The sequence below is a fragment of the Microbacterium enclense genome (assembly GCA_038182865.1).
GTDB classification, from domain to species: domain Bacteria; phylum Actinomycetota; class Actinomycetes; order Actinomycetales; family Microbacteriaceae; genus Microbacterium; species Microbacterium enclense_B.
This window is the reverse complement of sequence record CP116226.1, coordinates 3,197,282-3,252,737: the sequence shown is the minus strand read 5'-3', so window position 1 is coordinate 3,252,737 and position 55,456 is coordinate 3,197,282. Positions and strand designations below refer to the sequence as shown.

General features: G+C 69.0%; 59 protein-coding genes, 2 tRNA genes and 1 other RNA gene (2 of these 62 cut by a window edge). 22 read left to right on the top strand and 40 right to left on the bottom strand.

The features are described 5' to 3' along the window. Positions 1–25: the beginning of a LysR family transcriptional regulator gene (locus PIR02_15305; protein WZH36117.1), read on the bottom strand. 932 nt of this gene lie to the left of the window's left edge; the window shows 25 of its 957 coding nt (coding positions 1–25); it begins with the start codon at positions 23–25; its stop codon lies off the left edge, out of view. Between the two features lie 81 nt (positions 26–106). On the opposite strand from PIR02_15305, the gene PIR02_15300 reads away from it, so the two are divergent. Further along, positions 107–1,195 (top strand): aminotransferase class V-fold PLP-dependent enzyme, encoded by a 1,089-nt coding sequence (locus PIR02_15300; protein ID WZH36116.1) that lies wholly within the window; start codon positions 107–109, stop codon positions 1,193–1,195. 389 nt (positions 1,196–1,584) lie between these two features. On the opposite strand, the gene PIR02_15295 is transcribed toward PIR02_15300, so the two are convergent. The 5 genes from PIR02_15295 to PIR02_15275 all read right to left on the bottom strand — a co-directional run bounded on the left by PIR02_15295 (position 1,585) and on the right by PIR02_15275 (position 7,577). Next, positions 1,585–2,826, bottom strand: coding sequence for an MFS transporter (locus PIR02_15295; protein ID WZH36115.1), 1,242 nt, complete (start codon positions 2,824–2,826; stop codon positions 1,585–1,587). After that, positions 2,819–3,586, bottom strand: coding sequence for a fumarylacetoacetate hydrolase family protein (locus tag PIR02_15290; protein WZH36114.1), 768 nt, complete (start codon positions 3,584–3,586; stop codon positions 2,819–2,821). The genes PIR02_15295 and PIR02_15290 overlap by 8 nt, the downstream gene beginning before the upstream one ends. Before the next feature lie 216 nt (positions 3,587–3,802). Continuing rightward, positions 3,803–4,909: a branched-chain amino acid aminotransferase gene (locus PIR02_15285; GenBank protein WZH36113.1), complete on the bottom strand. Its 1,107-nt coding sequence runs from the start codon at positions 4,907–4,909 to the stop codon at positions 3,803–3,805. Positions 4,910–4,963: 54 nt separating this feature from the next. Continuing rightward, entirely contained in the window at positions 4,964–6,013 is a 1,050-nt protein-coding gene (locus tag PIR02_15280) for a 3-isopropylmalate dehydrogenase (GenBank protein WZH36112.1), read from the bottom strand. A gap of 25 nt (positions 6,014–6,038) precedes the next feature. Then, a complete protein-coding gene (locus PIR02_15275) occupies positions 6,039–7,577 on the bottom strand; it encodes an MFS transporter (GenBank protein ID WZH36111.1) in 1,539 nt (512 codons plus the stop codon). Between the two features lie 79 nt (positions 7,578–7,656). On the opposite strand from PIR02_15275, the gene PIR02_15270 reads away from it, so the two are divergent. Beyond that, entirely contained in the window at positions 7,657–8,199 is a 543-nt protein-coding gene (locus PIR02_15270; GenBank protein WZH36110.1) for a TetR/AcrR family transcriptional regulator, read from the top strand. Positions 8,200–8,272: 73 nt separating this feature from the next. On the opposite strand, the gene PIR02_15265 is transcribed toward PIR02_15270, so the two are convergent. The 12 genes from PIR02_15265 to otsA all read right to left on the bottom strand — a co-directional run bounded on the left by PIR02_15265 (position 8,273) and on the right by otsA (position 20,873). Beyond that, positions 8,273–9,154: a hypothetical protein gene (locus PIR02_15265; GenBank protein ID WZH36109.1), complete on the bottom strand. Its 882-nt coding sequence runs from the start codon at positions 9,152–9,154 to the stop codon at positions 8,273–8,275. 37 nt (positions 9,155–9,191) lie between these two features. Further along, on the bottom strand, positions 9,192–9,836 hold the full coding sequence (locus tag PIR02_15260; GenBank protein WZH39023.1) for an ATP-binding cassette domain-containing protein: 645 nt from the start codon (positions 9,834–9,836) through the stop codon (positions 9,192–9,194). A 32-nt stretch (positions 9,837–9,868) separates the two neighbouring features. Next, positions 9,869–10,411 carry a hypothetical protein gene (locus tag PIR02_15255; GenBank protein ID WZH36108.1) on the bottom strand — a complete coding sequence of 181 codons (543 nt, stop codon included), beginning with the start codon at positions 10,409–10,411 and terminating at the stop codon, positions 9,869–9,871. A gap of 209 nt (positions 10,412–10,620) precedes the next feature. Beyond that, complete coding sequence (gene serA, locus PIR02_15250) at positions 10,621–12,225, bottom strand: phosphoglycerate dehydrogenase (GenBank protein WZH36107.1); 1,605 nt, start codon at positions 12,223–12,225, stop codon at positions 10,621–10,623. A gap of 167 nt (positions 12,226–12,392) precedes the next feature. After that, a complete protein-coding gene (locus tag PIR02_15245; protein ID WZH36106.1) occupies positions 12,393–12,728 on the bottom strand; it encodes a bacitracin resistance protein in 336 nt (111 codons plus the stop codon). Then, entirely contained in the window at positions 12,725–13,228 is a 504-nt protein-coding gene (locus PIR02_15240) for a DNA polymerase III subunit gamma/tau (GenBank protein WZH36105.1), read from the bottom strand. The genes PIR02_15245 and PIR02_15240 overlap by 4 nt, the downstream gene beginning before the upstream one ends. 126 nt (positions 13,229–13,354) lie before the next feature. Further along, positions 13,355–14,380, bottom strand: a complete 1,026-nt coding sequence (ilvC, locus tag PIR02_15235) for a ketol-acid reductoisomerase (GenBank protein WZH36104.1) — start codon at positions 14,378–14,380, stop codon at positions 13,355–13,357. A gap of 113 nt (positions 14,381–14,493) precedes the next feature. After that, the gene (gene ilvN, locus PIR02_15230) at positions 14,494–15,003 is read right to left on the bottom strand and encodes an acetolactate synthase small subunit (GenBank protein WZH36103.1); all 510 of its coding nucleotides are present in this window, start codon (positions 15,001–15,003) and stop codon (positions 14,494–14,496) included. A gap of 1 nt (position 15,004) precedes the next feature. Next, entirely contained in the window at positions 15,005–16,813 is a 1,809-nt protein-coding gene (locus PIR02_15225; protein WZH36102.1) for an acetolactate synthase large subunit, read from the bottom strand. A gap of 45 nt (positions 16,814–16,858) precedes the next feature. Then, positions 16,859–18,577, bottom strand: a complete 1,719-nt coding sequence (gene ilvD, locus PIR02_15220) for a dihydroxy-acid dehydratase (protein WZH36101.1) — start codon at positions 18,575–18,577, stop codon at positions 16,859–16,861. 59 nt (positions 18,578–18,636) lie between these two features. After that, positions 18,637–19,416, bottom strand: a complete 780-nt coding sequence (gene otsB, locus PIR02_15215; GenBank protein WZH36100.1) for a trehalose-phosphatase — start codon at positions 19,414–19,416, stop codon at positions 18,637–18,639. Continuing rightward, entirely contained in the window at positions 19,413–20,873 is a 1,461-nt protein-coding gene (gene otsA, locus PIR02_15210; GenBank protein ID WZH36099.1) for an alpha,alpha-trehalose-phosphate synthase (UDP-forming), read from the bottom strand. The genes otsB and otsA overlap by 4 nt, the downstream gene beginning before the upstream one ends. 131 nt (positions 20,874–21,004) lie before the next feature. On the opposite strand from otsA, the gene PIR02_15205 reads away from it, so the two are divergent. Continuing rightward, positions 21,005–21,259: a hypothetical protein gene (locus PIR02_15205; GenBank protein WZH36098.1), complete on the top strand. Its 255-nt coding sequence runs from the start codon at positions 21,005–21,007 to the stop codon at positions 21,257–21,259. A 71-nt stretch (positions 21,260–21,330) separates the two neighbouring features. Here the strand turns inward: PIR02_15205 and PIR02_15200 are convergent, their stop codons facing one another. From PIR02_15200 to PIR02_15190, 3 genes are read right to left on the bottom strand one after another with little or no spacing between them, the layout of a single operon-like run. Beyond that, positions 21,331–22,518 (bottom strand): acetyl-CoA C-acetyltransferase, encoded by a 1,188-nt coding sequence (locus PIR02_15200; GenBank protein ID WZH36097.1) that lies wholly within the window; start codon positions 22,516–22,518, stop codon positions 21,331–21,333. Further along, entirely contained in the window at positions 22,515–23,165 is a 651-nt protein-coding gene (locus PIR02_15195) for a CoA transferase subunit B (GenBank protein WZH36096.1), read from the bottom strand. Before PIR02_15195 ends, PIR02_15200 begins: the two co-directional genes overlap by 4 nt. A gap of 2 nt (positions 23,166–23,167) precedes the next feature. Then, positions 23,168–23,941, bottom strand: coding sequence for a CoA transferase subunit A (locus PIR02_15190; GenBank protein WZH36095.1), 774 nt, complete (start codon positions 23,939–23,941; stop codon positions 23,168–23,170). A gap of 73 nt (positions 23,942–24,014) precedes the next feature. Here PIR02_15190 and PIR02_15185 point away from each other — a divergent pair, with 73 nt between their 5' ends. Together PIR02_15185 and PIR02_15180 are read left to right on the top strand one after the other, a co-directional pair. Next, entirely contained in the window at positions 24,015–24,842 is an 828-nt protein-coding gene (locus tag PIR02_15185) for an IclR family transcriptional regulator (protein WZH36094.1), read from the top strand. A 116-nt stretch (positions 24,843–24,958) separates the two neighbouring features. Next, positions 24,959–25,636, top strand: a complete 678-nt coding sequence (locus PIR02_15180) for a DsbA family oxidoreductase (protein WZH36093.1) — start codon at positions 24,959–24,961, stop codon at positions 25,634–25,636. A 120-nt stretch (positions 25,637–25,756) separates the two neighbouring features. On the opposite strand, the gene PIR02_15175 is transcribed toward PIR02_15180, so the two are convergent. After that, positions 25,757–26,161, bottom strand: a complete 405-nt coding sequence (locus tag PIR02_15175) for a helix-turn-helix domain-containing protein (protein WZH36092.1) — start codon at positions 26,159–26,161, stop codon at positions 25,757–25,759. A 74-nt stretch (positions 26,162–26,235) separates the two neighbouring features. On the opposite strand from PIR02_15175, the gene PIR02_15170 reads away from it, so the two are divergent. The 6 genes from PIR02_15170 (at position 26,236) to PIR02_15145 (ending at position 31,087) form a co-directional block, all read left to right on the top strand. Beyond that, positions 26,236–26,904, top strand: coding sequence for an NAD(P)H-binding protein (locus PIR02_15170; GenBank protein ID WZH36091.1), 669 nt, complete (start codon positions 26,236–26,238; stop codon positions 26,902–26,904). A gap of 82 nt (positions 26,905–26,986) precedes the next feature. Beyond that, the gene (locus tag PIR02_15165; GenBank protein WZH36090.1) at positions 26,987–27,358 is read left to right on the top strand and encodes a DoxX family protein; all 372 of its coding nucleotides are present in this window, start codon (positions 26,987–26,989) and stop codon (positions 27,356–27,358) included. Between the two features lie 127 nt (positions 27,359–27,485). Beyond that, complete coding sequence (locus tag PIR02_15160; protein WZH36089.1) at positions 27,486–27,920, top strand: MarR family transcriptional regulator; 435 nt, start codon at positions 27,486–27,488, stop codon at positions 27,918–27,920. Continuing rightward, entirely contained in the window at positions 27,917–29,143 is a 1,227-nt protein-coding gene (locus PIR02_15155) for an MFS transporter (protein WZH36088.1), read from the top strand. Before PIR02_15160 ends, PIR02_15155 begins: the two co-directional genes overlap by 4 nt. Before the next feature lie 143 nt (positions 29,144–29,286). Continuing rightward, the gene (locus tag PIR02_15150; protein WZH36087.1) at positions 29,287–30,252 is read left to right on the top strand and encodes a hypothetical protein; all 966 of its coding nucleotides are present in this window, start codon (positions 29,287–29,289) and stop codon (positions 30,250–30,252) included. Between the two features lie 88 nt (positions 30,253–30,340). Continuing rightward, a complete protein-coding gene (locus tag PIR02_15145) occupies positions 30,341–31,087 on the top strand; it encodes a hypothetical protein (protein WZH36086.1) in 747 nt (248 codons plus the stop codon). A 141-nt stretch (positions 31,088–31,228) separates the two neighbouring features. Here the strand turns inward: PIR02_15145 and PIR02_15140 are convergent, their stop codons facing one another. The 3 genes from PIR02_15140 to PIR02_15130 all read right to left on the bottom strand — a co-directional run bounded on the left by PIR02_15140 (position 31,229) and on the right by PIR02_15130 (position 32,200). Next, entirely contained in the window at positions 31,229–31,750 is a 522-nt protein-coding gene (locus PIR02_15140) for an NUDIX domain-containing protein (protein WZH36085.1), read from the bottom strand. Positions 31,751–31,795: 45 nt separating this feature from the next. Beyond that, positions 31,796–32,032: a hypothetical protein gene (locus PIR02_15135; protein ID WZH36084.1), complete on the bottom strand. Its 237-nt coding sequence runs from the start codon at positions 32,030–32,032 to the stop codon at positions 31,796–31,798. A gap of 95 nt (positions 32,033–32,127) precedes the next feature. Next, positions 32,128–32,200: transfer RNA gene (locus tag PIR02_15130), tRNA-Lys, on the bottom strand. Positions 32,201–32,301: 101 nt separating this feature from the next. Between PIR02_15130 and PIR02_15125 the strand changes: the two genes are divergently transcribed. Together PIR02_15125 and PIR02_15120 are read left to right on the top strand one after the other, a co-directional pair. Further along, positions 32,302–33,120, top strand: coding sequence for a histidinol phosphatase (locus tag PIR02_15125; protein ID WZH36083.1), 819 nt, complete (start codon positions 32,302–32,304; stop codon positions 33,118–33,120). Further along, positions 33,117–33,683: a hypothetical protein gene (locus PIR02_15120; protein WZH36082.1), complete on the top strand. Its 567-nt coding sequence runs from the start codon at positions 33,117–33,119 to the stop codon at positions 33,681–33,683. Before PIR02_15125 ends, PIR02_15120 begins: the two co-directional genes overlap by 4 nt. Before the next feature lie 6 nt (positions 33,684–33,689). On the opposite strand, the gene PIR02_15115 is transcribed toward PIR02_15120, so the two are convergent. Continuing rightward, a complete protein-coding gene (locus tag PIR02_15115) occupies positions 33,690–33,956 on the bottom strand; it encodes a hypothetical protein (protein WZH36081.1) in 267 nt (88 codons plus the stop codon). Between the two features lie 59 nt (positions 33,957–34,015). Here PIR02_15115 and PIR02_15110 point away from each other — a divergent pair, with 59 nt between their 5' ends. After that, complete coding sequence (locus PIR02_15110; protein ID WZH36080.1) at positions 34,016–34,555, top strand: YaeQ family protein; 540 nt, start codon at positions 34,016–34,018, stop codon at positions 34,553–34,555. 76 nt (positions 34,556–34,631) lie between these two features. On the opposite strand, the gene ssrA is transcribed toward PIR02_15110, so the two are convergent. Then, positions 34,632–35,001, bottom strand: a transfer-messenger RNA (tmRNA) gene (gene ssrA / locus PIR02_15105). A 267-nt stretch (positions 35,002–35,268) separates the two neighbouring features. Between ssrA and PIR02_15100 the strand changes: the two genes are divergently transcribed. Further along, entirely contained in the window at positions 35,269–35,919 is a 651-nt protein-coding gene (locus PIR02_15100) for an SIMPL domain-containing protein (protein ID WZH36079.1), read from the top strand. Between the two features lie 11 nt (positions 35,920–35,930). Here the strand turns inward: PIR02_15100 and smpB are convergent, their stop codons facing one another. The 4 genes from smpB to prfB form a co-directional block, all read right to left on the bottom strand. Beyond that, positions 35,931–36,407: an SsrA-binding protein SmpB gene (gene smpB, locus PIR02_15095; GenBank protein ID WZH36078.1), complete on the bottom strand. Its 477-nt coding sequence runs from the start codon at positions 36,405–36,407 to the stop codon at positions 35,931–35,933. A gap of 51 nt (positions 36,408–36,458) precedes the next feature. Beyond that, a complete protein-coding gene (gene ftsX, locus PIR02_15090; protein WZH36077.1) occupies positions 36,459–37,376 on the bottom strand; it encodes a permease-like cell division protein FtsX in 918 nt (305 codons plus the stop codon). Beyond that, positions 37,373–38,377 (bottom strand): cell division ATP-binding protein FtsE, encoded by a 1,005-nt coding sequence (ftsE, locus tag PIR02_15085; GenBank protein WZH36076.1) that lies wholly within the window; start codon positions 38,375–38,377, stop codon positions 37,373–37,375. The genes ftsX and ftsE overlap by 4 nt, the downstream gene beginning before the upstream one ends. 100 nt (positions 38,378–38,477) lie before the next feature. After that, positions 38,478–39,587: a peptide chain release factor 2 gene (prfB, locus tag PIR02_15080; GenBank protein ID WZH36075.1), complete on the bottom strand. Its 1,110-nt coding sequence runs from the start codon at positions 39,585–39,587 to the stop codon at positions 38,478–38,480. A 71-nt stretch (positions 39,588–39,658) separates the two neighbouring features. Here prfB and PIR02_15075 point away from each other — a divergent pair, with 71 nt between their 5' ends. The 3 genes from PIR02_15075 to PIR02_15065 all read left to right on the top strand — a co-directional run bounded on the left by PIR02_15075 (position 39,659) and on the right by PIR02_15065 (position 43,643). Further along, on the top strand, positions 39,659–40,897 hold the full coding sequence (locus PIR02_15075) for an MFS transporter (GenBank protein ID WZH39022.1): 1,239 nt from the start codon (positions 39,659–39,661) through the stop codon (positions 40,895–40,897). A gap of 159 nt (positions 40,898–41,056) precedes the next feature. Further along, positions 41,057–42,841 carry a M20/M25/M40 family metallo-hydrolase gene (locus PIR02_15070; protein ID WZH36074.1) on the top strand — a complete coding sequence of 595 codons (1,785 nt, stop codon included), beginning with the start codon at positions 41,057–41,059 and terminating at the stop codon, positions 42,839–42,841. Between the two features lie 148 nt (positions 42,842–42,989). Next, positions 42,990–43,643: a YoaK family protein gene (locus PIR02_15065; GenBank protein ID WZH36073.1), complete on the top strand. Its 654-nt coding sequence runs from the start codon at positions 42,990–42,992 to the stop codon at positions 43,641–43,643. On the opposite strand, the gene PIR02_15060 is transcribed toward PIR02_15065, so the two are convergent. Beyond that, entirely contained in the window at positions 43,627–44,649 is a 1,023-nt protein-coding gene (locus tag PIR02_15060; protein ID WZH36072.1) for an NADPH:quinone reductase, read from the bottom strand. The genes PIR02_15065 and PIR02_15060 overlap by 17 nt on opposite strands. Positions 44,650–44,897: 248 nt before the next feature. Between PIR02_15060 and PIR02_15055 the strand changes: the two genes are divergently transcribed. Both PIR02_15055 and PIR02_15050 read left to right on the top strand, forming a co-directional pair. Beyond that, positions 44,898–44,979: transfer RNA gene (locus PIR02_15055), tRNA-Leu, on the top strand. A gap of 51 nt (positions 44,980–45,030) precedes the next feature. Continuing rightward, entirely contained in the window at positions 45,031–45,774 is a 744-nt protein-coding gene (locus PIR02_15050; GenBank protein ID WZH39021.1) for a VTT domain-containing protein, read from the top strand. A gap of 18 nt (positions 45,775–45,792) precedes the next feature. Here the strand turns inward: PIR02_15050 and PIR02_15045 are convergent, their stop codons facing one another. Continuing rightward, a complete protein-coding gene (locus PIR02_15045) occupies positions 45,793–46,644 on the bottom strand; it encodes a Ku protein (protein ID WZH36071.1) in 852 nt (283 codons plus the stop codon). 218 nt (positions 46,645–46,862) lie between these two features. Between PIR02_15045 and PIR02_15040 the strand changes: the two genes are divergently transcribed. Further along, positions 46,863–49,316 (top strand): ATP-dependent DNA ligase, encoded by a 2,454-nt coding sequence (locus tag PIR02_15040; protein WZH36070.1) that lies wholly within the window; start codon positions 46,863–46,865, stop codon positions 49,314–49,316. Positions 49,317–49,395: 79 nt separating this feature from the next. Here the strand turns inward: PIR02_15040 and PIR02_15035 are convergent, their stop codons facing one another. The 5 genes from PIR02_15035 to murI all read right to left on the bottom strand — a co-directional run bounded on the left by PIR02_15035 (position 49,396) and on the right by murI (position 53,410). After that, the gene (locus tag PIR02_15035) at positions 49,396–50,313 is read right to left on the bottom strand and encodes a cation diffusion facilitator family transporter (protein WZH36069.1); all 918 of its coding nucleotides are present in this window, start codon (positions 50,311–50,313) and stop codon (positions 49,396–49,398) included. Between the two features lie 81 nt (positions 50,314–50,394). Then, entirely contained in the window at positions 50,395–51,213 is an 819-nt protein-coding gene (locus PIR02_15030; protein WZH36068.1) for a glycosyltransferase family 2 protein, read from the bottom strand. 18 nt (positions 51,214–51,231) lie between these two features. After that, positions 51,232–51,828, bottom strand: a complete 597-nt coding sequence (gene rdgB, locus PIR02_15025; GenBank protein WZH36067.1) for an RdgB/HAM1 family non-canonical purine NTP pyrophosphatase — start codon at positions 51,826–51,828, stop codon at positions 51,232–51,234. A gap of 1 nt (position 51,829) precedes the next feature. Further along, positions 51,830–52,555: a ribonuclease PH gene (rph, locus tag PIR02_15020; protein ID WZH36066.1), complete on the bottom strand. Its 726-nt coding sequence runs from the start codon at positions 52,553–52,555 to the stop codon at positions 51,830–51,832. Between the two features lie 36 nt (positions 52,556–52,591). Next, a complete protein-coding gene (murI, locus tag PIR02_15015) occupies positions 52,592–53,410 on the bottom strand; it encodes a glutamate racemase (protein WZH36065.1) in 819 nt (272 codons plus the stop codon). A 334-nt stretch (positions 53,411–53,744) separates the two neighbouring features. Between murI and PIR02_15010 the strand changes: the two genes are divergently transcribed. Continuing rightward, positions 53,745–55,079, top strand: a complete 1,335-nt coding sequence (locus tag PIR02_15010) for a nicotinate phosphoribosyltransferase (protein ID WZH36064.1) — start codon at positions 53,745–53,747, stop codon at positions 55,077–55,079. 24 nt (positions 55,080–55,103) lie between these two features. On the opposite strand, the gene PIR02_15005 is transcribed toward PIR02_15010, so the two are convergent. Beyond that, positions 55,104–55,370: a DUF3039 domain-containing protein gene (locus PIR02_15005; GenBank protein WZH36063.1), complete on the bottom strand. Its 267-nt coding sequence runs from the start codon at positions 55,368–55,370 to the stop codon at positions 55,104–55,106. Between the two features lie 81 nt (positions 55,371–55,451). Beyond that, on the bottom strand, positions 55,452–55,456 hold the 3' portion of the coding sequence (locus tag PIR02_15000) for a hypothetical protein (protein WZH39020.1). Its footprint extends 1,522 nt past the window's final position; 5 of the gene's 1,527 nt are visible here — the last part of the coding sequence; its start codon lies beyond the right edge, outside the window; the stop codon is at positions 55,452–55,454.

The following is a 55,456-nucleotide window of genomic DNA, read 5'->3' as shown; positions in this document are numbered from 1 at the left end:
CGAGTTCGTCGTCGGTGTCAGACACTCCCACACATAAGCAGAGGCAATGCTTCTCATGCAACACCTGCTCTAGTGAAATAGTCCGTGTCCGCGCGAACCTGGACCCATGAGCAGCCTCGCCTCCCACTTCGTCGGCGGCCGCGACTACCTCGCCGCGTGCACCCTCGGCCTCCCGACGCGTGAGACCGTGCGCGCCGTGCGCGCCGACCTCGACGCCGCGGCATCCGGTCGTCCGGACGTCACCGCAGCCACCCGCGCCGTCGAAGACGCGCGCGCCGCCTACGCCCGGCTGGTGCGATCGCCCCTGGACGAGGTGGCCATCGCCTCGCAGACCTCGGTGATGGTGGCGCTGATCGCCGCGGCCGTCCCCGACGGCGCCGAAGTGCTCTGTCCCGAAGGTGACTTCGCCTCGCTCATCGCGCCGTTCGCCCATGCCGGGCGCGGCGTCCGCCTGCGCCTGGTGCCCTTGGCCGAGCTGGCCGACGCCGTCACGCCGGAGACGTGGCTCGTGGCCTTCTCGCTCGTGCAGTCGGCGACCGGGGACGTCGCGGATGCCGCGGGCATCGCCGCCGCGGCCGCCCGCGCGGGCGCGCGAACGCTGTGCGATCTCACGCAGGCGGCGGGGTGGCTCCCTGTGGACGCGACGATGTTCGACGCCACCGTCTGCCACGCGTACAAGTGGCTGTGCTGTCCGCGCGGCGTCGGCTTCCTCACCGTGCGGCCCGACTTCTCCCGTCTGCTGCGTCCCGTGCAGGCCGGGTGGTACTCCGGCGACGATCCGTGGTCGTCGTGCTACGGGACCGGTGGGACGCTCGCCCCCGACGCCCGCCGGTTCGACATCTCGCCCGCGTGGCAGGCATTCGTCGGCGCGACTCCCGCGCTCGAGATGTTCGCGGACGCCGACGTCACCGAGTCGTACATCCACACGACGCGCCTCGCCGCCCGGTTCCGGACCGGCCTCGGCCTGGCCCAGCCGGAGCGCCCCTCGGCGATCGTCACCTGGCCGGATGCCACGGGAGACGCTCTCGCGCGGTTGTCGTCGCACGGCATCACGGCATCGGGCCGCGCGGGTCGCGCGCGCGTGGCGTTCCACGTCTTCAACGACGACGTCGATGTCGACCGTGCGCTCCGCGCGCTCGACGGCGGTGCGGTGTCGAGCGAGCCGGTGACCGCCGCTCTCAGCTACTCGATCTGATCCGCGTGCCCCGGCTGCATCGGCGCGCCCGTGCGAAACTCCTGAGTTTTACTCGTCGTCGACCGCTGAGGCGGCCCGGAACGGCCAGCGCCGACGGATTCTCAGGAGTTTCGCCCGCCACCGCGGGCGTTCCCGGCGGCCGGCGCCGTGCTGCGGCTCCCGTCCCGCGCGGCCGTCTGCGCCGTGCCGGCCTGCGCCGTGCAACGGCCGGCGCCGTGCGGCGTTCGGCGCCAGGGGCGCGGCGGCAGCGGCTCTGCCGGGCTCCGGATAACCCGGGCCGCCCGGTAGGCACAACATCGCAGAACGCGATTCCGCGCTGATCCGATCCGGAGCCGGGACCCCGGCGCACAGCCCACGGAGCAGGGGACGCGACGAGGCCGCGCGTGTCCTCAGCGGGAGGACGTTCGGACGAGAACCGCGCCCAGACAGACCGCGGCGACCGGGAGGAGCGCCCAGAGCGCGAGGCCGTCGTACCCCGCCGTACCGAGGATGATCCCGGCGACGACGGAACCCACCGCCGCGCACGCTGTCATGAGTGTGTCGCTCCGCCCCTGTCGCCGCGGGCGCAACGCCAGCGGCGTCGCCTCGGTGAGCAGAGCCGACCCGGCCACCGTGGCGGCGCTCCAGCCGAGTCCGAGCAGAGCGAGTGAGACGAGGATCCCCGCTTGCGACCACGACAGCGTGGCCGCGACCACGAGGGAGGCGGCAAGCAGGACCTGGCCCAGAAGGATGACAGGCACGCGCCCGACGCGATCGGCGAGGACGCCGAACACCGGCGACAGGCCGTACATGCCGAAGACGTGAACGGCGATCGTCACCCCGACCGCCAGGGTCACGGCATCCGGGGCGACGATGTGCGACAGATGCACCGGGGTCATCGCCATGACCGACGCCATGGTCACGTGGGACGCCGCCACGGCCCCCATCGCGTAGCGCGCGAGGAGAGGCCGGTCGCTCTCGGCGATCACCACGGCCGACGCGGTCTTCTCCCGGTCCAGCCGCTGCGCGAGGAGCAGCGGATCGGGGCGGAGCAGGAGCGCATACAGGCCGAACGCGCACGCCTGAGCAGCGAACGAGAACAGGTAGGCGCCCGTGAGCCGCGGAAGTCCGATGCTCGCACCGACGAGTTCGCCCGGTGCGAGCAACAGCGGTCCGACGACGCCGCCGACGGTCGTCGCCCAGACGACCGTCGCCAGGTCGCGACCACGACGCGCCGTGCTGGCGAGGTCGGTCGCGGCGAACCGCGATTGCAGGGTGCCCGCGTTTCCCGCACCGATGAGGGCGATGCCCACCAGCAGGAGGGGAAAAGTCCGCGTGGCGGCAGCGGCGACGACCACGGCGATTCCGACGAGAGCCGCCAGATTGCCCGACGTGAGGGCGAAACGACGCCCGCGGCGCGCCGCCAGTCGGGCCAGGGGGATCGCGGTCAGCGCCGCTCCCAGGGTGACCGAGGCCGTCGCGAACCCCGACAACGCCTCCTGGCCCGACAGGTCGGCGGCGAGCAGGGCACCGAGCGACAGGGTCGCCCCGAAAGCGACGCCGGTGAGCACCTGCCCCGCCGCCAGGACCCGCACCGTGCGGCGCTGCGCGGCGAGGAGGTCGATGCCCGCCGGCGCAGCGGCCTCAGGCATCGCGCACGGCGTTGCGCAACACTCCGATGCCGCTGACCTCGACTTCCACGGTGTCACCGGCGACGAACGGCCCCACGCCCGCGGGCGTGCCCGTCAGGATCAGGTCGCCGGGCAAGAGCGTGAACACGGCTGAGGCATAGGCGACGAGGGCGCCGATGCCGTGGATCATGTCGGAGACAGGACCCTGCTGACGCACCTCTCCGTTCACGCGGGTGGTGATCGCGGCGGTCTCGAGATCGAGGTCGGACTCGATGACCGGTCCGACCGGGCAGAAGGTGTCGAAGCCCTTGGCGCGTGACCACTGCCCGTCGCTGCGCTGCAGATCGCGAGCGGTGACGTCGTTGGCGACGGTGTAACCGAAGATGTAGTCGCTCGCCTTCTCGGCGGGAACGTTCTTGGCGATCCGTCCGATGACGACTGCGAGCTCCCCCTCGTAGTCGGTGTGCGAGCTCAGGCTCGTCGGACGCACGATCACGTCGCCGGGACCGATCACCGAGGTGTTGGGCTTGAGGAACATGAGGGGCTCGGCGGGCGCCTCGCCGCCCATCTCGGCGGCGTGGTCGTGGTAGTTCTTGCCGATGCACACGACCTTCGAACGCGGGATGACGGGGGCCAGAAGAGCAACGTCGGCGAGCGGCACGCGCTCCCCCGTCGTGTCGAAGCCGGCGAACATCGGGTCTCCGGCGAGGACCACGAGCTCGCCGTCGTCGACGATCCCGTAGCGAATGGCATCCTGGTGGCTGAATCGAGCGATCTTCACCGTGTCAGCCTATCCGCGGGGTCCGACACCGCATCGAGATCCCCGGTCCCGTCGACAGGCTCAGAGACCTCGCCCTCACCGCGCAGTGCCGGGACGCGCACCTCCCGCTCCGCAGGTAGCCGAGGTGGCCGAGCCTGTCGAAGCGGAGGGTCGGCGCGGGACGAAACAGAAGGAGGGACCCCCGGCATCCGGGAGTCCCTCCGATCTCGACGGTCGTTATGCGTCGAGACGGTAGAGCCAGCCGTGCTTGTCTTCGGCGCGGCCGTACTGGATGTTCGTGAGCTCTTCGCGCAACTCCAGCGCGAGCGTGCCCGTGGGCTGCTCGTCGATGAAGTCGCGTCCCTTGAGAACGCCGATCGGGGTGACGACGGCGGCCGTGCCGCACGCGAACACCTCGACGATGTCTCCGGATGCCACGCCCGCGCGCCATTCGTCGAGCGAGACGTTGTGCCCCACGACGTGGTGTCCACGGTCGCGGGCGAGCTGCAACAGCGAGTCACGCGTGATGCCCTCGAGGATGGAGTCGGACTGGGGCGTGACGATCGTGCCGTCCCTGTAGACGAACACGACATTCATCCCACCGAGCTCCTCGACGTTGCGGTCCTGGTCGAGGAACACGACCTGGTCGCACTCGTTCTCGTACGCCTCGGACTGCGGCAGGAGGCTCGCGGCGTAGTTTCCACCGGTCTTCGCGGCTCCCGTTCCGCCCTTGCCGGCGCGCGAGTAGTCCTCGCTGAGCCAGATCGACACGGGCTGGACCCCGCCCTTGAAGTAGGCGCCCGCGGGGCTGGCGATCAGGTAGTACGCCACCTTGTGCGCCGGACGAACGCCCAGGAACGCCTCCTTCGCGAACATGAAGGGCCGCAGGTACAGGCTCTGATCCTCGCCGGAGGGCACCCACGCCCCATCGACGGCGATGAGCTCGCGCAACGACTGCAGGAAGTACGGCACCGGCAGTTCGGGAAGCGCGAGACGACGAGCCGACCGCTGCAGACGACGACCGTTCTGGTCGGGACGGAAGGTGTGCACCGAACCGTCGGCGTGGCGGTACGCCTTGATGCCCTCGAAGATCTCCTGGCCGTAGTGCAGAACGGCAGCGGCGGGATCGAGCGAGATGGGACCGTACGGCGAGACGCGCGGTCGGTGCCAGCCGCCGCGGACCGACCAGCAGATGTCGACCATGTGGTCGGTGAAGCTCTGGCCGAACCCGGGGTTGGCGAGGATCGCGTCGCGATCCGTCGTGCTCTTGGCCGCGAGGTTGCGGGTGACGGCGAACTCGAGCGGGTCGAGTCCGGTGTCGGGGTCGGTGTCGATGGTGGTCATCAGTCGTCCAAAAAGTCTCGTGCGCGGGGGCGAAGCGGAGCCGATCGATCCAGGTTACGCCTGGAGGCGCTCGGTAATGGCGTCGCCGATCTGGGCGGTGGTACGGTCGCCGACGCGGTGCGCGATGTCGTCCTCGACCGCGTGGGTCACGCGGGCGGCTTCGTCGGTCAGCCCGAGGTGGTCGAGCAGGAGGGCGACGGAGAGGATCGCGGCCGTGGGGTCGGCCTTCTGGGTGCCCGCGATGTCGGGCGCCGATCCGTGGACGGGCTCGAACATCGAAGGGAACGCGCCGTCGGGGTTGATGTTGCCCGAAGCGGCGAGGCCGATGCCTCCGGTGACGGCGCCGGCCAAGTCGGTCAAGATGTCGCCGAAGAGGTTGTCGGTGACGATCACGTCGAAGCGGCCCGGGTTCGTGACCAGGAAGATGGTTGCCGCGTCGACGTGCAGGTAGTCTACGTCGACCCCCGGGAACTCGGATGCCACGGCATCCACGATCCGCTTCCACATGCCGCCCGCGTGCACGAGGACGTTCGTCTTGTGAACGAGCGTGAGCTTGTGCCGACGCCGTTCGGCGAGGGCGAAGGCGTAGCGCACCACGCGCTCGACGCCGTAGGCGGTGTTGACCGACGTCTCGTTGGCGACCTCATGGGGGGTGCCGCGGCGGATCGCCCCGCCGTTGCCGACGTACGGTCCCTCGGTGCCCTCGCGCACGACGACGAAGTCGATGTCGCCCGGGTCGGCGAGAGGTCCGCCGGCACCGGGGTACAGCTTTGACGGGCGCAGGTTCACGTAGTGGTCGAGCTCGAAGCGGAGTCTGAGCAACAGCCCCCGCTCGATGTTGGCGTCCTTCAGACGAGTGTCACCCGGGACTCCGCCGACGGCACCGAGCAGGATGGCGTCGTGTCCGGCGATGGCGGCCAGATCGTCGTCGGTGAGAGTGTCGCCGGTCTCGAGGTATCGGCCCGCACCGAGCGAGAAGGGGGTCTTCTCGAACGTGACCTCCGACTCGGCGGTGACCGCGTCGAGCACCTTCACGGCCTCGGCGACGACCTCGGGACCGATGCCGTCACCGGGGATGACGGCCAGCTTCACGACACGCGACATCGCTCTCCTCAGAGCTCGGGGCACGTCACTTCGTCGACGCGCTGCGGGGTCCTCCCAGGGTAGTGGCAGCGATCACACCCGCGATGACGATGAGGCCGGCGCCGATCAGCGCGGTGACGACGACGCCGGAATCGAAGGCGTGCGCCGCAGCCACACGAAGCGACTCCCCCAGAACCGAGTCATCGAGCGTGTGCGAGACGGCGACCGCGCCGGCGAGAGTCTCTCGCGCCGCCTGGGCCGCAGCATCCGGGAGCCCGGCGGGCAGCACCAGCTGGGAACGGTAGAACGCGGCAAGGATGCCACCGAGCACCGCGGTTCCGAGCACGGCACCCACCTCGTAAGCGGTCTCGGAGACCGCGCTCGCAGCCCCGGCCTTTGCCGAGGGGGCGCTGGAGAGGATGAGCTCGTTCGACACGGTCTCTGCCGCACCGATGCCGATACCGAGGAGCGCGAAGGCGACGATGAGCTGCACCAGATCAGCCGTCGACAGGGCGACCAGCAGGTAGGCCACGACGGAGAAGGCGAGCGCCACGGGAACGACAACGCGCGGCGCGAAGCGCGCGGCGACGGGGACCACCGCGAGGCCGGCGACGATCATGAGCGCGAGGCCGGGCAGGAGCGCGAAACCCGCAATCATCGGCGAGAGCCCGACGACCAATTGAAGATGTTGTGCGACGAAGTAGAGGAACCCGACGAGGCCGACCACGCTCAGCAGGTTGACCAGGATCGCCCCGGAGAACGTGCCCCGGCGAAACAGCGACATGTCGAGCATCGGTGTCGGAAGTCTCTTCTGGCGCCGCACGAACAACCAGCCGAAGACGGCTCCCGCCGCGAAGAGTCCGAGAGGGAGCGAGCTCGGCCCGTCGACGGCGAGCTTCTTGATGCCGTAGACGATCGGGACCATCGTCGCGAGCGAGAGGACCACGCTGATCGGGTCGAATCGTCCCGGCGCGGGGTCGCGGCTCTCGGGGACGAAGAACGGCGCGAGAATCAGCAGCGGAACGAGAACGGGCACCGCCATGAGGAAGACCGAACCCCAGGAGAAGTGCTCGAGCAGGAACCCCCCGACGATGGGGCCGAGGGCGGCACCCGCCGAGAAGCCGGACGCCCACACGGCGATGGCGAGCCGACGCTGGTCACGATCGCGGAAGATGCTGCGCAGGAGTGACAGCGTCGACGGCATGAGCATCGCCCCGAAGACACCCATCAGGGCGCGGCCGGCGATGAGCAGGGCGGCGGTGGGCGCGAACGCGGACAGGGCAGACACGGCGGCGAAGCCCGTCGCGCCGATCAGCAGCATGCGCTTGCGGCCGAAGCGGTCGCCCAATGTACCCATGGTGACGAGCAGCCCCGCGAGGACGAGGGGGTAGACGTCGATGATCCACAGCTGCTCGATGCTCGACGGCTGCAGGTCGAGGGCGATCTCGGGCAGGGCGAAGCTCAGCACCGTGTTGTCGACCGAGACGAGCAGCACGGGCAGCATGAGCACCGCCAGCGCGAACCATCCGCGCCATCCGGCACGGGTCACGGCGATGTCTTGCGTGGGCAACGACGAGGTGAGCATTCTTCGAGTCCGTTTCTAAACCGTCCAGCCGGTATAGTAACAGACGGTCAGCCCCGTCCGCCACTACGATCGAGGAGTCATGAGCCGTCCCCCACTCGCCCGCGAAGCCGTCCTCGATGCATTCACCCGCATCCTCGTCGACGACGGAGAGCGAGCAGCGACGGTCGACGCCACGGCCCGTGCGGCCGGCGTCTCCAAGGGTGGGCTCCTCTACCACTTCAACTCCAAGAGCGCCCTCGAGGCCGCACTCGTCGAACGCCTCGAGAAGCTCGCGAAGGCCGACGTCGAAGAGATCGAGCGCTCGACAGAGGGAGCGGTCGCCGCTCATATCCGGTCGTCGCAGAACACCGGCTCGGCTCTCGACGTCACGATTCTCGCGGTGTCGCGTCTCGCCCAGAACGGGAACGATACGGCGACCGCGTCGCTGCGGCGGGTGCGCGAACTGTGGGAAGAGAGCCTCCGCGGACACACCCGCGATGAAACGGCGCTTCAGATCGTCCTGCTCGTGAGCGACGGCCTGTACTTCAATGCCGTGCTCGACCTCAATGCCGTACCCAGCCCCCGCGTCGAGGGTGCGGATCTCGATCGGCTCATCGACGCCGTCGTCGCCGCGACCACCTGAGACCCACGCCCGTCGCCCGCACCGCATCTTCGTGATGCGCAGCCCCGTTCGCGCGCCGGAGCCGACTCGGCGATCAGGACAGATCCGTGGGCAGGCGATCTCGCACGCGCCACACGACAACGCTCACGACGAGCGACAGAAGCGCGAGAAGCGCGCCATATCCTCCAGCCCCCGCAACCCCCAGCGGCTCGATCGCCTTGGGCTGGAAGCCACCGACGAAGACGTACCACGGAGCCCCGGCCGCGGCGATGATGTTCCGCGGGTCGAGGTTCCCACCCAAAGGGAGGAGGAAGTAGACGAGCGCGACAGCGACGAGAGTGAATCCGCGTTCACGCGTCAGGCTGCCCGCCGCGAAACCCAGCAGCGCCGCGAGCGTCCCAAGCCCACAGGCGACACCGACGAGTTCGACGAGCGACACCGACATGCCCTCCGTGACCCCGAAGGTTCCCGCTCCCATGCCACTCGCGGCGCCGGCGAGCGACGCCGCCCCGAGCAGCGCGGCGACGAAGCCGACCGAAATCATGACGAGCGCCGCGACCTTCGCGGCGAGAAGGACGCGAAGTCTTCGCACCTGCGGCCATCGCATCGCGATCGACCCCGTCCGCAGATCGTGCGTCGCCACGACCAGGCCGACGGCGAACAGCAGGACCGGCTCGAACACGAAGACAGCCAGACTCAGAATCGCCCCCGCTCCCCCGACCGGACTGAGGACCGCCGCCGCTCGGACGGCGGCGTCGTAGTCGTACCGGACGGGATTGTCGATCGTCGTTCCGCCATTCGCACCCGGCGTGACCGTCACCGGAGCCGCCAGCGCCTCTTCGACCGAGAATCCGGCGGACGCGTAGCCGTCCGCCGTCGTCCGGTACTGCGCCGCTGCCGCCGACGCGTTGCCGACGTTGCCCACCGCAGACCATGCGGAGAAGACGACCGCCGCTCCCGCGACGAGCAAGATCACGCGCGACGACCATGCCCATCGAAGTTCGCGTCGTACCTCAGCCCAGAGCGCCCGCATAAGCCTGTCTCACCGATCCAGAAAGTCGATACTGCTCGGACAGCTCGGAGAGTTGCCCGTCCTGCAACGCGACGACCCTCGTCGCCACACCGTCGAAGACGTCGGTTTCATGCCCGGTCGCGATCACGATCCGTGAACGACGCGCCGCCTCGTCCGCGATCACCTCGCGCACCAGCAGGCGATGCGCGAGGTCGAGGTCATTCATGCACTCATCCAGCAGAAGCACGCTCGATTCGCTCGCGAACGCCACGGCGAGCATCGCCACCTTCCGCTGCCCCGCCGACAGCCGTGCCACCCTGGTCCGCAGGAGGTCGGCGGAGAGCATCCGCATCACGGTCGGATGGCGCGGTGCATGCCGATCGTTCGCGGCGTAGGCGATGTTCGCAGCGACCGACCAGCGCGGGTAGAAGCACGAATGATCCAGGACCGTCGCGACCTGTCCTGACAGCGGGATCTCCCCCCGATCGCTCCGCAGTTCCAGCGAGCCCTCGAATCTGCGGAGGCCCGCGAGGGAGCGCAGCAAGGTGGTCTTGCCCGCACCGTTGGCGCCGACGAGCATGATCACATCGCCACCCTCCGCCTCGAGGTCGACGTTCCGAATGATCTCGCGTCTCCGCGCGCGCACCCGGAGGGCGCGCACGCGGAGACGGGTCGAGGTCAGTCGCTCCACGACCCGGACGAACCGTTGCCGGCCCACACGGCGGTGGTTGCGGTGGAACTCGCGTTGTAGACGTTCACATTCCCCCACGGCGTGGGGGCCCCGGCTCCGACGGTGTAGCTTCCGCGCCACACGTGCTTCCACCCCTCGTTCGACACACGCGATGTCCCGTTCTGCGTGACGTTGTTCGGGAAGACCGCACCCGACTCCTGAAACCCGGAGCTCCAGAGGACCCGCGAATTGTCGGAGGCGAAGTCGACGTGCTCATTCGCCCACATCAGCCACGAGCCGCGGTACAGACTGGTGCGGGTCGTCCAACTCCCGGCCGCCGTGGCGGAGCCATCGACCTTCGGGGGTGCGGCGTCGACGGACGACGACGGTTTGTTCGCCTTCCAGGCGTCAACAGCTTCTTGGGCCTGCTGCTGCCCGTCGGAAGACACCGGAGGCGACGACGGGTCGACCGCGGCGGATGCCGGTAGCGACGGGGCGAGCGTCGCCGCCGCCACGACGACGGGAATGAGGAGCTTCGGGGAGATACGCATGACTTTTCCTTTCTCCGCCGTCGGCGGTGCCACCATCGGCACCTCTCACCGCGACGGACATAGGAACATGTTTACATGCGCACGTCGATGACTGCTCCGTCACCGAAATCTTTTCACCCGCGCTCAGCCCGGAGAGCGCCTTCCTTCCATCCGCACGTACGAAGAGGGGGGTCGCTCTCGCGGCCCCCCTCTTCGTGCGATACCCGCCGTCAGCCTTCGACGATCTCGATTTGACGGAACAAGTCGGCTCCGACCGCCTCGCGCATCGCGCCCAGGATCTCGTCGGGCACCGGCGAATCGACCGTGAGCACCGAGAGCGCGCGACCCGTGGCATCCGGTGCCGCCACCTGCAGGCCCGCGATGTTGATGCCCGCCTCCCCCAGCTTCTGGCCGTAGATGGCCACGATGCCGGGACGGTCGGCGTAGCGCATCACGAGGTGGTGCCGCTCGATGGGGACCTCGATGTCGTAGCCGTTGATCGCGACGACCTTCGGGACCATACGGGTCCCGGCGAGCGTGCCGGCCACGGTCAGGCTCGAACCGTCGGCCAGGGTGCCGCGCAGGATCGTGATGTTCCGGTACAGCGGGCTCTCGGCCTCGACGACGAGGCGGGCCTCGACACCGCGCTGCTCCGCGAACAGCGGTGCATTGACGTAGGAGACGCTCTCGCTGACGATCCGGCTGAAGTATCCCTTGAGGGCGGCGAGGCGGTACACGCTCACGTCGTACTGCGCGAGCTCGCCCCGCACCTCGATGTCGAGGCTCGTGAGGGCGCTGTCGGCGAGGCCGCTGAAGAACTGGCCGAGCATCTCGACGAGCGCGATGCCGGGACGCACGAACGGGTCGATCGCCCCGCCGGCGACGTTCACGGCATCGGGGACCAGGTCTCCCTCGAGGGCGAGCTTCACCGAGCGCGCGACCGAGACGCCCGCCTTCTCCTGCGCCTCCTCGGTGCTCGCACCGAGGTGCGGGGTGACGACCACGTTCGGCAGGTCGAGGAGCTTACGCGCCGGGCCCCCCTCGACCGGGGGCTCGGTCGAGAACACGTCAAGACCCGCGCCGGCGATCTCGCCGGTCGTGAGCGCCTCGAACAGCGCATCTTCGTCGATCAACCCACCGCGGGCGACGTTGATGACGTACGCGGTGTTCTTCATGCGGCGCAACTGCTCGGCGCCGATCATGCCGGTCGTCTCGGGCGTCTTCGGCATGTGGATCGTGACGAAGTCACTCTGCTCGAGCAGCTCGTCCAGCGACACCAGCTGGACACCGAGCTGCTGCGCGCGCGTCGCCGTGACATACGGGTCGTACGCGATGACGCGCATGTCGAAGGCCTGCAGGCGGGCAGCGATCAGCGCGCCGATACGGCCGAGTCCGATGATCCCGATGGTCTTCTCGAAGAGCTCGGTGCCGGTGAACGAGCTGCGCTTCCACAGGCCCTGTGCAAGCGAGGCGTGCGCGGCGGGGATGCGGCGCGCGAGGCTGAGCACGTGACCGACGGTGAGTTCGGCCGCCGAGATGATGTTGGAGGTCGGGGCGTTCACGACCATGACGCCCGCCGCGGTGGCCGACTTGATGTCGACGTTGTCGAGACCGACTCCGGCGCGGGCGACGACCTTCAGCGAGGGAGCCGCGGCGAGGGCCTCGGCGTCGATCTGAGTGGCCGAGCGCACGAGCACCGCGTGTGCGTCGGCGAGGGCCGAGAGCAGAGCGGGGCGGTCGGTCCCATCGACGTTGCGCACGTCGAAGTCGGGGCCGAGCGCGTCGATCGTGGCGGGAGAGAGTTCTTCGGCGATGAGCACGACGGGCTTCGTCACGGATGCGTCCTTCGAAACGGTGCTGGGGGTCTGACGCGCACCGTCGTGCACCACCGGCGCGAACCGGGCGCGCGACCCGTGCGGGCCGTCTGCCAGCCTAGCGCGGAGGCGCACGACTGCCGGACCGTGTGACACCGCCGGGAACGGACTGACGGGCTACGGGCGGCCTAGGACCCGTACAGTCCGTAGGACGTGGTGCCGTAGCCCACGATCGCGAGCCAGAACGCGGCCGACAGGGTGAGGCCGGCCAGCAGGACGATCGCGAACTCTCCCGCCTTGCGACGCCAGCCGATCCCGAAGGAGACGCCGAAGGCGAGCAGCGGGAACACGATCGGCAGGAAGTACACGAACCACCCCAGACCGTTCAGACCCAGCGGGCCGTTCACTTGCAGGACGAGCAGCGCGACCGAGCTCCACACGATGTAGGCGTAGAGCAGGCCGAAGATCCCGGCGATCGTGACGATCAGCCAGGTGGGCAGGCTGCGGGTGCGGGCGGCGCTCATGCGAGGTCCGCCATCGACAGCAAGGGCCAGGGAACGAGAAGCACGATTCCGAGGATGAGCAGCAGGAATCGCTGCCACGTGCGCCACGAGCGCGTCAACACGAGCACGGCGACGAACCACACGATGGGCGCGAGGGTGGCGCCGATGGTCATGGCGATGACGGTGACGTCGGGGATCGGGATACCGAGGCTCTGCAGCTGGCGGCCGGCGACCAGCCAACCGAGCGCGAAGAGAAGGAAAGTTGCGGCCACCATGCCGATACCGACGAGACCGACGTTTCCGAGCGGCGCGGAGGCGGCGGCATCCGGGGTGTCATCCTGCGCGGGAGAGGTGGATGCCGCGGGCTCGCGCACGGGAGCCGGCGACGGCTCCGCGGCCTCGGGGACGAGAGGCTCAGGCCCGCCGGGCTCGGGGTCGCGCGCTCGTTTCTCCCCCACGTCGAGGGTCGGGTCGTCGTCACCGCCCCAGGAGAGGGCGTCGTCATCACGCGGTGTGCTCACGGTCCCACGGTAGCGGCGCTCCCGCGGCAGGGTGCGCGCCCCGCCGATGCGGCCGGCGCCCCGGCGCCCGCGCGGGAATGGCGAACGCCCCGCGGCCGGAGCCACGGGGCGTTCGTACGGACGGACTCAGCGCGCGGCGGAGCCTTCGACGTAGTCGCTGTCCTGCTGCTTCCACGCGAACAGACCGCGCAGCTCCTTGCCGGTGGCCTCGATGGGGTGGCCCTGCTCCTTCTCGCGGAGCTCGAGGAACTCGGGGGCGCCGTTGTCCTGGTCGGCGATGAAGCGCTCGGCGAACGCACCCGACTGGATGTCGGCGAGCACGCCCTTCATGCTCTCCTTGACGTCGGATGAGATGACGCGGGGGCCCGAGACGTAGTCGCCGTACTCAGCGGTGTCGGAGATCGACCAGCGCTGCTTGGCGATACCGCCCTCCCACATGAGGTCGACGATGAGCTTGAGCTCGTGCAGCACCTCGAAGTAGGCGATCTGGGGCTGGTAGCCCGCCTCGACGAGAGTCTCGAAGCCGGCCTGCACGAGGTGGCTCATGCCACCGCAGAGCACGGCCTGCTCACCGAACAGGTCGGTCTCGGTCTCTTCGGTGAAGGTCGTCTTGATGACGCCGGCACGGGTGCCGCCGATGGCCTTCGCGTACGAGAGCGCGGTGTCCCAGGCCGAGCCCGACGCGTCGCGCTCGACGGCGATGATGTCGGGGATGCCACGGCCGGCGACGTACTCGCGACGAACGGTGTGACCGGGGGCCTTCGGCGCGACCAGGATGACGTCGACACCCTCGGGAGCGTCGATGTAGCCGAAGCGGATGTTGAAGCCGTGCGCGAAGGCGAGGGTCTTGCCCGCGGTGAGCTTGTCCTTGATCGAGTCGGCGAAGATCGAGCGCTGGTGCTGGTCGGGCGCGAGGATCATGATGAGGTCCGCCCACTCGGCGGCGTCGGCGACGTTCTTGACGTCGAAGCCGTCTTCCTGCGCCTTGGCGGTCGACTTGGAGCCGTCCTTGAGCGCGATGACGACCTCGACACCCGAGTCGCGGAGGTTCTGCGCGTGCGCGTGACCCTGCGAGCCGTAGCCGACGATCGCGACCTTCTTGGCCTGGATGATCGAGAGGTCGGCGTCGTCGTCGTAGAAGATCTCTGCCATGAGGATGTTTCTCCTTGAGTCAGGTCCCTGAGCTTGTCGAAGGGACCGGGGGTTGTTGGACGTATGAGGTTGGGTGGTGTCGATCCCGTCGCCGGGCTCAGGGACCGACGTGTTCAGCCGCGCAGGACGCGCTCGGTGATGCTCTTGCCGCCGCGGCCGACGGCGAGCAGACCCGACTGCGCGAGCTCTTTCACGCCGAAAGGCTCGATCGCCTTGAGGAACGCCCCGACCTTGCCGGAGTCGCCGGTGATCTCGATGACCATCGCGTCGGGCGCGTAATCGACGACCGAAGCGCGGAAGAGGTTCACGACCTCGACCACGTTCGACCGCGTGGCGTTGTCGGCGCGCACCTTCACCAGCACGTGCTCACGCTGAACGGATGCCGCGGGGTCGAGCTCGACGATCTTGATGACGTTGATCAGCTTGTTCAGCTGCTTCGTCACCTGCTCGAGCGGGAGGCCCTCGACGTCGACGACGACCGTGATACGCGAGAGACCCGGCACCTCGGTGACACCCACGGCGAGCGACTCGATGTTGAAGCCACGGCGGGCGAAGAGGCCGGCGACGCGGGTCAGCAGACCCGGCTTGTCCTCGACGAGGAGGCTCAGAACGTGACGAGACATCTCAGTCCTCCTGCTCGTTGAAGGCGGGCGAGTGATCGCGCGCGTACTGGACGTAGCTGTTGCTGACACCCTGCGGCACCATCGGCCACACCATCGCGTCGGCGCTCACCACGAAGTCGATGACGACGGGACGGTCGTTCGTGTCGAGCGCGAGCTGGATGGCTGCGTCGATCTCGTCTTCCTTCTCGACGCGGATCGCGAGGCACCCGTACGCTTCGGCGAGTTTCACGAAATCAGGGATGCGGCGCGTGCCGTGGCCCGTGTTCAGGTCGGTGTTGGAGTGGCGGCCGTCGAAGAACAACGTCTGCCATTGGCGCACCATGCCGAGCGAGGAGTTGTTGATGATCGCGACCTTGATGGGGATGTCGTTGATGACGCAGGTCGCGAGCTCCTGGTTGGTCATCTGGAAGCAGCCGTCACCGTCGATCGCCCACACCGCGCGCTCGGGCTGGGCGACCTTGGCCCCCATCGCCGCGGGAACCGCGTAGCCCATGGTGCCGGCCCCGCCGGAGTTGAGCCACGCGTTGGGGCGCTCGTACTTGATGAACTGCGCCGCCCACATCTGATGCTGACCGACGCCCGAGGCGTAGACGCCCTCGGGTCCGGTCATCTCGCCGATGCGCTGGATGACGTGCTGGGGCGAGAGCAGACCGTCGGTGGTGGGCGTGTAGCCGAGCGGGAACTCCTCGCGGAGGCCGTTCAGGTAGGTCCACCATTCCGTGTAGTCGTGCGGGTTCTCGGCGTCCGCAGCGCGGAAAGCGGCATCCAGGTCGATGAGCACCTCGCGGAGGTCGCCCACGATCGGCACGTCGGCGGTGCGGATCTTCGAGATCTCGGCCGGGTCGATGTCGACGTGCACGACCTGCGCGTGCGGGGCGAAGAGCGCCGCCTTGCCGGTGACGCGATCGTCGAAGCGCGCACCGAGCGACACGATGAGGTCGCTCTCCTGCAGGGCCAGCACGGCGGGAACCGTGCCGTGCATGCCCGGCATGCCGAGGTGCTGCTCGTGCGAGTCGGGGAACGCCCCGCGCGCCATGAGCGTGGTGACCACGGGAGCGCCCGTGGCTTCCGCGAGCACCTTCAGTTCGGCCGAGGCGTTCGAGCGGATCGCCCCACCGCCGACGTAGAGCACAGGCTTCTTGGCGGTCGCGAGGAGCTGGGCCGCGGCCTGGATCTGCTTCCCGTGCGCCTTGGTCACCGGGCGGTAACCGGGCAGGTCGATCTTGGGCGGCCAGACGAACGGTGCTTCGGCCTGCTGCGCGTCCTTCGTGATGTCGACGAGAACGGGACCGGGACGCCCGGTCGACGCGATCTCGAAGGCCGCCGCGATGGCACCCGGGATGTCTTCGGGGGTCTTCACGAGGAACGAGTGCTTGGTGATGGGCATCGTGATGCCGACGATGTCGGCCTCCTGGAAAGCATCGGTGCCCATGAGGGTCGAGAACACCTGCCCCGTGATGCACACGAGCGGCACCGAGTCCATGTAGGCGTCGGCGATCGCGGTGACGAGGTTGGTGGCACCGGGACCCGACGTCGCGATGGCGACGCCGACCTTGCCGGATGCCGCGGCGTAGCCCTCGGCCGCGTGGCCCGCGCCCTGCTCGTGACGGACGAGGATGTGGCGGACGTGCTCGTCATCCATGAGCGGGTCGTACACGGGCATGATCGCTCCGCCCGGGAGACCGAAGACGTCGGTGACGCCGAGCAGGTCGAGCGAGCGGACGACCGCCTGGGCGCCCGTCATCACGGGCGCCGGGGCGGTGCGGGCGGGCGGCCGGGGCACGGCCGCCGTAGGGGAATCGATGGACATGGGAGTACCTCGAGAACCGTAAGAAGGTGAGAAGGGGGACGGCCGTCAGCCCGTGACCGCGCCCTCCGCAGCGGAGTGCACGAGCTTGGAGTACTTGGCCAGAACGCCACGGGTATAGCGCGGGGGAAGCGGTTCCCAGCCTTCGCGGCGGGAACTCAGCTCGGCCTCATCGACGATCAAGTCGAGAGTGCGAGCGGCGATATCGACCCGTATCAGATCACCATCGCGCACGAAGGCGATCGGACCTGCGTCCACCGCTTCGGGAGCTATGTGGCCGATGCAGAGGCCGGTTGTGCCGCCTGAGAATCGACCGTCCGTCAAGAGTAGTACATCTTTTCCGAGCCCCGCGCCCTTGATGGCCGCGGTGATGGCGAGCATCTCGCGCATACCGGGGCCGCCCTTCGGACCCTCGTAGCGGATCACGACGACGTCGCCAGCAGCGATGTCACCCGCCTCGAGGGCGTCCATCGCGGCGCGCTCGCGCTCGAAGACGCGGGCGGGGCCCTCGAAGACGTTGCCGTCGAAACCGGCCGACTTCACCACGGCACCTTCGGGAGCCATCGAGCCGTGGAGGATCGTGATGCCGCCCGTGGCGTGGATGGGGTTGTCGAACGAGTGGATGACCGTGCCGTCGATCGGGTCGGGGTTCAGGTCGGCCAGATTCTCGGCGAGCGTCTTGCCCGTCACGGTGAGCGCGTCACCGTGCAGCAGGCCCTCGTCGAGCATGGCCTTCATGATCACCGGGATGCCACCGTGGCGGTCGACATCGTTCATGACGTACTTGCCGAACGGCTTCATGTCGGCGACGTGGGGCGTGCGGTCGCCGATGCGGTTGAAGTCGTGGAGGTTCAGCTCGACCTCGGCCTCGTTGGCGATGGCGAGAAGGTGCAGCACGACGTTGGTCGAGCCGCCCAGGGCCATCGCGAGGGCGATGGCGTTCTCGAACGCCTCCTTGGTGAGGATGTCGCGCGTCGTGATGCCCTGGCGCAGAAGGTTGACGACGGCCTCGCCCGAGCGGTGCGCGAAGTAGTCGCGACGGCGGTCGGCAGAGGGCGGCGCAGCCGAGCCGGGGAGGCTGAGGCCGAGCGCCTCGGCGACCGAGGCCATCGTGTTGGCGGTGTACATGCCACCGCACGCACCTTCACCGGGGGCGATCGCACACTCGATGCGCTTGAGGTCGGCTTCGCTCATCTTGCCCGCGAGGCACGCACCGACGGCCTCGAACGAGTCGATGATCGTGACGTCCTTCTCGGTTCCGTCGCTGAGCTTGACCCAGCCCGGGGCGATCGAGCCCGCGTAGAGGAACACGCTCGACAGATCCAGTCGAGCGGATGCCATGAGCATGCCCGGGATCGACTTGTCGCAGCCGGCGAGCAGCACGGACCCGTCGAGGCGCTCCGCCATCATGACGGTCTCGACGCTGTCGGCGATGACCTCGCGCGACACGAGCGAGAAGTGCATGCCCTCGTGGCCCATCGAGATGCCGTCGGAGACGGAGATCGTGCCGAACTGCAGCGGGTACCCGCCGCCGGCGTGCACGCCCTCTTTCGCGCCCTGCGCGAGACGGTCGAGGCTGAGGTTGCAGGGAGTGATCTCGTTCCAGCTCGACGCGATGCCGATCTGGGGCTTGTCCCAGTCCTCGTCGCCCATACCGACGGCGCGGAGCATTCCGCGTGAGGTGGTGGCTTCGATGCCGTCGGTGACGACGCGACTGCGGGGCTTGATGTCGAACTCGCCGGTGTTCGGATTCTGCGGTGCGGGCATCCTCGAAGTCTATTGCTCGTGCGAGACCCGCCGATGCGCCACGGGCGATGAACGGTCGATTAATCGGTGTGCGCGCGACGCAGCCGCGCGACATCCTCCAGCACGGTGACGAACGCGTCGATGTCGTCGACGCGTAAGGTCGCCGACGTCTCTCCCCCGCCGACTCGGACGCCGAGATCACCGACCCCGAGAGAGCGGAGGGCGTCCTCGTCGGTGACGTCGTCGCCCGCGAAGATGACCGCCGAGGCGTGGACCCGCTCGCGCAGCCGGGCGACCGCGGAGTCCTTCCCCTCGTGACGGAACGAGAACTCGAGGATGTCGTGCCCGGTGCGCCGGCGCCAGGAGGGTGCTTCCGCAGCGACGAGCCGATCGGCGAAGTCTCGCGCGGCGCGGGCGGTGTCGGCATCCGCTGTGCGCGTGTGCACACCGAGGCCGTACTCCTTGGGCTCGAGCCAGACGCCGGACATGTCGGCAGTGTGGCGACCGACCTCGTCCTGGAGGCGATCGCGGAGCGCGAGGTCGGCGTCGTCGTCTCCGGCTGCCTCGACTCCGGACCCGGGAACCCAGAACTGTGCTCCGTGCGACCCCGCGAGCCAGATCGGCGAATCGTCGTCGTGCTCCGCGATCTCGCGGAGGTGTCCGAGCGAGCGTCCCGATACGAGGGCGACGACCGTGCGCGGGAGGGTGACGAGGTCGTCCAGGACCGCGCGGGCACCCGGCGTCATGCGTGCTGTCATCGGTTCGTCGACGAGCGGCGACAGCGTTCCGTCGAAGTCGAGCGCGATCAGCAGCCGATCCGTCGTCGCGACGGCCTCGATGGTGGCGTCGGCGGCGGTCATTCGGCGTCCTCCCCCGTGGAGGCGGCGTCGACTTCTGCCGCAGCGCGCGCGCTCGACGCGGTGTCGTGGAAGGTCGACAGGGCCTGGAGGAACTCACGCGACCAATCCTCGACGTCATGATCCCGCACCTTCTTGCGCATACTCCGCATCCGCCGTCCCTGCTCGGCGGCGGGCATGTCGATGGCCCGCATGACGGCGTCCTTCAGCCCGTCGATGTCATGCGGATTGATGAGCAGCGCGCTGCCCATCTCGTCGGCGGCTCCGGCGAACTCGCTCAGCACGAGCACGCCGCGGTTGTCGATGCGGCTGGCGACGTACTCCTTGGCCACGAGGTTCATGCCGTCGCGCAGAGCCGTGACGAGCATGACGTCCGCCGCGAGGAAGAGCGCCACCATCTCCTCGCGCGGGTATGACTGGTGCAGATACCGGATCGCGGTGTGCGTGGTCGTGTCGTGGTCGCCGTTGATGCGCCCCACCGTCATCTCGATCTCGTCGCGCAGCTGGACGTAGGCGTCGACGCGCTCGCGGCTGGGGCTCGCGACCTGCACGAGGGTGGCGTCCTCCACCGACGCCCGGCCGTCTTCGAGGAGCTCGCCCCACGCCTTGAGGCGGTGGCGAATGCCCTTGGTGTAGTCGAGCCTGTCGACGCCGAGGAGGATCTTTCGGGGGTTCCCGAGGCCCTCGCGGATCTCCTTCGCACGCTGCTGGATCTCGGGCTTCTGCGCGAGCTCGATGTACGACTCGGCGTCGATCGAGATCGGGAACGCCTTCGCGAGGGCGACGCGCGTGCCGCTCTCGCCGTCGGGCACCAGGATGCCGCTGGCCTTGGTCTCGAAGCGCAGCTGGCGCCGGACAGCGCGGGCGAAGTTGCCGGCGTCGGCCACGCGCTGGAATCCGATGACATCGGCACCGAGGAGTCCTTCGAGTACCTGTTTGCGCCAGGGAAGCTGCGAGTACAGCCCGTACGCCGGGAACGGGATGTGGTGGAAGTAGCCGATCGTCAGGTCGGGGCGCAGTTCGCGCAACAGCTTGGGAACGAGCTGCAGTTGATAGTCCTGCACCCACACGATGGCGTTCTCGGCGGCCACCGCGGCGGCTGCCTCGGCGAACCGGCGGTTCACGCGGACGTACGCGTCCCACCAGGCCCGCTTGTACGTGGGCGCGGCGATCACGTCGTGGTAGAGCGGCCAGATCGTGTCGTTCGAGAACCCCTCGTAGTAGTTCTGCACGTCTGCGGCCGACAGCACCACCGGAACGAGGTGCGTGCCGTCGAACTCGAAGGGATCGAGTTCGACGTCGGGCTGACCGGCCCATCCGACCCACGCGCCGTCGGCACGACGCATGACGGGCTCCAAAGCGGTCACGAGACCGCCGGGGGAACGCCTCCACCCCTCACCGTCGGGGGTGCGGTCGACGGGAAGGCGGTTGGCGACGACGACGAAATCGGCCTGGGTCACAGGTCCTCCTCGGGGATCGACCTCAGGCTAACAGCGCCGCTCACCGGCGCAGAGAGCGGGACGGGATGCGATATGGGCGCCCTGCCTGTCAAGGCGCGGCAACGTCGCGCATCCCTCGGTAGGTTGGGCGCATGCGCCAGTACATCTTCGGAACGGGTCTTCTCAGTGCCATCACGGGTGGCATCACGCTCCTGCGCGCTTTGCGTAACGACGAACCCTTCACCTGGCGCACGGCGCTCGCGTGGCTCAGCTGGGGCATCACGCTCGCGCTGGCGATCGGATCGGTCGTCGACACGCGCCGTGCCCGCCGCGGTCGCGTGATCGCGGGCGACTCCCCCGTCGCCAAGAAGCAGCAGAAACTGTTCAAGAAGCGCCTCGCGCGCTGACCGCAGACGGACACGACCGGATGCCGCGACCGTGAGGTGCGGCATCCGGTTCGTGTTTCCCGACGCCCGCGTCAGCGGGTGAGGATCAGCGCATCGCCTTGGCCGCCGCCGCCGCAGAGCGCGACCGCCGCGGTGCCGCTCCCCCGCCGCACGAGCTCGTGGACGGCGTGGACGACCAGGCGGTTTCCTGAGACCCCGATGGGGTGGCCGATCGCGATGCCACCGCCGTGCGGGTTGACGATCTCGTCGGAGATGCCGAGCTCCGCCTGAGATCGAGCGACCACGGCGCCGAACGCCTCGTTGATCTCGACCAGATCGAGATCGGATGCCACCAGCCCCTGTTTCTCGAGTGCTTTCGCGATCGCGCGGGCGGGCTGCGCGTGCAGGGAGTTGTCGGGACCGGCGACCTGTCCGGCCGCCCCCACGACGGCGAGGACCGCCCACCCGTGTGCCTCGGCGACGGCGCGGGTGGTCACGACCACGGCAGACGCACCGTCGGAGATCTGCGAGGCGTTCCCGGCGGTGATGGAGCCCCCCTCGGCGAAAGCGGGACGCAGCTTCGCGAGCGTCTCGACGGTCGTGTCGGCGCGGATCCCCTCGTCGGCCGTGACGACGACCGGGTCACCCTTTCGCTGCGGGATCTCGACCGGCATGATCTCGGCGTCGAAGATGCCCTCGGCCTGAGCCGCGGCGGCACGCTGGTGCGAGCGGGCGGCGACGGCGTCCTGGGCCTCGCGCGTCACCTCGAACCGGGCGTTGGCACGCTCGGTGGAGGCGCCCATGCTCTCCCGGTCGTAGGCATCGGTGAGACCGTCGTACGCGAGATGGTCGAGCACCTCGACCGAACCGTAGGCATAGCCCTCGCGGGAGTTCATGAGCAGGTGCGGGGCGCGCGTCATCGATTCCATCCCCGCAGCCACGACGACCGTGGCGTCGCCGAGGCGCAGCATGCGGGCGGCGTCGATGATCGCGGTCAGGCCCGACAGGCACACCTTGTTGACCGTGGCGGCGTGGACGTCCCAGCCGATCCCCGCACCGATCGCCGCCTGACGCGCCGCGTTCTGCCCCGCACCCGCTTGCAGCACCTGCCCGACGAGGACGGCGTCGACGGTCTGCGCAGGAATGCCGCCACGCTCGAGGGCGCCGCGGATCGCGGCAGCGCCGAGCTGCACGGCGGTCAGCGGCGCGAGTCGGCCCTTCAGGCGCCCCTGCGGCGTGCGTGCAGCAGCGACGATGACGACATCGTTCTCAGTGCTCATGCGATCTCCTCGGTGAGTCTCACGGTCAGCGGGGGCTCCGTGGCATCCCGCACCTCGTCGACGCTGACGCCCGGGGCGAGCTCGACGAGGACGAGTCCATCCTCCGTCACATCGATCACGGCGAGGTCGGTGATGATGCGATCCACAACGCCACGCCCGGTGAGCGGCAGCGAGCACGCATCGACGATCTTGGGCGAGCCGTCCTTCGCGACGTGCTCCATGAGCACGATGACCCGACCCGCGCCGTGCACGAGATCCATCGCGCCGCCGGGGCCTTTGACCATCTTCCCGGGGATCATCCAGTTCGCGAGGTCTCCGGATGCCGATACCTGCATCGCCCCGAGGATCGCGGCGTCGATCTTCCCGCCGCGGATCATCCCGAAGCTCAGCGCGGAGTCGAAGAAGGCGGAGCCGGGGAGAGTGGTCACCGTCTCCTTGCCGGCGTTGATGAGGTCGGCATCCACCGCATCCTCCGTCGGATACGGGCCGACGCCGAGGATGCCGTTCTCCGACTGCAACACGACGGTCACGTCGTCGGGCACGTGATTCGGGACGAGCGTCGGCAGGCCGATGCCGAGGTTCACGTAGGCACCGTCGGCGAGTTCGCGGGCGGCGCGAGCCGCCATCTGGACACGGGTGAGGGCCATGATCAGCTGTTCCCTTCGCGGACGGTGCGCTTCTCGATGCGCTTCTCGATGCCGGACCCCACGTCGACGATCCGGTGCACGAACACCCCCGGGAGGTGGACATCGTCGGCCTCGATCTCGCCGGGCTCCACGAGGTGTTCGACCTGCGCGACGCAGACGCGGCCCGCCATCGCCGCGAGCGGGTTGAAGTTGCGCGCCGCCTTCCGGAACACGAGGTTGCCGTGACGGTCGCCTTTCCAGGCGTGGACCAGGGCGAAGTCCGTCGTGATGGCCTCTTCGAGGACGAACTCGCGCGATTCGCCGTTCACCTCGAACACCCGCACGTCTTTCGCGGGAGAGGCGACCGCGATGCCGCCGACTCCGTCGTAGCGCTGGGGCAGACCGCCCTCGGCCACCTGGGTGCCCACCCCCGTCTGCGTGTAGAACGCCGCGATGCCCGCGCCGCCGGCGCGGAGCTTCTCCGCGAGTGTCCCCTGCGGAGTCAGCTCGAGCTCCAACTCGCCCGAGAGGAACTGCCGCTCGAACTCCTTGTTCTCGCCGACGTACGAGGAGGTCATCTTCCGGATGCGTCCGGCGCCCAGCAGGATGCCGAGCCCCCAGTCGTCGACGCCGCAGTTGTTCGAGACGACCGAGAGGTCGCGGGTTCCCTGGGCGAGAAGGGCCTCGATGAGGGCGATGGGGTTGCCCGAGAGGCCGAACCCGCCGACGGCGATCGAGGCACCGTCGGGAACGTCGGAGACCGCGTCGGCGGCCGAGGTCCAGGTCTTGTCGATCACGCGAACTCCTTCGTGTCTGCGTCCTCTCATCGTCGGCGCGCACGTCTCCACGGAGCCAGCGCATGCTTGCGATATGGATGCCACGGGGTCTAGCGTCCACATCGTGGACACTCCCTCTCCAACTCGTTCTCCGGCGAGCGTCCCCGGCGCTCAGGCGATCGCCCGCGCCGCGGCCCTGCTCCGTCGGGTCACCGCGGCCGGAGCGAACGGCGCCACGGTCGGCGACCTCGCCCGCGACGGCGACCTCACCCGCCCCACCGCCCATCGACTCCTCAGCGCACTGCGCGCAGAGGGTCTCGTCGACCGCGACGAGGCGACGGGGCGCTGGCTGCCCGGTCCGGAGCTCTATCTGATGGGCAGTGTCGCGGCATCCCGATTCGATATCACCAGCACCGCGCGCGACATCGTCCGCTCACTGGCTGTCCGCACGGAGGAGAGTGCGTTCCTCTCGGTGCGTCGCGGTGACGAGACGGTCTGCCTCGTGCGCGAGGACGGGAGCTTCCCGATCCGTTCGTTCGTGCTGTCGGAGGGCGTGCGGTTCCCTCTCGGGGTCGCCTCCGCAGGCCTCGCCATCCTCGCGTTCCTCCCTACCCATGATGTGGACGCCTATCTCGACCGCCAGAACGACCTCCCGCAGCGATGGGGCACGTCCCACTCGCCCGCGCGGCTTCGAACGCGCGTCCGCGACACGCAGGAGCGGGGATACGCCGTCAATCCCGGCCTCATCGTCGAGGGGAGCTGGGGTCTGGGCGCGGCGGTCTTCGATCGCGTCGGCCAGCCGCAGTGGGCGTTGAGCCTGACGGGCGTGGAGTTCCGGTTCTCCGGGGAGCGGCTCAGCGAGCTCGGTCGCACCCTGCTCGCACACGCGCACCAGCTGACGACACGGCTCGCGTCCCGCTGAGTCGGCCGCACCGGACCGATGCACGTCGACCTGCGGAACGCACCTCGAAGTGCCTTTTGTACGCGTCGATCAACAGACTCACAATGGGGCTACGAACTGTTAGTGAGGTAAAGAGCATGTCATCCACCGACACCGCCGAACCGACACCGATCCTCATCGAGGTCTGGGCAGACGTGGGCTGCCCGTGGTGCTACGTCGGCAAGCATCGACTCCAGCACGCCATCGACGCCCGGCCGGATGCCGACCGGTTCGAGGTGAAGATCCGCTCCTTCGAGCTGAACCCGGACGCGCCGCACACACCGGAGTCGATCGAAAGCGCCTTCATCCGCTCGCACGGCGGAAACGCGGAAGTCGTCTTGCAGGCCGAGCGCGGGATCCAGGCACTGGCGCAGAGTGAAGGGCTCGCGTTCTCACTCGACCGACTGAACGCGAACACCTTCGACTTCCATCGCGTGGTGCAGTACGCCGAAGAGGCGGGCTCGGGACTCGAGTTCTTCTCACGGGTGCAAGATCGCTTCTTCGCCGGCGAGAGCAACCCGTTCGACGCGGCGGCTCTGGCCCGGACGGCCGACGAAATCGGACTGTCCGCGGAGCGCGTTCGCGAGGTGTTGACAAGCGACGAGTACGCCGACGCGGTGCGGGCCGATGTGGAAGAGGGCCGAGAGCTCGGCGTCCGCGGCGTTCCCTTCACGGTGTTCGACCGCCGCTTCGCCGCCTCGGGCGCGCAGTCGATCGAGGGATACGCGCGTGCACTGGAGACCGCGGTCGCCGAAGCGCCCGTGGGCGCCGGATGAGCACCCCCGGCAACGTCGCACCCACCCTGCGATCCGTCGGCGACGACGGTGCCACGGCGTGCGATCCCGCGGGGGACGCATGCGCACTGCCCTTCCCCGGGCAGGACGACGAAGAACTCGTCAGCGGGCCTTCGCGCGTCCCACCCCGCTGACCTCGTGCCCGCGTCGGCTCTCGGCGACGGCTTCGTGGTGGTTCGCCGCCCACCCCGCCAGTGCCATCACGGCGTCGAGCAAGGACCGTCCGAGGTCTGTGAGGGCGTACTCGACGCGAGGCGGCACCTCGGGGTACGCCGTCCTCGTGAGCAACCCGTCGCGTTCGAGGGCCTTCAGCGTGACGGTGAGCATGCGCTGGGATATACCCGGAATGCTCGCCTGCAGATCCGAGTACCGCAGCGGCTCACCGCCCAGGGTACTCACGACCAGCACCGTCCACTTGTCGCCGATGCGGTCGAGCACCTCCCGGATGAAGGCGCTCTCCTCCGGCCACGCCCGACACGGTCCACTGATCGTCCGCGGTGACACCATTTTCCACTCCCTTGAACGCACTGAGAAAGATGTTGCCAGATCATCGGTGCGTATCAGCCGAAAGGACCTTCTCCATGACCACTCTCCTCGTTCTCGGCGGCAGCGGTCGCACAGGTATTCACGTCGTCAGGCAGGCCGTCGAGCGCGGTCACCGTGTTCGGGCGCTCGTCCGCAGACCCGACGCTCTCGACGTTCCCGACGCCGTCGAGCTGATCCCGGGGACGCCCGCGAAGATCGATGACCTGCGCCGCGCGGTCGACGGCGCGGACGCGGTCGTCAGTGCCTTGAACAACTCCCGCACCAGCGACAACCCGTGGGCGAAGTCGGTGAGTCCCCCGACGTTCATGACCGACGCCACGCGCGACGCGCTGACGGTGATGCAGGAGAACGGCATCCGCCGGATCGCGGTCGCCTCCACCGTCGGCGCCGGGGATTCCTGGCCGTCCCTGAACCCCCTCTTCAAGGCGCTGATCAAGAGCTCCGGCATCCGGCACGGCTACAACGACCACCACGGCGTCGACGCGGTCGTCCGCGCGTCCGACGCGGACTGGGTGCTCGCCCGCTCCGTCGCGCTCACCGACACACCCCCGAGCGGGCCACTGCGTGCGGCCCTCGTCGGAGACGAGAAGCCCGGCATGAGCGTCAGTCGGACGGAGGTCGCCCGGTTCCTCCTCGATTCGCTCGAGGACGACACCTGGCTGCGCCGGGCACCACTCATCTGGAATGCGCGTTCGCGCAGCTGAATCCCGCACACCCACCCGTCCCGGCGCAGCCGCCGAGGCGATGACCTCGACACACGGTCTGCTCACCCGAAGGAACACTCGAATGTTGATCGCCTCCTGGATCATCGCCGGCGTGCTGGCGCTCGCCTATCTGGCCGCCGGAGCGATGAAGGCCCTCCGCTCCCCCGATGCCCTCGTCGCCGCCGGCATCGGCTGGGCGAAGGACGTGCCGCTGCCCCTCGTCCGCTTCATCGGGGTGATCGAGGTGCTGGGGGCCCTCGGCCTGGTGCTGCCTCCCCTGACGGGCGTCGTCCCGGTCCTGGCGCCCCTCGCCGCAATCGGGCTCGTGCTCGTCCAGGTGGGGGCGGTCGTCTTCCACCTGCGTCGCGGCGAGGGCAAGGTGGTGCCGATGAATCTCCTGCTGTTGCTCCTGGCCGTCGCCACGGCGGTGGGGGGATTCGTCGTCTGGGCGTGAGCGCCTCGGGCTCGGGGACGGACGCGAGCTCACGGCCATCTCGTCGTCTCGCACGGCGAGACACCCGTGCGCGACGCGACCACTCCTGGTACATACCGCAGGTATATATCTGCGCTATGCTTCTTATATGACCCGCGATGATGACCTCCAGAGATTGCTGCTCGCGGTGCACGCCCTGACGCGCATCGCGGCCCTCGACACCCAGAACGACGCTCCCGCCGCCCAGTGGCGGACCTTGACACTCCTGCGAGACCACGGCCCCCAGCGCCTCGGAGACCTCGCGACGCTCAGCCGCGTGACCCAACCCGGCATGACCCGCCTGGTGCATCAGCTGAACGATGCGGGCCTCGTCGCACGGGAGGCCGACCCCGACGATTCGCGGGTCAGCGTCATCACCGCCACCGACGAGGGCCTCGCCGCGCTCGAACGGTGGCTCAGCCAGCTCAGCGCCGCGCTCGCACCGCACGTCGCCGACCTGACGGATGCCGAATGGGAAGCCGTGAGCGTCGCCGCCGGCGCCCTGTCGGCCCGCGTCGGACTGCAGCCCGAGGTCGTCCGGTGAGCGCCGCCACAGCCCCGAGCGTGTGGAAGCAGCCCGCGCAGGTGTGGGCGGTCGCGTTCGCGTGCGTCGTCGCCTTCATGGGTATCGGCCTCGTCGACCCGATCCTCCCCGCCATCGCCGACTCGCTGCAGGCGACGCCGGTCGAGACGGAACTGCTCTTCACGAGCTATCTCGTCGTGACGGGCCTCGCGATGCTCGTGACCAGCTGGATCTCGAGCCGGATCGGCGCCAAGGCCACCCTGCTCGTCGGCCTCGCTCTCATCGTCGTGTTCTCCCTGTTCTGCGCGCTGAGCGGGAGTGTCGACGCGGTGATCGGTTTCCGTGCGGGTTGGGGTCTGGGCAACGCGCTCTTCATCTCGACCGCCCTCGCGACCATCGTCGGAGCCGCCTCCGGCGGAAGCTCGGCGGCGATCATCCTTTACGAAGCCGCTCTCGGCCTCGGTATCGCCGTGGGCCCGCTCCTCGGCGGCATCCTGGGCGAGGCGAGTTGGCGCGGACCGTTCTTCGGTGTCGTCGTCCTCATGGCCATCGCGTTCGTCGCCGTCGCCGTCCTGCTGCGCGGTCCCGCCCCCGCCCGGACGCCGATCCCCTTCAGCGCGCCCTTCCGCGCCCTCGGCCGTCCGGCTCTCGCGATCCTCGCCGCGACCGCACTGTTCTACAACATCGGATTCTTCACGCTGCTGGCGTTCTCGCCGTTCCCCCTCGGATTCGGCGCGATGGGCATCGGGCTGACGTTCTTCGGGTGGGGTGTGGCGTTGGCGATCACGAGTGTCTGGGTCGCGCCGATTCTGCTCCGCCGGATGCGACTGACCTCGGTCCTGCTTCTCGCGCTGCCTCTCCTCGCGGTGGACCTTCTCGTCGCGGCCGTCGTGGTCACCTCGCCCACGGCGCTGGTCGTCTGCATCGTCGTCGGCGGTCTCGTGCTCGGCGTCGTCAACACCGCCCTCACCGAGGCGGTCATGGAGGCCACCGACCTCCCCCGCTCGGTCGCGTCGTCGGCGTACTCCGCCGTCCGCTTCCTGGGCGGCGCCGTCGCCCCGCCGCTGGCCGCCTTCCTGTGGCACGCGGCCGGCGCGGGTGTGCCCTACGTCATGGCGGGTGGCTCGGTGCTCATCGCCGCCGCCTGCATCCTGCTGGGCCGCAAGACGCTCGCCCACGTCGACAACACGCACCCGGATGCCGCTGATGAGGGCGCCGCAGTCTTGATCGGAGACGCGGCCTGAGTCCCACGGAAAGCGGCGCACCCGGCCCCGGCGACACGTCGGCGGCCGGGTGCTTTCGGATGCCGTGACCTTTGCCTCCGGCCGCGCCGTCGACGCCGCGCCCATCTGCGAAACTGTGCACACGGTGCGTGGAGGAGGTCGCGGTGACAGACGCGGAAATGGTCGGCGACATCACCGACGACGTGACCGATGTCGCGCGCGTGATGTCCGCGCTCGCCCCCTGGGGCGACGACGTCGCCGTCGATGAGACCGCCGGCTTTCCGGTGCTGTTCGCCCGCCGACCCGGTCGGATGTCGGGAGGGCTCATCTTCCGCGTCGGATGGGCGGACGAGCGCCTCTCCCGAGCCGGCATCACCCATCTCATCGAGCACCTGGCGCTCTCCGGTCTGCACGAGAGCCACTTCCCGTACGGCGGCGTCACTCGCGAGCTGACGACGCATTTTTACGCGCAGGGCACGTCTGAGCAGATCGTGACCTTCCTCAACGGCGTGACCTCTGCACTCGGCCGCGGCCTTCCGTGGGAGCGGATCCCCCGGGAGAAGAACATTCTGCAGACCGAGGAACTCGGCCACTCCTGGGCGGCGGCCGCGCGCCACCGGCTGGAACGTCACGGCGCCCAGGGCCGCGGACTGAACGGGTACGGCGCCGCCGGGCTCGATGCGATCACCGAGGCCGACGTCCGGGAGTGGCTCGCTCGGTACTTCACCGGCGGCAACGTCATCGGCTGGATCTCAGGAGAGCACCTGCCGGAGGGGCTCGAAGCATACCTGCCGACGGGGATTCGCCGAGCGGTTTCCCCCCTCCACCATCCTGGAGTCGATGCCGGCCGTCTTCCCCGGGCCGCCGAGCCTTCTCGTCATCGATGCCCTCGTCGCACGCTCACCTGCTGCGTCGGTGTTCGCACGGCTCGTGAGCCGGCTGTTGACACGCGGGCTGCGGCACGAGGCAGCGCTGTCGTACACAGCCTCCTGCGAGATCGAAGCGATCGATGCCGATACTTCCCGGCTCAGCATCGCCGCCGATGCCAAGCCGGAGAACCAGTCGGAGCTCGTCGCCCGAGTGTTCGAGATCCTCTCGCGGGTGCGATCGGGCGACATCGACGTCGATGATCTCCACGCTTCGGCACACACTCCGCGCGCAGAACCCTCCCCCCTCGAGTTCGCAGAGAGTCTCCCCGAACTCGCAACGGAGATCGTGATGGGACACGACATCGTTACGCCCGTCGAACGGGATCGACGTCGAACCGCCGTCAGCATCGACGACATTCGCGAGGTCGCGGAGCAACTCTTCGCATCCGCCCTCGCACAATCGCCAACAGGTGAGGTTCCGGATGAGAGCTTCCGGACCCTCAGCCCGTCGTCGGAGACGGCCGTCACGGGACGGGTGCATCCCCTCTTCGGCGTGAAGGATCACGCCCTGTACATCGCCCCCGACGGAATCAGTCTGCGGGAGCACGGACGCGTCTACACCGTGGCCTTCGACGACTGCGTCCTCCTCGAGCGCTGGCCGGACGGCGCTCGTCGCCTGACCGGCGTCGATGGGTTCCAGGTCGTCGTGGAGCCCACTCTCTACGCGAACCTCTCTCGCGAGATCATCAGAGGGATCGACGCCTCGGTCGGTGTCGACGCGATTGTGGATCGGCCCGCGCGGGCCGTCGAAGACATCCCCCGCCCGCCCGCCCTTCCTGCGCGCGTACCCGCGGTCGCCCGCCGGATCCCCGGGTTCGGCATCGCGGCCATCGTGATCCTCATCCTCTTCCTCGTGGGCGCCGGACTCACCTTCAACGATGCGCTCCATATCGACACCCCGTTCAGCGACGGAACGGTCGCCAGCGGCGCGACGGTCGTCGGCGGCATGGTGACCTGCGCCGTGCTCGCGGTGATCTCGGCCGCGCTCTTCGCCGCCGAGTACGCCCGCCGTCGTCGCCGGAGTTCCCAGGGCTGACGGCGACCGTCCACGGCGGTGCGCCGGCCCACGTCCCGGGTCAGGGCGTGGCACATGGACGAGCGGGACCGGTGGCTCCGGATGCCGCCCCGCATGGGCCTGCTGTGAGGGGCAGGGTCGCGTGCGTGCGCTGCAGGACCGTCAGGCGACGCGCGTCGCCTCGTGCGCCAGCGTGTCCCACAGCTGCTCGAAGCGGGCGTTCCACGGCGAAGCGAACATCCCCGCCTGCCAGCGGCGCTTCACCTCGTCGAGCGTCACCCACTCGGCATCCTGCACCTCTTCGGGATCGGGCACGGGCACGGGCTCCCCCTCGACCCTCCCGAGCCAGAGATCGAACAGCGCGCGTTCCTCGACCACGCGCCCGACGAGCACGAGGTCGTCGGGCGCGATGACGAGCCCCGTCTCCTCTTCGAGCTCGCGCGAAGCGCCACGCCTGCTCGATTCGGCCCGGAGGGCGCTGCCCGCCGGGAACTCCCACGCGAGCGGGTAGTCCTTCCCCGGCGCACGGAGGCTGACGAGCAGCCGTCCGGTCGACGAGACGACACAGACGGATGCCACGATGTGGAACGCCCCCTCGGGTACCGGGCCGTCGCCGCGCCGGTGCAGCGTCCCGGTCGGCGTTCCGTGGATGTCGGTCACGTCCCAGATCTCGTCATCGGCCATGGGGACATCTTCCCGGACAGACGGGCGTTCTCGACCCCCGAGACGTCACTCGTCTCCGTCGGCGCGCCCCGTGCGGAAGAGCACAAGCACCCGAACCTCCCACGCGACCGTCGCACACGCCCAGAGCATCAGGAACCCCGCGACGGCCCACTGCGCCACCGAGTAGTCCAGCAGCGTGGCGCTCAGCGCGGCGAGGACGACGAAGCCGACAAGCACGAGGAGGGAGAAGCCGAGGAGCGCGACGTGCGTTCGCCGCGTGAGGCCGTACAGCTTTCTCGCCACGGGTTCAGACTACGCAGGGCCGATGTCGTCTGAATGGATGAGCGCAAAAGAAAACCGCCTCGCACGAGAAAACATCGTGCGAGGCGGTTTGTCGGTGCACCCCCTGGGACTCGAACCCAGAACCCACTGATTAAGAGTCAGTTGCTCTGCCGATTGAGCTAGAGGTGCGTTCCGCGGGCCGAAACTCACGTTCCGAACCGAGGGATTACGTTACCAGGCGTGACAGGGCCTCACCAAATCGGCCCAGGGTCGCCGGTTATCCTGGAGCCGTGTCACACACCCCCGACGAGACCCTCCCCGCCCTCGCCGACGACCTCGCGCTCGCTCTGCGCCTGGCCGATGCCGCTGACGCGGTCGCGATGGCGCGCTTCGATGCCGACGACCTCCGCATCGATACGAAGGCCGACCGTTCGCACGTCACCGAAGCCGACCTGGCGACGGAGCGCGCGATCCGAGAAATCCTCGACGCCGAGCGCTCCGACGACGCCATCCTGGGCGAGGAGTACGGCACCTCGGGCGACACCTCGCGGCGCTGGGTGATCGACCCGATCGACGGCACCCACAACTACATGCGCGGCATCCCGATCTGGGCAACTCTGATCGCGCTGAGCGTCGATGGGGTGCCGGTCGTCGGAGTCGTGAGTCAGCCCGCGCTCGGGCGCCGCTGGTGGGCGGCCACGGGCCACGGTGCCTGGACGAACACCCCCGGAGGCGAACCGCGCCGAATTCATGTGTCCGACGTCGATGACGTGTCGCGCTCCAGCATCAGCTTTCAGAGCATCGAGCAGTGGAACGATGTCGATCTGCTGCCGACCCTTGACCGGTTGTCGCGCGCCGTATGGCGCGATCGCGGGTACGGAGACGCCCTCCCCTACATGTGGCTCGCCGAGGGGCGTCTCGAGCTCGTCGCCGAGTTCGGTGTGAAGGAGTACGACATCGCGGCGATCGCGGCGATCGTGCGGGAGGCGGGCGGGCGGTTCACCGCCTTCGACGGTTCCGACCGCCTCGATGCAGCGTCGTCGTTCGCGACGAACGGCATCCTGCACGACGCCTTCTTCGCCCTCGTCCACGACGAGGGCAGCGCGTGACCCGTCGGCTCGCTCTTGCCCTCGCGGCCGCCGCCCTCACGGCCGTCGCGCTGACCGGCTGTTCTGCACCGGCTCCCGTCCCGACCGCGGCCGCGGCGACCCCGAGCGACGGAGCCACACCGCAGGCCTCCGCCCCCCAGGAGAGCACGGAGCCAGAAGCGGCGGGCGACCCCACGTGCGAGACGATCATCCCCCAGAGCACCGCCGACGACTTTCTCAGTCTGGGGTGGAGCGTCAGCGCTGAACCGTTCCGTATCGGCGCGACCGAGATCGACGGGGGCATCCAGTGCAAGTGGGGTGACCAGAAGATCACCACGGACCGGGTGCAGATGTTCGGCTGGGCCCCGATCGACGAGGCCGGCGCCGCCGAGGCCGAGCGCGATCTGCTCGCCTCGGGCTGGCGCCGCGAAGATGGCCCCGCCGGCACCTACATCACCGAGAACCCCGCGTGGGCGATCAGCAAAGACAGCGACGGATACGGCATCACCTACCTCTTCGGAGACGGCTGGGTCAAGCTCGCCGACACGCGTCAGAGTCTCCTCCTCGTCGAGGGTCCCTCCTGACCGGAGTCAGCGATACGGATTGACCGCCGCGGCATCCTTCGCCGCGACGAACCCCTCGTCCCACGCGTCTCCGCGCGCTTCGCGTTCGCGCCACAACTCATCGGCACGGCGAACGCGTTCGGCGAAGGCGACCCAGTCGCTCCAGCTCGCCGTGATCCCGGATGCCTCTCCCCCGGCGCCCGCGCGCGGAACGGCGGTCCACGTTGCGGCGTCGGGCGTGGGTGCCAAGTGGAACGGGCCGACGTCGATGCGGAGCGCGCGAGGATCTGGCATCCCTCGACGCTAAGCGCTCGGCGAGGGCGGCGACAAGCACTCGCGTAGGCTCGACCCTCGTGGCTATCGGCGCGACCATTCATACCTTCACGGTGCAGCTCTCCGACGTCGATCGCGGCGTGTACGACGAACTGTCGATCCGGGTGGCGCGGCATCCGTCCGAAACCGACGCGTACATGCTGACGCGTGTGCTGGCCTACTGCCTCGAGTACGAGGAGGGCATCGATTTCAGCGAGGGCATCTCGGCCACAGACGAGCCCGCCGTCCTCGTCCGCGACCTGACGGGCGCGCTGGTCGCGTGGATCGAGGTCGGGGCCCCGGATGCCGCGCGCCTGCACACCGGCAGCATGAAGGCCGCTCGCACCGCCGTCTACACGCACCGCGACCCCGACAAGGTCGCCGCTGCGTGGGCCGGGAAGCGGATCCACCGGGGAGAGGACGTGCTGTTGCACAGCTTCGAGCCCGGGTTCGTCGAGCGGATGGCCGGGCACCTCGAACGACGCAGCACCGCCACCCTCACCCGCACCGAGGGTCGGATCTACCTCGAGCTCAACGGTGTGTCCGACGAGACCGACATTCGTACCCGCTCGGCCGTCTGAGCCTCCGGGGAAACGACGACGCCCCCGCCCCCACCGAAACGGGTGAGAGCGAGGGCGTCGTCGAGGTGACAGTGGCTCGTGGAGCTGGGGGGAATCGAACCCCCGTCCAACGCTGGGTCTCCGCGTTTTCTCCGGGCGCAGTCTGTGAAGACGTTCTGCTCGGCTCCGACCTTTGTCACAGACACCTAAGTCGACAAGCCCAGCCTGGGAAAAGTCCCGTATGACGTCCAGACGCCGTCACACAGCAAGACCCCTAAATGACGCCAGGATCCGTGGCGGGGTCACACACGGTCTGACGGACTATCGGGCTCGCTTAGGCAGCGAGGGCGAAGTCAGTGCGCTTAGCATCGGCACTTATTGTTTTGCAGGGAGCGTTTACGAGATAACCCCACATCCTCGGCCCGCTTCTCGCGGGTTCGCAGGCGCTGTCGAAACCGATCAGCCCCGGGAACTCCGTCAGGAGCGGCCACTGTCACACTGTTGAATTACCACCTCGGGAACCGTCTTCGTCAGCGGGACCCGAGCATCACAGTGTACAACGTCTCACGAGGCTCCGTGATTCCCTCGGCACCCCGGGCCGTTGCGCGGAGTCCGTTCACGGCGCGCCGCCCGCGGCATCCATCCCACGGCGTGTCGACCACGAACTCCTCACGACGGTCCGCGGCGCCCCGGGCCGGGGCCACCCGCCGACCATCCTCACGTAGGCTCACGGCATGAGCGAGGTCGTCATCACCGTGCGAGGAGAGAGCAACGCCCGCGTGCGCGCCGAGGAAGCCGCCGTCCGCGTCACCGTGGTGACCGACGGACCCGCCCGCGGACCCGTCGTCGAACGGGCCCAGGAACGAGCCTCCTCCGTCCAGGACGGGCTCGTCGCCCACCTTCGCTCCGGAGAGGTGTCCGAGTGGTCGAGCGCGCGCGTGTCGGTCTGGTCGGACCGCCCCTGGAACAACGACGGGGTGCAACTCCCCCTCGTCCATCACGCCGCCGTTGAGCTTTCGGCCACCTTCACCGACGCAGGAGCCCTGTCGTGGTGGCTGGGCGACGTCGCCGAGTCGGACGACGTGCAGGTCACCGCTGTGGAGTGGCGCCTGTCTGCTGAGACCCGCGCCCGTGTGGAGCGCGACGTCGCCGCCGACGCCGTGCACGTCGCGGTGGAACGCGCCACCGCGTACGCGGACGCCTTGGGGCTGGCATCCGTCGCCGCTGTCGAGATCGCGGATGCCGGGCTCCTGGCGGCCCGCCCCGAGAATGTCGGGCCGTTCGCCGCTCGCGCGATGTCGGCCGACAATGGACCGTCGTTCAGCCTGCAACCGCCCGAGATCGTCGTGACCTCGACCGTGGAAGGGCGCTTCCGCGCGGAGTGAGCCGTCGGCGCTCAGTCGCCGAGGCGGTTCTTCGTGCGCATGGCCCGTTCGGCCTCGCGCTTGTCTTCGCGCTCGCGGATCGTCTGCCGCTTCTCGAACTCGCGCTTACCCTTGGCGACGGCGATCTCGACCTTCGCCCGCCCGTCGAGGAAGTACAGCCGCAGGGGGACGAGGGTGTAGCCGCCGGCCGCCACGGCGTGCGAGAGCCTCACGATCTCGTCTTTGTGCAGCAGCAGCTTCCGGGTGCGCTTGGCCGAATGGTTCGTCCAGTGACCCTGCGAATACTCGGGAATGTGCACGGCGTCGAGGAACGCCTGTCCCCCGTCGATGTAGGCGTACCCATCGGTGAGATTCGCGCGCCCCTGGCGCAGCGACTTCACTTCGGTTCCCGTCAGAACGAGACCCGCTTCGTACGTCTTCTCGATGGCGTAGTCGTGACGCGCCTTCTTGTTCGACGCGATGAGCTTTTCTCCCTGCTCACGAGGCATGGTGCCACCTCCTCATGATCATGGGCACACAGAGCCCCTCAGCTTACAGGATCAGGTGCGCAGCCAGCGTCGGATGGCGAAGCCGGCGCTGAGGGCGGCCAGCACGACGCCGATGACCACGATCACCGGCACGACGATGGCGACGTCGGCGAGACCGACCCACGACGTGATGAAACTGATCCGGTCGCGCAGGTAACGCTCCACGCCGACCTGCACGATCGCCCACACGGCGACGCTCGCGAGAGCGGAACCGATGAGGGCCGCGAGGACCCCCTCGAGGATGAACGGCGTCTGGATGAATCGGTTGGACGCGCCCACGAGGCGCATGATCCCCAGCTCCTTGCGTCTCGCGAACGCGGAGAGACGGATGGTCGTCGCGATCAACAGCACCGCGGCGACGAGCATGAGACCGGCGATGCCCACGGCGACGTACGTGGCCACGGTGAGCGACTGGAACAGCGGCTCCAGGTACTGCATCTGGTTGGTCACCTCTTCGACCCCGGTCTGGCCGCTGAACGCCTCGGCGATCACGTCGGACTGGTTCTGGTCGACCAGGTTGATGTTGAAGGTCGCGTTGAACTGGTCCGCCGTCACCACGCCGGCGATGTCGGACGACAGCAGGCCCTGCGCGTTCTGGAACGCCTCGTCGCTCGTCGAGAAGGTGTAGTCGCGGATGAGGGGGCGGAGCGCGTCGCCGTCGAGCGTCGCACGCACCGCGTCGATCTGCTCCTGCGTGGCCGCTTCGCCGGCGTTGCACGTCGGCTTGTCCGACACCGTCGAGCACATGAACACCGCCACCTGGGCGCGGTCGGCCCAATACGACTGCATCTTGCCGATCTGCATCTGCATGAGCATCGCCGCGCCGACGAAGGTCAGCGAGACGAAGGTCACGAGGATGACCGAGATGACCATCGACGCGTTGCGGCGGAGACCGGAGAAGGCCTCCGACAGGATCAGCCCGAACCTCATGACGTGGGTCCCACTTCGTCGTCGCGGTCTTTCTTGTCGGCGAGCCCCAGTTTGTCGGCGAGACCGAGCGCATCGACGTCGGGGGTACTCACCGGAATCGATCGCGTGTTCGTGCCGGGCTCGCGCTGTTCGGTCGCCGTGGGAGTGGTCACGGCCGGCTCGGATGCCGGAGCGGACTCGGATCCCTCGGGGCCGCGCAGCGGCTCGACCGGACCCGTGATGCTCGTGACCTCGCGCTGCACCTCGAGCACCGCGGTGAGGGCCGCGACAGCGGCGGCGCCCTTCTCGACCTCGGGTGCCAGCACGGGGAGTCCGGAGCGGTCGCCGTAGCCGCCGTGGCGCTCGTCGCGCACCATCTCACCGTTGCTCAGCTCGATGACGCGGCGCTGCATCTGGTCGACGAAGCCGGCCTCGTGCGTGGCCATGACGACCGTCGTACCACCGGCGTTGATCCGTGCGAGCAGCCGCATGATGTCGATCGAGGTGCCCGGGTCGAGGTTTCCGGTGGGCTCGTCGGCCAGCAGCACCTGGGGACGGTTCACGAGGGCACGGGCGATGGCCACCCGCTGCTGCTCACCACCCGAGAGCTCATGCGGGAGACGCTTCTCTTTCCCGTCGAGACCGACGAGAGCCAGCACCTCCGGAACGGCCTGCTGCACGAACCCGCGCGAGGCTCCCGTGACCTGCAGCGTGAACGCGACATTCTGGTGCACGGTCTTGTTGGGCAGCAGACGGAAGTCCTGGAACACCGAGCCGATATGGCGACGGAAGTAGGGAACCTTGCGGTTCGACAGAGTGCGCAGATCTCGACCGAGCACGACGACGCGCCCGTCGCTCGGGGTCTCGGCCCGCAGGATCAGCTGCAAGCACGACGACTTCCCCGACCCCGAGGCGCCGACGAGGAAGACGAACTCTCCACGCTGCACCTCGAAGTCGACCGCGCTCAGCGCGGGCTTCGTGGTGCCGCGATACCGCTTGGTGACATTCTCGAACCGGATCATGGCTCGACGAGCCTAAGCGCGCCTCTCGCGGAGCCTGACAGGACGCGCCGTGTCGGCATCCGGGAAAACCCTATGGATGCTGACGCCCGCGGCATCCGACTCAGTCGTCGTCTTTGCGCTTGCGCCAGCGGATGCCGGCCGCGATGAGACCGTCGAGGTCGCCGTCGAAGACCACCGCGGGGTTGCCGACCTCGTAGCCGGTGCGCAGGTCTTTCACGAGCTGCTGGCCGTAGAGGAAGTAGGAGCGCATCTGGTCGCCCCAGCTCGCGGTGATCGTGCCCGCGAGCTCCTTCTTCTTGGCGGCCTCTTCTTCGCGCTTGAGCAGCAACAGACGGGTCTGCAGCACGCGCATGGCGGCGGCACGGTTCTGGATCTGCGATTTCTCGTTCTGCATCGAGACGACGAGCCCGGTGGGGAGGTGCGTGATGCGCACGGCCGAGTCCGTCGTGTTGACGGACTGGCCGCCCGGGCCCGACGAACGGAACACGTCGACGCGGATATCGCCCTCGGGGACCTCGACCTCGACGGCTTCTTCCATGACCGGGATGACCTCGACCGCGGCGAAGCTCGTCTGCCGCTTGTCGGCGCCGCCGAACGGACTGATGCGGGCGAGACGGTGAGTACCTGCCTCAACTGACAACGTGCCATAGGCGTACGGCACGTCGATCTCGAACGTCGCCGACTTGATGCCCGCGCCCTCGGCGTACGAGGTGTCCATGACCTTCACCGGGTACTTGTGACGCTCCGCCCAGCGGAGGTACATGCGCAGCAGCATCTCGGCGAAGTCGGTGGCGTCGTCGCCCCCGGCCCCCGAGCGGATGGTGACGACGGCCGAGCGCGCGTCGTACTCGCCGTCGAGGAGCGTCTGCACCTCGAGCTGGCCGATCACGTCTTTCAGTGAAGAGAGCTCGCGGCGGGCCTCATCGGCGGAGTCTTCGTCGTCCATCTCGATCGCGAGCTCGACGAGCACCTCGAGGTCGTCGAGACGCTGCTCGATCTCGGTGATGCGCTTCAGCTCGGCCTGGCGGTGGCTGAGCCGGCTGGTCACCTTCTGCGCGTTGTCGACGTCGTCCCACAGGTCGGGAGCGCCGGCCTCTTCACTGAGGCGGTCGATGTCGGCGGTGAGTGCGTCGACGTCGACCACGGCCTGGATATCGGCGAAGGTCGAGCGCAGCGCCTGGATGTCGGCGGTCAAATCGAGTTCGAGCATTTGCGATCAAGCCTATCGTGGACACGGTGACCGACGACTCTCCGCGGAACGTGCTGGTGCGCTTCGCCCCCATGATCTACGGCCCCACCCTGCTCTTCGCGGTGGGGGAGGGAGCCGTCATCCCGCTCATCCCGGTCATCGCCGATCGCCTGGGAGCCGACGTCGCCCTGGCCGCTCTCGTCGCGGCCGCTCTCGTCGTCGGGCAGCTGTGCGGCAACATCCCCGCCGGGTGGGCCGTCGCCCGCTTCGGGGAGAGACTGACCATGGGGGTGGCGGGCATCGTCATCCTCGGAGGCCTGGTCGGGGTGGTGTTCGCCGGAACCCTGGCATTCTTCGCGGCAGCCGTGTTCCTCATCGGGTTCTGCGCCGCGTCGTTCGCCCTCGCCCGCCATTCGTTCATGACGACGCGCGTTCCCCTGCATTTCCGTGCTCGCGCCCTGTCCCTCCTCGGTGGGACCTTCCGCCTCGGCATGTTCGTCGGCCCATTCATCTCTGCGGCTCTGCTCGGGATCTTCGGCGACGAGACGGCATCCATCATCTTCTTCGCCGTCTGCCAGGTGGCGACTATTCTTCTGGTCTTCCTCGGACCCGATCCCGAGAAGGCCGTGCCGGTGGGTGCCGCCGCGCCGCGGCTGTCGGCCGACGGAGACTCGCGCGACGCCGAAGACACCGGCGAAGCCGTCACCGGCGCGATCCCGACCGTCGAGCGCGTCGGCGTCTTCCGCACGATGTGGCGCTTCCGTGCCGTGCTGGCGCGCCTCGGCCTCGCGGCCGCCTCACTCTCGGCGGTGCGCTCGGCGCGGCAGGTCGTGTTGCCTCTGTGGGGCGTCTCGCTCGGCCTTGACGCCTCGACGATCGCCGTCGTCGTCGGCGTCTCGGGAGCCATCGACTTCGCGCTGTTCTACGCGAGCGGTCAGGTCATGGACCGCTTCGGGAGACTATGGGCTGCCCTTCCCGCGATGGTGCTCATGGGAGCGGGGTTCTTCGCACTCGCCTTCACGCACGACCTCGACAGCGCATCGATGTGGTTCGCGATGTTCGCCGCTGTGTTGGGAGTCGGCAACGGTCTGTCCAGCGGCATCCTGCTCACTCTCGGCGCCGACATCGCGCCTCAGGAGGAGCCCGCCGCATTCCTCGGGTCATGGCGCACACTGACGGATGCCGGTGGCGCCTTCGCCCCGGTGCTGATCTCCGCCGTCACAGCGGCGATGTCTCTGTCGGGCGCTGTCGCGGTGATGGGCGTCGTCGCCGCCCTCGGGGCCATCGGATTCGTGCGGTGGGTGCCGCGTTACGTTCCTTGGAAACGCTGATTTCATCGCCGGGATTGTTTCGACCCCGTAAAAATTACGGCCGCTCTTGTTGTTTTCGCTGATCTGCGGACAGAATCAAAGCGCGATCGTCCTCTCCGGACGACGCGTCATTCCCCCTGGATGATGCGGGCATCGATGCCCGCGGAGAGGTGCATACCTGTGCCCAGAAACACCCTGCTCCCCCCACCCCGGCGTCTGCGACGCGCGTCCGCGATCGCCGCGACCTCCGCTCTCGTCGGCGGCGCCCTCATGATCGCGCCCGCGGCGTTCGCCGCTCCGGAGACGGAAGCGCCGAACGACCTCGGTCTGACCGGCGCCGACGTCATGTCGCACCTCGAACAGTTCTCGGCGATCAGCGAGTCGTACGCCGATGAGGGGTATCGCACGTGGAACGGTCCGGGCTACGAGGCCGCCGCCCAGTACGCCGAGAAGGTGCTGGAGGATACGGGAGCGTTCACCGTGTCACGGCAATCGTTCGACGTGCCGTACTCCGAGTTCGGTGAGGCGTCGCTCACGGTCGACGGCACGACGTACACGGGGTCGCACTTCGACAACAGCGAAGGAACCGACGCCCCCTACACCGGGGCGCTCGCCCTGCCCGTCTCGGCTGATGGTGGCCACCTCGGTTGCGAGACCGGCGACTTCGCCGACGTGCCGGCCGGCTCGATCGTCCTGATCCAGCGCGGTGTCTGCACGTTCGAGCTCAAGATCGACAACGCGTCGGCTGCCGGCGCGGGCGCGGTGTTCGTCTACAACAACGAGCGTGCCCCCGAAGAGGGCGTCTCCCCCGAGGACCAGCTCACCAACGTCGGCTCGGGCCCCCGCAATGAAGAGGACTCCCCCGCGGCCACCCTCCCGCAGGCCAGCGGCGACACCCTCGCCGCCCTCGTGACGGCGGCCCCTGAGGACGCTCCCGTCGAGGGCACCGCGGTCATCGAGAAGCAGTTCCTCGTCGGTCAGACGTTCAACATCATCGCCGACAGCACCGCCGGTGACCCCGACGACACCGTCGTCATCGGCGCCCACCTCGACGGCGTCGCCGAAGGTCCGGGCGTGAACGACAACGCGTCGGGATCGGCGGCGATCCTCGCCCTGGCCGAGAGGATCGCGGCATCCGAGGTCCCCAACGACAAGCGCATCCGTCTGGCCCTGTGGGGTGCCGAGGAGATCGGACTGCTCGGCTCGACCGCGTACGTCAACGACCTCGTCGCCAACGACCCCGCCGAGTGGGACCGCATCTCCTCCTACCTCAACTACGACATGATCGGCTCCGAGAACTTCACCGTCGGTGTCTACGACGCCGATCAGTCCACGCACGAAGCGCCGGTCGAGATCCCCGAAGGATCGATCGAGCTCGAGAAGATCTACACCGACTACTTCGACGCGATCGACCAGCCCTGGATCGACACCGAGTACTCGGGGCGCTCGGACTACCAGGCGTTCATCGACAACGGCGTGCCCGCCGGCGGGCTGTTCTCGGGTGCCGATGACATCAAGACCGAGGAGCAGGCCGAGCTGTTCGGCGGCACGGCCGGGGTCTTCATGGACCGCAACTACCATACGGTCAACGACACGCTCGCAAACGTCAACCGCGACTCGGTCGACATCTTCGCCCCCGCGATCGGCCACGCCGCCGCCGCGCTCGCCTGGGATGCGGCGGTCGAGCCGTCGCCCGAGCCGACGGAGCCTTCGCCCGAGCCCACGACGGAGCCGACCGCGCAGCCCACTGCCGAGCCGACGGCCGAGCCCACCGCGCAGCCGACCGCTCAGCCGAGCCCCTCGCCGAGCACGACGACGGGTCCCGGCCCGCGCGACGACCTCGCTCAGACGGGTTCTGACGTCGACGGATCCCCCCTCCCCGCGATCGGTGCCGGCATGCTCGTCCTCGGCGCGCTGATCGCGGGGGGCACCGTGATCGCCCGCCGCCGCAGCACCCAGGAGTAAGCACCACCCATCGACCGTCGGGGTCGTGTGCCGCGTGCACACGGCCCCGACGGCTTTCCGTTCCTCGACACCGCTCGCCTGCCGTCGATTTGCCCGTGCGGCGCGGGGCCACGAGGATGCACCCAGGCCTAGAGGATCGGGGGACGCGATGAGAGACGTCGACCGTGGCTCACTCGCGCTGTCAGCCGGACTCGCGGCGGTCGCCGGCTTCGTGGACGCGATCGGCTTCCTCGACACCGGGGGCTTGTTCGTCTCCTTCATGAGCGGCAACTCGACGCAGGGAGCGGTCGATCTGCTCGACGGAGGTCTCTCGGTCACCCTCGTCTCGGCCGGGATCATCACGGCCTTCGTGCTCGGAGTCGCCGTCGCGGCGGCCGTGAGCACACGCCTCTCACACCCGCGCCCGTGGGTGATCGCCGGAGCGGCAGTCGCGGTGGCCCTCGCCGCGACGCTCGCGCTGGGCGGCCCGCAGACCCTGTGGAGAGCGGGGCTCCTCGCCGCGGGGATGGGCGCCCTCAACACGCTGTTCCTCGCCGATGGTCGCGCGCGGGTCGCCATCACCTACGCCACGGGAACGCTCGTGAGCCTGGGCCTCGCCATCGCGTCTCTCGCCACCGGTGGCTCCCGAACAGCCTGGATGCGGCCCCTGCTGTTGTGGTCCGCCCTCGTGGCGGGAGCGGTCGTCGGCGGGCTCGCCCACCGGCTGGGCAGCCCGGTCGCGCTGGGAATCGCGGCGATGGTGCTCCTCGGCGCAGCCGTCGTGATCGGCGTCCGCGGACGGGCCGTCAGTCCTCGTCGGTGACCCGGACGAGCACCTTGCCGACAGCGCCGTCCGCGACGGCGTCGTGCGCCGCCGCCGTCTCCGCCAGCGGGAACCACGTCACCGGGAGCCCGGCGGACTCTCCCACGGGAAGCGCACCGGCCGCGACGGCCGCGGAGACGTCTTCAGCGGCGGCGCGGAGAGCATCCTCGCCCACCGTGTAGAGAAGCAGTCCCTGCCATCTCACGTTCTTCGCGAAGCTCGCGCGCACGGCCGCGGTGAAGCTGTCACCGCCGTTGTCGGCGTAGTAGCCGATGCTGCCGTGATTCGCGACGACCTCGACGTCGAGTCCGGCGTTGTCGGCGATCGCGACCTCGACGATGTGCTCGACACCGTTCGGGGCCAGATCCCGGATGCCGGCGGCCAGGGCTTCGCTCGGGTACTGGAGCACGTGATGAGCGCCGGCCGCCCGTGCGAGCGCCTCTTTTTCGTCGCTGCTCACGGTGGCGATCACCGTGCCCCCCGCCCAGACCGCCAGCTGGATGGCTGCGTGGCCCACGGCGCCTGCCCCTCCCTGAACCAGGACGGTCCGCCCCGCCAGCGCGCCGGGCGCAAGGCGCGCAGGGCCGTGTTCGTGGACGGTGAGCGCGCGATGGGCGGTCATCGCCGGCACTCCCAGGCTCGCGCCGAGCGCGAACGATGCACCATCGGCCAGGGGAACGGCCCGCGCGGCGGGGATCACGGCGTACTCGGCGGCGGTGCCGGTGGGACGCTCGTGCTGAGCGAGGTAGACCCAGACCCGCTGGCCGACCGAGACCGACGAGACGCCCTCGCCCACGGCATCCACCGTTCCGGCGCCGTCCTGATTCGGAGTGACCTCGGCGAACGAGAACGGCCGACCGCCCTCGCGGGCCTTCCAGTCCGTCGGGTTCACCCCCGACACGGCGATACGCACGCGCACCTCTCCGGGTCCGGGAGCGGGGGTCGCGCGCTCGACGAGCGTGAGGACGGAGGAGTCACCGGTTCGCGTGTACGTGATCGCCTGCATGCCAAGGACAAGCCGCGGAGACCCGCCCGCATTCCTTCGGCGTGTCGGACGCAGGTTCGCCACACGTGCGCGACGAGGAGCGTTCTCGTCGCCTTCGGCGTCTTCTTCTCCTCCGAGGTGCCCGGTTCCGCCGAGACGACATCCATCTGACCTGCAACGCCGCCACCGTCGTCCCGGGTGAGATCGCCGGGGGTTGACGGCTGGTTCACATCGTGCGAACCTCGCGCGCGCATAGACTGATGCCACTCGCGGGAGTGGTGAAATCGGTAGACACGCAGGATTTAGGTTCCTGTGCCTTCGGGCGTGGGGGTTCAAGTCCCCCCTTCCGCACGACGGCTGCCGCACCCCGCATAGCCTCTCCGACCCGACGGGACCGATGTGATCCACCCCACCGCTCTGCTCCCGTGGCTCGACCCGGCGACGATCATCACCAACTCGCAGCCCTGGGCTCTGCTCGTGGTGTGCTTCATCATCTTCGCCGAGACGGGCCTGCTCATCGGCTTCCTGCTGCCCGGCGACACGTTGCTGATCATGGCGGGGCTCTTGTCGCACTCGACGCCCGCCGCGCCGAACGGAGTGTTCGGGATCAACGCGTGGTGGGTGGCTCTCGCGATCGGTTTCGCCGCCTTCATCGGCGGGGAGGTCGGCTACTACATCGGCCACAAGGCCGGGCCGTCGATCTTCGAGCGAAAAGACTCGGGCATCTTCAGCCGGAAGAACGTCGACCGCACGAACGCGTTCTTCGAGCGTTTCGGCGGACTCACGGTGATCCTCGCCCGTTTCGTGCCGGTCGTCCGCACCTTCGCCCCGATCGCCGCAGGTGTCGGCCACATGCCCTGGCGCAAGTACACCCTCTACAACTTCATCGGCGCGGTCATCTGGGGCATCGGGCTCACGATGCTCGGCTACGCGGTGGGCTACATCCCCTTCATCCGTGACATCGTGACCGAGTACATCGACGTGATCCTGCTCGCCGCGGTCGCCGGCACCGCGATCTTCATCGCGATCCACTACTTCCGCGAGCGGGCCGCCGCCAAGCGCGAGGGCACGATCACGCACGCGGAGGCGGAGTCTCTGGCCCTCGATCCGAAGACCCTCGAAGACGGCGACCAGCCCACGCGCTGAGCCCCACCGGCGGGCCGGTCAGGACGCCTTCGAGCTCTTCTTCTTCGCGGGAGCCTTCTTCTCGGGTTCGTCCTTCTCCGACCGGGCGGCCCTGCTGCGCTCGACGCTCGCGCGGAGCGCCTCCATGAGGTCGATGACCTCTCCCCCGTCTTCCTCCTCCTGCTTCCCGAAGGTCGCGTCGGTGTCGATCGCGTCGCCCTGCTCGAGCTTGGCGTCGATGAGGGTGCGGAGCTCCTCCTGGTACTCGTCGGTGAACTCCTCGGGGTCGAAATCCTTCGAGAAGCTCTCGACGAGGGATGCCGACATCTCCAACTCCTTCGCGGAGATGCGCACACTCTCCTCCAGCGCCGGGAACGCCGCCTCGCGCACCTCGTCGGCCCAGAGCAAGGTCTGCAGCACGAGCACATCGTCGCGCACGCGAAGGGCGGCGAGCCGGGTCTTCTGGCGCAGCGAGAAACGCACGATCGCGGTGCGATCGGTCTGTTCCAGGGTCTTGCGCAGGAGCACGTAGGCCTTGGGCGAGGACGAGTCGGGCTCCAGGTAGTAGGCCTTGTCGAGCGTCAGCAGATCGACCTGGTCGCTCGGCACGAACTCGACGACCTCGATCTCCCGACTGCGCTCGCTCGGCAGCGACGCGAGGTCGTCCTTGGTGAGGACGACGGTCTGCTCGCCATCGTCGTAGGCGCGGTCGATGTCGCTGTACGGCACGACTTCGCCGTCGATCTCGCAGATCCGCTGGTAGCGGATACGCCCGCCGTCCTTGTTGTGCACCTGATGCAGCGAGACGTCGTGGTCTTCGGTCGCCGAGTACACCTTGACGGGCACGTTGACGAGGCCGAACGTCAGAGCGCCCTTCCAGATCGATCGCATGGCACCAGTGAACACCGAAAGACAGGGGATGCCGAGACCCTTGCGCGTCGGCCACCGCCCCTTTCGTCGAACCGCGCGCGAAACTCCTGAACAATCGGCCGACGTCGCGCATCCGGATAGCGGCTGGCCCGGCGTGGCCCCGAAGCTCAGGAGTTTCGCACGCCCGGCGGGCGCAACCCCCTCGGTATCCGGCACCTCTCGCGCTCTACGCTGGGGCGATGGTGGAACAGACGGTGCGCATCGGTGGGCGCCGCCTGCGCCTGTCGAATCTCGACAAGGTGCTCTACCCCGAAACGGGAACAACCAAGGGCGAGGTGATCGACTACTACTCGCGCATCGCGCCGCGCCTTCTTCCCCACGTCGCCGATCGTCCCGTCACACGCAAACGCTGGCCCGACGGGGTGGGCACCGAAACGGAGCCCGGCGAGCCGTTCTTCGCGAAGGCGCTCGAGCCGGGGGCGCCGGCGTGGGTGCGGCGGTTCCCGATCGATCACTCCTCGGGCGCCAAGGACTACCCACTCGTCGACGACCTCCCGTCCCTCGTCTACCTCGCCCAGGTCGCCAGCCTCGAGCTCCACGTCCCTCAGTGGCGGTTCTCCCCCGGTGGCGAACGGAAGAACCCTGATCGTCTCGTCCTCGATCTCGATCCCGGTCCGGGCGTCGGTCTCGCCGAATGCGCGGAGGTCGCCCGATGGGCTCGGGCGATCCTCCAGGACATCGGTCTCGAGCCCTTCCCGGTGACCAGTGGCAGCAAGGGCATCCACCTGTACGCCCACCTCGACGGCCGTCACTCCAGCGACGGAGCCAGCGCGGTCGCGAAAGAGCTCGCGCGCGCGATTGAAGCCGACCACCCCGATCTCGTCGTGAGTCAGATGTCCAAGGCCGCACGCCCGGGCAAGGTCTTCATCGACTGGAGCCAGAACAACGGCTCCAAGACGACGATCGCGCCGTACTCGCTACGCGGGCGCGCCCAGCCCACCGTCGCGGCTCCCCGCACGTGGGACGAGCTCGACGATCCGGTTCTGCGCCACCTGCTCTTCTCCGAGGTCCTCGAGCGGGTGGGCGATCCCCTCGCCCCGGTCGAGCGCGACTCCGACCCTCTTCGCGCCTACATCTCGAAGCGCACACCGGGTAGGACCCCCGAGCCCGTCCCCGAGGCTCCCCACGGCGCGTCCCCTCCGGAAGGTCTCCCCCGCTTCGTCATCCAGGAGCATCACGCCTCGCGCCTGCATTGGGACCTGCGCCTCGAACACGATGGCGTCCTGGTGAGCTGGGCCGTCCCGAAGGGCGTTCCCGCGACGACCGCGAAGAACAGTCTCGCCGTCATGACCGAGGACCACCCCATGCAGTATCTCGACTTCGCCGGTGAGATCCCGCGCGGAGAGTACGGCGCCGGCGTCATGACCGTCTGGGACACCGGAACCTACGAACTCGAGAAGTGGCGCGACGACGAGGTGATCGCGACCTTCGAGGGGCGGCCCGACGGCCCTCTCGGCCGGGTGCGCCTTGCTCTCATCCGCACGGAGGGACGCGGCGAGAAGTCGCAGTGGCTGCTGCACCGCATGAAGACGGATGCCTCGGGCCGCCTGCAGAGCGACGGGCAGCCCGTCGTCCCCCTCGACCACGGGGCGACGGTGTCGACGGTACGGTCCGCGTCCCCCGTACCGTCGACCGAGGCGGCGACGGCGCGCGCCGCGTCGACCCCTGACCTCCGCCCGATGCTGGCGATCTCGACCACCCCGGGCCTCGCTCGAGACGCCGCCGAGCGCTGGGGCCGCGCGTGGGTGGAGATGAAGTGGGACGGCATCCGGGGTATCGGTCTCTGGGACGGCGAGCGGCTCCGCCTGCGCTCCCGCAACGGCAACGACCTGACCGCGACCTATCCCGAGCTGACCGCGGTCGATCTCGAGCTGGGATCCGATCCCGCGATCCTCGACGGCGAGATCGTCGCCCTCGACCCGCAGGGCCGACCGAGCTTCCCCCTGCTGCAGAAACGGATGAACCTCGCGCAACCCCGAGAGATCGAGCGCGAAGCACGGCGCACCCCCGTGCAGCTCTACCTCTTCGACGTCCTGCGCGTGGGTGATCGCGACGTGGCATCCCTGCCGTTGATCGAGCGGCGCGGCATCCTCGAAGCCCTCGCGGAGGGTGCCACGGCCCCGGTCGTCGTTCCCCCCGTCTTCGACGACGTCGAAGCCGGCGTCGCCACCAGTGGCCGGTTCGGCCTCGAGGGGGTCGTCGTGAAAGACCCCGAATCGACGTATCGTCGTGGCGAGCGGTCGGAATCGTGGCTGAAGGTCAAGCATTCGCGGACCCAGGAGGTCGTGATCGGCGGGGTCCGGCCGGGCAAGGGCAATCGCGCAGGCACCATCGGGTCGCTCCTGGTGGGCGTCCCCGGAGCGGACGGTCTCCAGTACGCCGGTCGCGTCGGTTCGGGCTTCGGCGAGCAGACGCTCGCGAAGCTCACCGACCTGCTCGGTCCCCTCGGCAGCGCCGTCGACCCGTTCGTGGGCGTGCCCGCGGCCGACGCCCGCGATGCCGTGTGGGTCCGCCCCGAGCTCGTGGCCGAGGTGGAGTTCGCGGAGTTCACGCCCGGTGGCATCCTTCGTCAAGCCCGCTGGCGGGGGCTTCGCCCCGACAAGGACCCCAGTGAGGTCGTTCGCGAGAGCTGACGCCCCGCCCGCGCCCGCAGCGCGGACGCACGCCCGCCGCAGCCTCCGGCGAAACGCGAGGGCGTGGCCCGGCCCCGCGCTACGCGTGGTGCGTGTCGTGCTCGACGTGACCGACCGGCTCGAGCTGGAACGTCGAGTGCTCCACGTCGAAATGGTCGGCGAGACAGCCCTGGAGGCTCTCGAGGATGCGTGCCGCGCGGCCGTCGGTCATCGCCGCGTCCTCCACGATCACGTGCGCGCTGAACACCGGCGCTCCACGGGTGAGCTGCCAGACGTGGACGTCGTGGACGTCGATGACGCCGTCGGTCCCGCGCAGGTGCTCTCGAATCTCGGCGACCTGCACGTCGACGGGCGCCGACTCCGTCAGCACGACGACGACCTCGCGCATCAACCCGATCGCCCGCGGGACGATGAGCACCGCGATGAGCAGCGAGGCGATGGCATCCGCCTGCGTGAAACCCGTCGTCACGATGACGATCGCCGCGATGATGACCGCGACCGATCCCACGAGATCACCAAGTACCTCGAGATATGCCCCTCGCACGTTGATACTGCGCTTCTGCGCGCGCCCCAGCAGCCACATCGAGATCGCGTTGGCGACCATGCCCACCGCGGCCACGACGAGCATGAGGCCGCCCTCGACCTCGGCCTCGGCCGGCACGAGAAGGCGCTGAACGGCCTCGAAGCCCACCCACGCGCACAGCACGATCAGGATGACGGCGTTCGCGAGAGCACCGAGGACCTCTGCGCGCTGGTAGCCGAACGTGCGGCGGTCGTCGGCGGGGCGCGAGGCGATGGCCGTGGCGATCAGCGCGACGACGAGGGCCGCGGCGTCCGTGAACATATGCGCCGCGTCGGCGAGGAGGGCGAGGGAGCCCGACAGGATCGCCCCGACGATCTGCACGACCATCACCGACGCCGTGAGCGTCAGGGCCGTGGCGAGAAGGCGCCGGTTGCTGGCATCCCGGATGCCGCCGGCAGGGGCGTGATCGTGCATGGCTCCAGGCTAGGCGGGGCACAGGTGGGCTCGCGCGGTTTCGCCGTAGTCGGGAATGAGAACGGGTGTCGCTCTCGCCCTTCAGCGTCGAAGGCCCGCGAGCTGCGCCTGGATGCGCCGGTGCGCGTGCAGCGCGGGGTACACCCCGAGGAAGACCGCCATCGGCGCGCGTAACCGCATGTCGCGGATCCCGTGCGCGGAGTACGTGTTCTCGAAACGGTCGACGTAACGACGGAAGTCTCGGGGGCGATCGTCGAGGCGTCGCGCCGACATCCCGGCGACCATCGCGGAGCGATACGCGATGCGATGTCCGCCGAGGGCGAGGTGGACCGCGATGTCGAGGTCTTCGTGCATGACGTCGTCCTCGTCGTCGCAGAGGAACTCCCGCACGTCGCGCCAGGAGACCGCCCGGACGGCCATGTTGCTGCCGAACAGGAACACGAAATCGCCGGCGAGGCGAACCTGGAGGCGGCGCAACGCGTCGTCGACCTGCTGTCCGGTCGCCCGCAGCGGGAGGTCGTAATACTCGACGGGGCCGGAGACAGCGTCGATCTCTCCCGAGGCGAACGCGCGAGCGACCTGGGCCACCCAATCGGGCTTGAGCGCGGTGTCGGCGTCGATGCGGCCGAGCACCTCACCGGTGGCGGCATCCATTCCCGCGTTGCGGGTCGGCACCAGACCCTGACGGTCATCCTGACGGAGAAGTCGGATGCCGGCGTCCGGGTGATCTGCGATGAACCGCCGAACGACCTCGCGTGTGCCGTCCGTCGAGCGGTTGTCGACGACGAGCACCTCCGCCGCGGGCACCGTCTGCCCCACGATCGCCGCGAGGCAGCGCGCGATCACCGCCTCCTCGTTGAAGGCGGGGACGATGATCGACACCGAAGGAAGGGGCTTCACGCCTCCCTTCTTACAGGCTCACAGTTTCTGCAAGAGGGGCGTCAGGTTACGGAATGCCCTCGCGCGATGCGACTGCGCGTTCTTCTCGGCAGCGGTCCACTCGCCGACGGTCCGCTCGTCGGACGCGGATTGCCCGTCGGGGATGAAGATCGGGTCGTACCCGAATCCGCCCGGGCCTGCCGGGGCGGTCGCCAAGCGTCCGGGCCAGCGCCCCTCGACGGTGTCTGCACGGCCGTCGGGGCGCACGAGAGCGATCACCGAGACGAACTGCGCGGTGCGGTGCGGGTCGGCGACGTCGGAAAGCTGGTCGAGCAGCAATTCGAGATTGGCCGTCGCGTCCTTCTTGTGTCCGGCCCAGTACGCCGAGAAGACCCCCGGCGAGCCGCCCAGAACATCGACGGCGACACCCGAATCGTCGGCGAGGGCCGGCAAGCCCGTGTGCGCCGCGGCTGCCCGCGCTTTGATCAGCGCGTTGGCCGCGAAGGTCACGCCGTCTTCGACGGGTTCGGGACCGTCGTAGCCGACGACCTCGAGATCTGGGCGGACCTCGGCGACAATCGCCTGGAACTCCTCGACCTTGTGCGGGTTGTGGGTGGCCAGGACGACGCGCTTCATCTCAGCCCTCGAGAGCAGCGGCCTGGAGGCCACGGAGTTCGGCGCAGCCGTTCACGCCGAGTTCGAGCAGGCGGTCGAGCTCGCTCTTGTCGAAGGGCGCGCCCTCGGCCGTTCCCTGCACCTCGACGAACAGCCCGCGACCGGTGACGACGACGTTCATATCGGTCTCCGCGCGCACGTCCTCGACGTAGGCGAGGTCGAGCATCGGCTCGCCGTCGATGATGCCCACGGAGACGGCCGACACCGAGTCGATGAGAACCTCGGACCGCTGCGCGATGAACTTCTTCTCGCGGCCCCAGGCGATGGCATCCGCCAGGGCCACGTACGCGCCCGTGATGGCCGCGGTGCGGGTGCCGCCATCCGCCTGTAGCACGTCGCAGTCGATGACGATCGTGTTCTCGCCGAGCGCCTTGGTGTCGACGACAGCGCGCAGCGCCCGGCCGATCAGGCGCGAGATCTCGTGCGTGCGGCCTCCGACCTTGCCCTTGATGCTCTCGCGGTCGTTGCGGCTGTTCGTCGCGCGCGGGAGCATCGCGTACTCGGCGGTGACCCACCCCTTGCCCTTACCGGCCAACCACCGCGGGACGCCGTTGGTGAACGACGCGGTGCAGAGCACCTTCGTACCGCCGAACGTGATCAGCGCCGAGCCCTCGGCATGCGCCGACCACCCGCGCTCGATGGTCACGGGGCGGAGCTGGTCAGTGGTGCGACCGTCTTTGCGGGTCATGGATCCTCCAGGGGAACGAGAAATGGATGCCGCGCCTCAGCGCGGCAGGTCGATGGCGCCGGTCTGCACGAGCTGCACCTCGCGCACCTCGCGACCCATGAGGCGGTGGGCGAGGCGCAGGAAATCGTCGGCCGAGGAGCCGGTGGCTTCGTAGCGGTGGGATGCCGCGGCATCCGGCCCCGCGAGCAGGTCACGGGAGACCAGCTGGCGGTAGACGTCCTTCGCGGTCTCGCTGTCGCTCGACACGAGACTGACGTCGGGTCCCATGACGTAGCTGATCGCGCCCTCGAGGAACGGATAGTGCGTGCAGCCGAGCACGAGGGTATCGACGCCGGCGTGACGAAGCGGGGCGAGATACTGCTCGGCCGTGGCGAGCACCTCGGGAGAATCGGTGACCCCCGCCTCGACGAACTCGACGAAGCGCGGACAGGCCTCGGCGAAGACCGTGAGGCGCTCGTTGACCTCGAGCATGTCCTGGTAGGCGCGCGAACCGATGGTGCCCACCGTGCCGATCACGCCGATACGACCGTTGCGCGTGGTCGACATCGCTGTGCGGACCGCGGGGCCGATGACCTCGACCACCGGGACGTCGTAGCGCTCGCGGGCGTCGCGCAGCATGGCCGCCGAGGCGGTGTTGCACGCGATGACGAGCATTTTCACGCCCTGCTCGACGAGGGTGTCGAGCACCTCGAGCGAGTACCGTCGCACATCGGCGATGGGTTTCGGCCCGTACGGAGAGCGGGCGGTGTCGCCGATGTAGAGGATCGACTCGCGTGGAAGCTGCTGAGACACGGCCCGGGCGACGGTGAGGCCGCCGACTCCCGAGTCGAAGATCCCGATCGGCGCGTCATTCATAGAGTTCCAGCCTACCCGCCGGGGTGGACGGGCTGTCGGCAGCGCCCGGTTCGGCCCGCGAGGGTGCACCGGCGCGGGCCGAACTCCTGAAAAACGGTCGATCCGGCCGCGTCCCCCGCGCGTGTCCGATCTGAGCGGCCGGAATCTCAGGAGTTCGGCCCGGTGTGCTGCCGCGCCTCCCGCGCTGCGCTCCGGAGTCGAGGCTCCGTCCGCACCTCGGCGCCCCGGCATCACGGGCGTGTGCCGTCGAGTCCCCGGAGTGCGGAACCGGATCGCCCTGTCAAGCACGTGCGCCCGACGGGGAACGCACCCTGGGCCGCAATAGGCTGGCGCCATGACGCGTAGCACCGCCCTGCACACCGACCGCTACGAACTCACGATGCTCGATGCGGCGCTCCGTGACGGCACCGCCGCGCGCCGCTGCGTGTTCGAAGTGTTCGGAAGGCGCCTGTCGGGTGGGCGACGATTCGGCGTCGTCGCGGGCACGGGTCGCCTGCTCGCCGCGATCCAGGACTTCCGCTTCGGCGAGGATGAGCTGCGTTTCCTGCGTGACAACCGCATCGTGGATGCCACCACCCTCGATTACCTGGCCGACTACCGTTTCACGGGCTCGGTGAGCGGATACCGCGAAGGTGAACTGTACTTCCCCGGTTCCCCGCTGCTGACGATCGAGGGCAGCTTCGCCGACGCCGTAGTGCTCGAAACGCTCGCGCTCAGCATCCTGAACTACGACTCCGCGGTCGCAACCGCCGCCGCTCGCATGAGCGTCGCCGCGGGCGAGCGTCCTCTCGCCGAGATGGGATCGCGGCGCGCGAGCGAGGAGGCAGCGGTTGCCGCAGCCCGGGCCGCCTACATCGCCGGCTTCGCGGCGACCAGCAATCTGGAGGCGGGCCGACGCTGGGGTGTTCCCACGATGGGAACCGCCGCCCACGCGTGGACACTCCTGCATGACAGCGAGGAAGACGCCTTCCGCTCGCAGATCGACGCCCTCGGCACCGGCACCACGCTGTTGATCGACACCTACGACATCGCCGAGGGTGTGCGCACGGCGGTGCGCGTGGCCGGACCCGACCTCGGCGGTGTCCGCATCGACTCCGGCGACCTGCCGATCGTCGCGGGCGAGGTGCGGGCACTGCTCGACGAACTCGGCGCCACGAGTACCCGGATCACCGTCACGAGTGACCTCGACGAGTACGCTCTCGCCGCTCTGGCCGCCTCCCCCGTCGACTCCTACGGCGTGGGAACCTCGGTCGCCACGGGGTCGGGGGTGCCGACCGCGGGCCTCGTCTTCAAGCTCGTCGCGCGCGAAGCCGCCGACGGGTCGTGGGTGGGGGTCGCGAAAGCGTCGGCGCAGAAGGCGTCGCACGGCGGCCGGAAGGCCGCATTCCGCACCCTCGACGCGGGGACCGCGACGTCGGAGGTCATCGTGGTGAGCGACGGTTTCGAGGAGCTGTCGACCCCGGCCGAGCATCCCGACGCGCGGGCCCTTCAGGTAGCGCTCATGGTCGAGGGCGAACCGGATGCCGCCGCCCTCGGTGCCGCGGGAGTCGAGGCGGCACGCACGCACCACGCACGTGTCCGCGAAGAACTGCCTGTGCGCGCGCTCGCTCTCAGCAAGTCCGAGCCGGCCCTACCGACCCAGTACCGGGAAGCAGCCCCGGCACGCTGAGGGCGCGTCGACGCGCGCGGATCGTTACTTGGTCAGCGACTCGTAGATCTCTTTGCACTGCGGGCAGACGGGGAACTTCTCGGGGTCGCGCCCCGGCGTCCACTTCTTGCCGCACAACGCACGCACCGGTTTGCCCGTCAGAGCGGACTCGAGGATCTTGTCCTTCTTCACGTAATGCGAGAAGCGCTCGTGGTCGCCGGGCTCGATGTTCTCTTCGCGGATGAGCTCATCGAGCTCACGATCCAGGGTCGCGAGACCCCCGCTGTCAGGGCTGTCGAGAGGCGTGCTCATGGTGTGCCAGTGTAGCCGCGGAGCGCAGGATGCGGACCTGAACCTCGACTCCGCGTCGTCTCGGGCGCGGTGCGGGAGGCGTCAGG

What these genes read in the sequence shown, in the direction of transcription:
- PIR02_15280 (WZH36112.1), bottom strand. Translation starts at nt 6,013, where the DNA reads ATGTCGCGTGTCGTGAAGCTGGCCGTCATCCCCGGTGACGGCATCGGT.
- PIR02_15295 (WZH36115.1), bottom strand. Translation starts at nt 2,826, where the DNA reads ATGCCTGAGGCCGCTGCGCCGGCGGGCATCGACCTCCTCGCCGCGCAG.
- PIR02_15140 (WZH36085.1), bottom strand. Translation starts at nt 31,750, where the DNA reads ATGGCCGATGACGAGATCTGGGACGTGACCGACATCCACGGAACGCCG.
- ilvC (WZH36104.1), bottom strand. Translation starts at nt 14,380, where the DNA reads ATGGCAGAGATCTTCTACGACGACGACGCCGACCTCTCGATCATCCAG.
- PIR02_15115 (WZH36081.1), bottom strand. Translation starts at nt 33,956, where the DNA reads ATGCCAGATCCTCGCGCGCTCCGCATCGACGTCGGCCCGTTCCACTTG.
- PIR02_15245 (WZH36106.1), bottom strand. Translation starts at nt 12,728, where the DNA reads ATGAGCGCCGCCCGCACCCGCAGCCTGCCCACCTGGCTGATCGTCACG.
- PIR02_15180 (WZH36093.1), top strand. Translation starts at nt 24,959, where the DNA reads ATGTCATCCACCGACACCGCCGAACCGACACCGATCCTCATCGAGGTC.
- PIR02_15200 (WZH36097.1), bottom strand. Translation starts at nt 22,518, where the DNA reads ATGAGCACTGAGAACGATGTCGTCATCGTCGCTGCTGCACGCACGCCG.
- PIR02_15060 (WZH36072.1), bottom strand. Translation starts at nt 44,649, where the DNA reads ATGCAGGCGATCACGTACACGCGAACCGGTGACTCCTCCGTCCTCACG.
- PIR02_15255 (WZH36108.1), bottom strand. Translation starts at nt 10,411, where the DNA reads ATGCGTATCTCCCCGAAGCTCCTCATTCCCGTCGTCGTGGCGGCGGCG.
- PIR02_15165 (WZH36090.1), top strand. Translation starts at nt 26,987, where the DNA reads ATGTTGATCGCCTCCTGGATCATCGCCGGCGTGCTGGCGCTCGCCTAT.
- PIR02_15205 (WZH36098.1), top strand. Translation starts at nt 21,005, where the DNA reads ATGCGCCAGTACATCTTCGGAACGGGTCTTCTCAGTGCCATCACGGGT.
- PIR02_15005 (WZH36063.1), bottom strand. Translation starts at nt 55,370, where the DNA reads ATGAGCACGCCTCTCGACAGCCCTGACAGCGGGGGTCTCGCGACCCTG.
- PIR02_15185 (WZH36094.1), top strand. Translation starts at nt 24,015, where the DNA reads ATGGATGCCACGGGGTCTAGCGTCCACATCGTGGACACTCCCTCTCCA.
- ilvD (WZH36101.1), bottom strand. Translation starts at nt 18,577, where the DNA reads ATGCCCGCACCGCAGAATCCGAACACCGGCGAGTTCGACATCAAGCCC.
- PIR02_15040 (WZH36070.1), top strand. Translation starts at nt 46,863, where the DNA reads ATGGTGGAACAGACGGTGCGCATCGGTGGGCGCCGCCTGCGCCTGTCG.
- ftsE (WZH36076.1), bottom strand. Translation starts at nt 38,377, where the DNA reads ATGATCCGGTTCGAGAATGTCACCAAGCGGTATCGCGGCACCACGAAG.
- PIR02_15035 (WZH36069.1), bottom strand. Translation starts at nt 50,313, where the DNA reads ATGCACGATCACGCCCCTGCCGGCGGCATCCGGGATGCCAGCAACCGG.
- PIR02_15225 (WZH36102.1), bottom strand. Translation starts at nt 16,813, where the DNA reads ATGTCCATCGATTCCCCTACGGCGGCCGTGCCCCGGCCGCCCGCCCGC.
- PIR02_15160 (WZH36089.1), top strand. Translation starts at nt 27,486, where the DNA reads ATGACCCGCGATGATGACCTCCAGAGATTGCTGCTCGCGGTGCACGCC.
- PIR02_15285 (WZH36113.1), bottom strand. Translation starts at nt 4,909, where the DNA reads ATGACCACCATCGACACCGACCCCGACACCGGACTCGACCCGCTCGAG.
- PIR02_15175 (WZH36092.1), bottom strand. Translation starts at nt 26,161, where the DNA reads ATGGTGTCACCGCGGACGATCAGTGGACCGTGTCGGGCGTGGCCGGAG.
- prfB (WZH36075.1), bottom strand. Translation starts at nt 39,587, where the DNA reads ATGCTCGAACTCGATTTGACCGCCGACATCCAGGCGCTGCGCTCGACC.
- ftsX (WZH36077.1), bottom strand. Translation starts at nt 37,376, where the DNA reads ATGAGGTTCGGGCTGATCCTGTCGGAGGCCTTCTCCGGTCTCCGCCGC.
- murI (WZH36065.1), bottom strand. Translation starts at nt 53,410, where the DNA reads ATGAATGACGCGCCGATCGGGATCTTCGACTCGGGAGTCGGCGGCCTC.
- PIR02_15275 (WZH36111.1), bottom strand. Translation starts at nt 7,577, where the DNA reads ATGCTCACCTCGTCGTTGCCCACGCAAGACATCGCCGTGACCCGTGCC.
- PIR02_15300 (WZH36116.1), top strand. Translation starts at nt 107, where the DNA reads ATGAGCAGCCTCGCCTCCCACTTCGTCGGCGGCCGCGACTACCTCGCC.
- PIR02_15170 (WZH36091.1), top strand. Translation starts at nt 26,236, where the DNA reads ATGACCACTCTCCTCGTTCTCGGCGGCAGCGGTCGCACAGGTATTCAC.
- PIR02_15195 (WZH36096.1), bottom strand. Translation starts at nt 23,165, where the DNA reads ATGGCCCTCACCCGTGTCCAGATGGCGGCTCGCGCCGCCCGCGAACTC.
- PIR02_15045 (WZH36071.1), bottom strand. Translation starts at nt 46,644, where the DNA reads ATGCGATCGATCTGGAAGGGCGCTCTGACGTTCGGCCTCGTCAACGTG.
- rdgB (WZH36067.1), bottom strand. Translation starts at nt 51,828, where the DNA reads ATGAAGCGCGTCGTCCTGGCCACCCACAACCCGCACAAGGTCGAGGAG.
- PIR02_15270 (WZH36110.1), top strand. Translation starts at nt 7,657, where the DNA reads ATGAGCCGTCCCCCACTCGCCCGCGAAGCCGTCCTCGATGCATTCACC.
- PIR02_15065 (WZH36073.1), top strand. Translation starts at nt 42,990, where the DNA reads ATGAGAGACGTCGACCGTGGCTCACTCGCGCTGTCAGCCGGACTCGCG.
- otsB (WZH36100.1), bottom strand. Translation starts at nt 19,416, where the DNA reads ATGACCGCCGCCGACGCCACCATCGAGGCCGTCGCGACGACGGATCGG.
- PIR02_15100 (WZH36079.1), top strand. Translation starts at nt 35,269, where the DNA reads ATGAGCGAGGTCGTCATCACCGTGCGAGGAGAGAGCAACGCCCGCGTG.
- PIR02_15075 (WZH39022.1), top strand. Translation starts at nt 39,659, where the DNA reads ATGATCTACGGCCCCACCCTGCTCTTCGCGGTGGGGGAGGGAGCCGTC.
- smpB (WZH36078.1), bottom strand. Translation starts at nt 36,407, where the DNA reads ATGCCTCGTGAGCAGGGAGAAAAGCTCATCGCGTCGAACAAGAAGGCG.
- PIR02_15010 (WZH36064.1), top strand. Translation starts at nt 53,745, where the DNA reads ATGACGCGTAGCACCGCCCTGCACACCGACCGCTACGAACTCACGATG.
- PIR02_15145 (WZH36086.1), top strand. Translation starts at nt 30,341, where the DNA reads ATGGGACACGACATCGTTACGCCCGTCGAACGGGATCGACGTCGAACC.
- rph (WZH36066.1), bottom strand. Translation starts at nt 52,555, where the DNA reads ATGACCCGCAAAGACGGTCGCACCACTGACCAGCTCCGCCCCGTGACC.
- ilvN (WZH36103.1), bottom strand. Translation starts at nt 15,003, where the DNA reads ATGTCTCGTCACGTTCTGAGCCTCCTCGTCGAGGACAAGCCGGGTCTG.